General features: G+C 64.2%; 47 protein-coding genes and 1 riboswitch (1 of these 48 cut by a window edge). Of the genes, 33 read left to right on the top strand and 14 right to left on the bottom strand.

Annotated features, from left to right (window positions below; translation table 11 throughout):
- From DB032_RS10030 to DB032_RS09985, 10 genes are all read left to right on the top strand, one after another.
- Positions 1–3,035 carry the 3' portion of a beta-ketoacyl synthase N-terminal-like domain-containing protein gene (locus DB032_RS10030; RefSeq protein WP_107799360.1) on the top strand. The gene continues 1,300 nt to the left of window position 1, outside the view, so 3,035 of the gene's 4,335 nt are visible here — the last part of the coding sequence; its start codon lies beyond the left edge, outside the window; it ends in the stop codon at positions 3,033–3,035.
- Positions 3,036–6,128 (top strand): PfaD family polyunsaturated fatty acid/polyketide biosynthesis protein, encoded by a 3,093-nt coding sequence (locus DB032_RS10025; RefSeq protein ID WP_107799359.1) that lies wholly within the window; start codon positions 3,036–3,038, stop codon positions 6,126–6,128.
- Positions 6,125–6,889 carry an SDR family NAD(P)-dependent oxidoreductase gene (locus DB032_RS10020; protein WP_107799358.1) on the top strand — a complete coding sequence of 255 codons (765 nt, stop codon included), beginning with the start codon at positions 6,125–6,127 and terminating at the stop codon, positions 6,887–6,889. Before DB032_RS10025 ends, DB032_RS10020 begins: the two co-directional genes overlap by 4 nt.
- 156 nt (positions 6,890–7,045) lie before the next feature.
- Positions 7,046–8,302, top strand: coding sequence for a thioester reductase domain-containing protein (locus tag DB032_RS10015; RefSeq protein WP_107799357.1), 1,257 nt, complete (start codon positions 7,046–7,048; stop codon positions 8,300–8,302).
- A 211-nt stretch (positions 8,303–8,513) separates the two neighbouring features.
- Positions 8,514–9,146, top strand: a complete 633-nt coding sequence (locus DB032_RS10010) for a hypothetical protein (RefSeq protein WP_107799356.1) — start codon at positions 8,514–8,516, stop codon at positions 9,144–9,146.
- Positions 9,128–9,907, top strand: coding sequence for an amidohydrolase (locus DB032_RS10005; protein ID WP_107799355.1), 780 nt, complete (start codon positions 9,128–9,130; stop codon positions 9,905–9,907). Before DB032_RS10010 ends, DB032_RS10005 begins: the two co-directional genes overlap by 19 nt.
- A 94-nt stretch (positions 9,908–10,001) precedes the next feature.
- A complete protein-coding gene (locus tag DB032_RS10000) occupies positions 10,002–10,949 on the top strand; it encodes an ABC transporter ATP-binding protein (RefSeq protein ID WP_107799354.1) in 948 nt (315 codons plus the stop codon).
- On the top strand, positions 10,942–12,051 hold the full coding sequence (locus tag DB032_RS09995; RefSeq protein WP_107799353.1) for an ABC transporter permease: 1,110 nt from the start codon (positions 10,942–10,944) through the stop codon (positions 12,049–12,051). Before DB032_RS10000 ends, DB032_RS09995 begins: the two co-directional genes overlap by 8 nt.
- Before the next feature lie 402 nt (positions 12,052–12,453).
- Complete coding sequence (locus DB032_RS09990) at positions 12,454–14,619, top strand: penicillin acylase family protein (RefSeq protein WP_158274279.1); 2,166 nt, start codon at positions 12,454–12,456, stop codon at positions 14,617–14,619.
- A 110-nt stretch (positions 14,620–14,729) separates the two neighbouring features.
- A riboswitch (yybP-ykoY riboswitch) is annotated at positions 14,730–14,874 on the top strand.
- A 56-nt stretch (positions 14,875–14,930) separates the two neighbouring features.
- Positions 14,931–15,911 carry a sodium:calcium antiporter gene (locus tag DB032_RS09985; RefSeq protein ID WP_107799351.1) on the top strand — a complete coding sequence of 327 codons (981 nt, stop codon included), beginning with the start codon at positions 14,931–14,933 and terminating at the stop codon, positions 15,909–15,911.
- Positions 15,912–16,113: 202 nt separating this feature from the next.
- Here the strand turns inward: DB032_RS09985 and DB032_RS09980 are convergent, their stop codons facing one another.
- Positions 16,114–16,437: a DUF3761 domain-containing protein gene (locus DB032_RS09980; protein WP_107799350.1), complete on the bottom strand. Its 324-nt coding sequence runs from the start codon at positions 16,435–16,437 to the stop codon at positions 16,114–16,116.
- A 216-nt stretch (positions 16,438–16,653) separates the two neighbouring features.
- Between DB032_RS09980 and bla the strand changes: the two genes are divergently transcribed.
- Positions 16,654–17,541 (top strand): class A beta-lactamase, encoded by an 888-nt coding sequence (bla, locus tag DB032_RS09975; protein WP_107799349.1) that lies wholly within the window; start codon positions 16,654–16,656, stop codon positions 17,539–17,541.
- A 118-nt stretch (positions 17,542–17,659) separates the two neighbouring features.
- Here bla and astE read toward each other — a convergent pair whose 3' ends face one another.
- Positions 17,660–18,658, bottom strand: a complete 999-nt coding sequence (astE, locus tag DB032_RS09970; RefSeq protein ID WP_107799348.1) for a succinylglutamate desuccinylase — start codon at positions 18,656–18,658, stop codon at positions 17,660–17,662.
- Positions 18,659–19,313: 655 nt separating this feature from the next.
- Here astE and speA point away from each other — a divergent pair.
- The 3 genes from speA to DB032_RS09955 all read left to right on the top strand — a co-directional run bounded on the left by speA (position 19,314) and on the right by DB032_RS09955 (position 22,567).
- Positions 19,314–21,194: an arginine decarboxylase gene (speA, locus tag DB032_RS09965; protein ID WP_107799347.1), complete on the top strand. Its 1,881-nt coding sequence runs from the start codon at positions 19,314–19,316 to the stop codon at positions 21,192–21,194.
- 263 nt (positions 21,195–21,457) lie between these two features.
- Positions 21,458–21,913, top strand: coding sequence for an RICIN domain-containing protein (locus DB032_RS09960; RefSeq protein WP_107799346.1), 456 nt, complete (start codon positions 21,458–21,460; stop codon positions 21,911–21,913).
- 219 nt (positions 21,914–22,132) lie between these two features.
- A complete protein-coding gene (locus DB032_RS09955) occupies positions 22,133–22,567 on the top strand; it encodes a hypothetical protein (protein ID WP_107799345.1) in 435 nt (144 codons plus the stop codon).
- 44 nt (positions 22,568–22,611) lie between these two features.
- Here the strand turns inward: DB032_RS09955 and DB032_RS09950 are convergent, their stop codons facing one another.
- Positions 22,612–23,472 carry a LysR family transcriptional regulator gene (locus tag DB032_RS09950; RefSeq protein ID WP_107799344.1) on the bottom strand — a complete coding sequence of 287 codons (861 nt, stop codon included), beginning with the start codon at positions 23,470–23,472 and terminating at the stop codon, positions 22,612–22,614.
- Positions 23,473–23,608: 136 nt separating this feature from the next.
- On the opposite strand from DB032_RS09950, the gene DB032_RS09945 reads away from it, so the two are divergent.
- The 3 genes from DB032_RS09945 (at position 23,609) to DB032_RS09935 (ending at position 25,087) form a co-directional block, all read left to right on the top strand.
- A complete protein-coding gene (locus tag DB032_RS09945; protein WP_107799343.1) occupies positions 23,609–24,058 on the top strand; it encodes a multidrug/biocide efflux PACE transporter in 450 nt (149 codons plus the stop codon).
- A 243-nt stretch (positions 24,059–24,301) separates the two neighbouring features.
- The gene (locus DB032_RS09940) at positions 24,302–24,754 is read left to right on the top strand and encodes a multidrug/biocide efflux PACE transporter (protein WP_107799342.1); all 453 of its coding nucleotides are present in this window, start codon (positions 24,302–24,304) and stop codon (positions 24,752–24,754) included.
- Positions 24,755–25,087 (top strand): multidrug efflux SMR transporter, encoded by a 333-nt coding sequence (locus tag DB032_RS09935; protein WP_081544619.1) that lies wholly within the window; start codon positions 24,755–24,757, stop codon positions 25,085–25,087.
- A gap of 96 nt (positions 25,088–25,183) precedes the next feature.
- Here the strand turns inward: DB032_RS09935 and DB032_RS09930 are convergent, their stop codons facing one another.
- The 3 genes from DB032_RS09930 to DB032_RS09920 all read right to left on the bottom strand — a co-directional run bounded on the left by DB032_RS09930 (position 25,184) and on the right by DB032_RS09920 (position 30,450).
- A complete protein-coding gene (locus tag DB032_RS09930; RefSeq protein ID WP_107799341.1) occupies positions 25,184–27,019 on the bottom strand; it encodes an amidohydrolase in 1,836 nt (611 codons plus the stop codon).
- Positions 27,020–27,157: 138 nt separating this feature from the next.
- Positions 27,158–29,044, bottom strand: coding sequence for an amidohydrolase (locus DB032_RS09925; protein ID WP_107799340.1), 1,887 nt, complete (start codon positions 29,042–29,044; stop codon positions 27,158–27,160).
- A gap of 179 nt (positions 29,045–29,223) precedes the next feature.
- Positions 29,224–30,450, bottom strand: coding sequence for a diguanylate cyclase (locus DB032_RS09920; protein ID WP_107801778.1), 1,227 nt, complete (start codon positions 30,448–30,450; stop codon positions 29,224–29,226).
- Positions 30,451–30,567: 117 nt separating this feature from the next.
- Between DB032_RS09920 and DB032_RS09915 the strand changes: the two genes are divergently transcribed.
- The 8 genes from DB032_RS09915 to DB032_RS09880 all read left to right on the top strand — a co-directional run bounded on the left by DB032_RS09915 (position 30,568) and on the right by DB032_RS09880 (position 39,786).
- Positions 30,568–33,399, top strand: a complete 2,832-nt coding sequence (locus tag DB032_RS09915) for a valine--tRNA ligase (protein WP_107799339.1) — start codon at positions 30,568–30,570, stop codon at positions 33,397–33,399.
- 56 nt (positions 33,400–33,455) lie between these two features.
- Positions 33,456–34,394 carry a 5'-nucleotidase gene (locus DB032_RS09910; protein ID WP_107799338.1) on the top strand — a complete coding sequence of 313 codons (939 nt, stop codon included), beginning with the start codon at positions 33,456–33,458 and terminating at the stop codon, positions 34,392–34,394.
- Entirely contained in the window at positions 34,378–35,325 is a 948-nt protein-coding gene (locus tag DB032_RS09905; protein WP_158274278.1) for a putative phage abortive infection protein, read from the top strand. The genes DB032_RS09910 and DB032_RS09905 overlap by 17 nt, the downstream gene beginning before the upstream one ends.
- Before the next feature lie 344 nt (positions 35,326–35,669).
- On the top strand, positions 35,670–35,921 hold the full coding sequence (locus DB032_RS09900) for a hypothetical protein (protein ID WP_146176639.1): 252 nt from the start codon (positions 35,670–35,672) through the stop codon (positions 35,919–35,921).
- Between the two features lie 81 nt (positions 35,922–36,002).
- Entirely contained in the window at positions 36,003–36,182 is a 180-nt protein-coding gene (locus DB032_RS09895; protein WP_146176638.1) for a hypothetical protein, read from the top strand.
- A 446-nt stretch (positions 36,183–36,628) separates the two neighbouring features.
- Positions 36,629–37,138: a type VI secretion system lipoprotein TssJ gene (gene tssJ / locus DB032_RS09890; protein WP_107799334.1), complete on the top strand. Its 510-nt coding sequence runs from the start codon at positions 36,629–36,631 to the stop codon at positions 37,136–37,138.
- A gap of 39 nt (positions 37,139–37,177) precedes the next feature.
- The gene (locus tag DB032_RS09885) at positions 37,178–38,614 is read left to right on the top strand and encodes a hypothetical protein (protein ID WP_107799333.1); all 1,437 of its coding nucleotides are present in this window, start codon (positions 37,178–37,180) and stop codon (positions 38,612–38,614) included.
- Positions 38,611–39,786 carry a hypothetical protein gene (locus DB032_RS09880; protein ID WP_107799332.1) on the top strand — a complete coding sequence of 392 codons (1,176 nt, stop codon included), beginning with the start codon at positions 38,611–38,613 and terminating at the stop codon, positions 39,784–39,786. Before DB032_RS09885 ends, DB032_RS09880 begins: the two co-directional genes overlap by 4 nt.
- A 430-nt stretch (positions 39,787–40,216) precedes the next feature.
- Here the strand turns inward: DB032_RS09880 and DB032_RS09875 are convergent, their stop codons facing one another.
- Positions 40,217–41,329, bottom strand: a complete 1,113-nt coding sequence (locus tag DB032_RS09875; protein WP_107799331.1) for a polyamine ABC transporter substrate-binding protein — start codon at positions 41,327–41,329, stop codon at positions 40,217–40,219.
- Positions 41,330–41,344: 15 nt separating this feature from the next.
- Complete coding sequence (locus DB032_RS09870; protein ID WP_158274277.1) at positions 41,345–42,589, bottom strand: FAD-binding oxidoreductase; 1,245 nt, start codon at positions 42,587–42,589, stop codon at positions 41,345–41,347.
- 160 nt (positions 42,590–42,749) lie between these two features.
- Here DB032_RS09870 and DB032_RS09865 point away from each other — a divergent pair, with 160 nt between their 5' ends.
- Positions 42,750–43,637: a LysR family transcriptional regulator gene (locus tag DB032_RS09865; RefSeq protein ID WP_158274276.1), complete on the top strand. Its 888-nt coding sequence runs from the start codon at positions 42,750–42,752 to the stop codon at positions 43,635–43,637.
- A gap of 234 nt (positions 43,638–43,871) precedes the next feature.
- Here DB032_RS09865 and DB032_RS09860 read toward each other — a convergent pair whose 3' ends face one another.
- Positions 43,872–44,945: an alkene reductase gene (locus DB032_RS09860; protein ID WP_107799328.1), complete on the bottom strand. Its 1,074-nt coding sequence runs from the start codon at positions 44,943–44,945 to the stop codon at positions 43,872–43,874.
- Between the two features lie 102 nt (positions 44,946–45,047).
- Here DB032_RS09860 and DB032_RS09855 point away from each other — a divergent pair, with 102 nt between their 5' ends.
- On the top strand, positions 45,048–45,917 hold the full coding sequence (locus DB032_RS09855; protein ID WP_233246673.1) for a LysR family transcriptional regulator: 870 nt from the start codon (positions 45,048–45,050) through the stop codon (positions 45,915–45,917).
- Here the strand turns inward: DB032_RS09855 and DB032_RS09850 are convergent.
- On the bottom strand, positions 45,886–46,410 hold the full coding sequence (locus DB032_RS09850; RefSeq protein ID WP_107799326.1) for a DUF2269 family protein: 525 nt from the start codon (positions 46,408–46,410) through the stop codon (positions 45,886–45,888). The genes DB032_RS09855 and DB032_RS09850 overlap by 32 nt on opposite strands.
- On the bottom strand, positions 46,407–46,883 hold the full coding sequence (locus tag DB032_RS09845; protein ID WP_107799325.1) for a MarR family winged helix-turn-helix transcriptional regulator: 477 nt from the start codon (positions 46,881–46,883) through the stop codon (positions 46,407–46,409). Before DB032_RS09845 ends, DB032_RS09850 begins: the two co-directional genes overlap by 4 nt.
- A 263-nt stretch (positions 46,884–47,146) precedes the next feature.
- On the opposite strand from DB032_RS09845, the gene DB032_RS09840 reads away from it, so the two are divergent.
- Positions 47,147–47,821 carry a hypothetical protein gene (locus DB032_RS09840; RefSeq protein ID WP_146176637.1) on the top strand — a complete coding sequence of 225 codons (675 nt, stop codon included), beginning with the start codon at positions 47,147–47,149 and terminating at the stop codon, positions 47,819–47,821.
- 437 nt (positions 47,822–48,258) lie between these two features.
- The gene (locus tag DB032_RS09835; protein ID WP_107801776.1) at positions 48,259–48,534 is read left to right on the top strand and encodes a hypothetical protein; all 276 of its coding nucleotides are present in this window, start codon (positions 48,259–48,261) and stop codon (positions 48,532–48,534) included.
- A 4-nt stretch (positions 48,535–48,538) separates the two neighbouring features.
- On the opposite strand, the gene DB032_RS09830 is transcribed toward DB032_RS09835, so the two are convergent.
- The gene (locus DB032_RS09830; protein ID WP_107799323.1) at positions 48,539–49,444 is read right to left on the bottom strand and encodes a LysR substrate-binding domain-containing protein; all 906 of its coding nucleotides are present in this window, start codon (positions 49,442–49,444) and stop codon (positions 48,539–48,541) included.
- A 120-nt stretch (positions 49,445–49,564) separates the two neighbouring features.
- Here DB032_RS09830 and DB032_RS09825 point away from each other — a divergent pair, with 120 nt between their 5' ends.
- Complete coding sequence (locus DB032_RS09825) at positions 49,565–50,491, top strand: DMT family transporter (RefSeq protein ID WP_107799322.1); 927 nt, start codon at positions 49,565–49,567, stop codon at positions 50,489–50,491.
- Between the two features lie 18 nt (positions 50,492–50,509).
- Here DB032_RS09825 and DB032_RS09820 read toward each other — a convergent pair whose 3' ends face one another.
- Both DB032_RS09820 and DB032_RS24115 read right to left on the bottom strand, forming a co-directional pair.
- On the bottom strand, positions 50,510–51,058 hold the full coding sequence (locus DB032_RS09820; RefSeq protein WP_107799321.1) for a disulfide bond formation protein B: 549 nt from the start codon (positions 51,056–51,058) through the stop codon (positions 50,510–50,512).
- Between the two features lie 10 nt (positions 51,059–51,068).
- Positions 51,069–51,224, bottom strand: a complete 156-nt coding sequence (locus tag DB032_RS24115) for a DUF5993 family protein (protein WP_158274275.1) — start codon at positions 51,222–51,224, stop codon at positions 51,069–51,071.
- 266 nt (positions 51,225–51,490) lie between these two features.
- On the opposite strand from DB032_RS24115, the gene DB032_RS09815 reads away from it, so the two are divergent.
- From DB032_RS09815 to urtA, 3 genes are all read left to right on the top strand, one after another.
- Positions 51,491–54,832: an ATP-binding protein gene (locus DB032_RS09815; protein ID WP_107799320.1), complete on the top strand. Its 3,342-nt coding sequence runs from the start codon at positions 51,491–51,493 to the stop codon at positions 54,830–54,832.
- Positions 54,808–55,722, top strand: a complete 915-nt coding sequence (locus DB032_RS09810) for a DNA-binding response regulator (RefSeq protein WP_107799319.1) — start codon at positions 54,808–54,810, stop codon at positions 55,720–55,722. Before DB032_RS09815 ends, DB032_RS09810 begins: the two co-directional genes overlap by 25 nt.
- A gap of 130 nt (positions 55,723–55,852) precedes the next feature.
- On the top strand, positions 55,853–57,118 hold the full coding sequence (gene urtA / locus DB032_RS09805) for an urea ABC transporter substrate-binding protein (protein WP_107799318.1): 1,266 nt from the start codon (positions 55,853–55,855) through the stop codon (positions 57,116–57,118).
- Positions 57,119–57,671 lie beyond the last annotated feature (553 nt).

Genomic DNA, 57,671 nt, shown 5'->3' with positions numbered 1-57,671 from the left:
CCTTCGGCTTCGGCGGCGTCAACGGCCACATGGTGCTGCGCGAACACCGCGCCGACGCGCCGGTGACCGCCTGGCCGCAGCTGCCGGCCGAACAGCAAAGCCTGGCCATCGTCGGCGTGGGCGTGGCGCTGGCCGACACCGAAACCCCGGACGCCTTGCTGCGGACGGTGGCCGAGGGCCGCAGCCACTTCCGCCCGCTGCCGCGCACCCGCTGGCTGGGCCTGGAGGGGCGCGCCGACGTGCTGGGCGCGCGCGGTTACCGTCAGGCGCCGGCGGGCGCCTATATCGAGCAGTTCGACTTCGACTGCAAGCGCTTCAAGCTGCCGCCCAAGGTGGTGGGCAGCCATCTGCTGTCGCATTTGTTCCTGATGCCCATCGCCGAGCGCGCCTTCTACGACGCCGGCTACCAGCTGGACGGCCACAAGCGCAATATCGCCGTCATCGTCGCCGGCGACGTCGACTACAGCTGCTCGCGCTATCAGGCGCGCAACGAGATGGCCTGGCAGGTGCGCGACAGCCTGGCGCACAGCGGCATCTCGCTGAGCGAGGCGCAGACCGCGGCGCTGGAAACCATCGTCAAGGACAGCCTGTTCCCGGAACCGTATCCGGAAGGCATCACCGGCGGCATCGGCAATGTGGTGGCCAGCCGCATCGCCGCCCATCTGAAGCTGGACGGCCCGGCCTTCTCGCTGTGCGCGCATGAAAACGCCGCCTTCAAGGCGATAGAACTGGCGCAATTCATGTTGTCCGAGCAATTGGTGGATGCGGTCATCGTCGCCGGCGGCAGCTTCGCCGGCGGTCTGGAAAACGTCTTGTGGGCGCCGCGCCGCGGCGCCGGCCATGTCGACGCGCCGGTGGGCGAGGGCGGCGGCGTGGTGGTGCTCAAGCGCGAGCAGGCGGCCTTGGAAGCCAAGGACCGCGTCTACGCGGTGATGCGCGGCCTGGCCATCGGCCACGCCTGCGGCGACAGCACCGAGTTTCAACCGGCGGCGGACGCGGTGGCGCGCTCGGCGGCGGCGGCCTTGCGCCAGGCCGGCGCGGATCCGGCGTCGGTGGGCTATCTGGAGCTGAGCGGCGGCGCGCTGGCCAGCGACAACCAGGTGGAAATCGACGGCCTGTCCCGGGTTTACCGCGACAGCGGCGTCGCCGCCGGCTCGGTGGCCGCCAACTACGGCCAGCTGGCCTCGGCTCAGGGCATCGTCAGCGTGATCAAGGCCGCGCTCTGCCTGCATCGCCGGCAGCTGCCCGGCGCGGCGGCGCTGGCCGCCTATCCGGAGGCCGCGCTGCGCGCCGTGTTCCGCGCCGGAGAAACCGGCGCGGCCTGGCCGGCGCCGGCCGGCGGTCTGCGGCTGGCGGCGGTCAACAGCCTGGGCCTGGACCGCGGCTACGCCCATATGATTCTGCAAGAGCCCGGCGAGGCCAATCGCCTGGAAGCCAGAACGCCGACGCCGCCGCAGACGGGCGGTCCGGCCCTGGTCGCCACCGTGCACACCGGCCGCGAACACACCATCGCCGAGATGATCGTCAACGACGCCAACCGCGCGCTGTTCGGCGACGTCAAGCCCTGGCGGCGTCCGCAGCCGGTGGCGGAACCGGCGCAGCCGCAGCCGGCCGCCGCGGCGCCGGCCGACAGCGAAGCGCCGGTCTTGCAAAGGCAGCACAGCCGTCAGGCGCAGACCCAGCTCAGCTATCTGCAGGCCGAGCAGCGTTTCTACCAGCGCATCGCGCAACTGCTGGGCGCCGGCGCGCCGGCCGGTCAGCGCCGCGCGGCCAAGCCCAAGGCCGCGGCGCCGGTGCCGCCGCGCCCGCGTCCGCTGTTCGACGAAGCGCAGCTGGTGGAGCTGACCGACGGCTCCATCGCCAAGGTCTTGGGCCCGGATTACGCCGAGGCCGACAGCTACCCGATCCGCACCCGCATGCCGTCGCCGCCGTATATGTTCGCCTCGCGCATCACCGCGCTGTCGGCGCAGCCGGGCAAGCTGGAGCCGTGCTTCATCGAGTGGGAATACGATCTGCACCCCGACGCCTGGTACGTGTCCGACGGCCTGGTGCCGGCCTTCGTGTCGCTGGAAGCCTCGCACGCGATGATCGTCGCCTTCACTTATATCGGCTGCGACCAGCTGTTCAAGGGCCAGCTGCGCTACCGGGCGGTGGACAGCCAGACCACGGTCTACGGTCCCTTGCCCAAGGCCGGCGAAGTGCTGCGCGGACGGGTCAACATCAAGTCCTTCCTCAAGGTGGGCAAGAACGTGCTGATCGCCTACGAGTATCTGTGCTACGTCGGCGATAGGCTGAGCTTCAAGCTGGAGGCCAATTCCGGCTTCTTCCTGCCCAAGGACATCGAAAAATCCAAGGGGGTCAACACCGCGCCCTATCTGAAAGCCGGCCAGCCGGCCGAGCCGTTCCAGCCGCCGCTGCGCTGCGGGCGCGCGTCCTTCGACAACAGCCATATCGAGGCCCTGCAGCGCGGCGATTTCGTCGCCTGCTTCGGCGACGCCGCCTACGCCGCGTCGCGCGCGCCGCGCTTGTACGCGCCGGCGGCCAAGATGCTGGACCGGGTGGTGTCCATCTCCGCCTCCGGCGGCGCCTTCGGCCTGGGCGAGGCGGTGGCCGAACGCGACATCGACCCCAGCCACTGGGTGTTCCGCGCCCACTTCAAGAACGACCCGGTGATGCCCGGCACCTTCCTAGTGGAAGGCTGCGAGCAACTGGTCAAGTTCTACCTGTGCTACCTGGGGCTGTACTCGCTGCCGGGCATGGTGCCGCACGCGCTCAGCCCGCACAGCTACAGCGCCAAGTTCCGCGGCGAAGTGAAGTGCGAGGCCGACACCCTGCGTTACCGGCTCACCTGCAAATCCATCCACTGCGACTACCAGGCCGACGGCCAGCTGGAGCGGATGGCGCTGGTCTTCCTCGCGGAGATCATTTACCGCGGCAACGTCATCGGTATGTGCGACAACCTAGGCGCCGGCTTCAGCCGAGCGCCGGCAGCGGCGGACGCTTCGGCGCCGGCGCTGACAGCGATAGAGGCATGAATGAACCAAGACAAGCTTTGCGTGGCGCCGCGCTTTGCGGCCCCGGTGTACAAATGGCAGGGCCATGCCGGCAAGTTCCAGCAGACGCCGGAACAGGCTCAGGCCCAGTTGCTGGACCTGGCGCGGCCGCTGCACGTGCTGCGCCAGCAGGACGCGGTGCTGCTGGAACCGGCCGGCGGCCTGGCCGGCAACGGCCAGGTGGATTGCCTGGGCATGGTGCCGGCGATGTTGCCGGAATACTTCGGCGATCCGTCCTTCCTGCGTGACTACGGTGTGCGCTTCGCCTATTACGCGGGCGCCATGGCCGGCGGCATCAACTCCGAGGACATGGTGATCGCGCTGGGTTCGCGCCGCATCCTCAGCGCCTTCGGCGCCGGCGGCCTGACGCTGGAGCGCATCGGCAGCGCCATCCGCCGCATCAAGCAGGCGCTGCCCAACGGCCCGTACGCGATCAACCTGCTGCACAACCCCAGCCAGCCGGACTGGGAGATGAACTGCGTCAAGCTGTTCATCGAACAGGACGTCAAGGTGGTGGAGGCCTCGGCCTACGTCAATCTGTCCGCCGCCATCGTCTACTACCGGGTCAAGGGCCTGGAAGCCGGCGACAAGGGCGCGGTGATCCGCCGCAACCGCGTGATCGCCAAGGTGTCGCGCCGCGAAGTGGCGCAGCATTTCCTCAGCCCGGCGCCGGAGAAGATCGTGCGCAAGCTGCTGGCCGACGGCCTGATCAGCGAGCGCCAGGCGGAGCTGGCCAAGAAAGTGCCGATGGCCGACGACATCACCGTGGAAGCGGATTCCGGCGGCCACACCGACAACGGCCTGCTCAGCTGCGTTTTCCGCTCCATCGCGGAGCTGCGCGACGAAATCTGCGCCGGCCAGGGCTATCCCTTCACCGTGCGCGTCGGCGCCGCCGGCGGCATCGGCAGCCCGCACGCCACGCTGGCGGCGTTCTCGCTGGGCGCCGCCTACGTGGTCACCGGCTCCATCAACCAGGCCTGCGTCGAAGCCGGCACCTCGGACCCGGTCAAGCAATTGCTGGGCAAGGCCAAGATCGCGGACATGGCGATGGCGCCGTCGGCCGATATGTTCGAGCTGGGCGCCAAGGTGCAGGTGCTCAAGGGCGGCAGCATGTACGCGGTGCGCGCGCAGAAGCTGCACGGCCTGTACAAGCAGTACCCCGGCCTGGAGCAGATCCCGGCCGCCGAAGTGGCCAGCCTGGAACAGCAGGTGTTCCGTCAGCCGCTGGCCCAGGTATGGGCCGACACCGAGGCCTTCTTCGCCGGCCGCGGCAACCAGGCGCTGATAGACGCCGCCAACGCCAACCCCAAGAAAAAGATGGCGCTGCTGTTCCAGTGGTATCTGGGCCAGTCCTCGCGCTGGGCGATTTCCGGCGCGGCCGAGCGCGCGGTCGATTACCAGATCTGGTGCGGCGCGGCGATGGGCGCGGCCAACGAGTGGCTGCAAGGCAGCGAGCTGGCGCCGGTGGCCAAGCGCAAGGTGGCCGACATCGCGGTGGAGCTGATGGCCGGCGCCGCCTACCTGAGCCGCGTGGCGGCCTTGCGCCAGCTGGGCGTCCTGACGCCGCAGCGGCTGGAGCGTTACCGCCCGCTCAGCGCCCGCATGACGGCGCTGGACGAAGACGACATCGGACCCGAACCCGAATTGAATGACATCCCGTCATCAACCGTAGCACCAACCGTAGCATCACAGGGCAAGCAAGAGGAGAGCAGGAATATGGAAGGCAATACCAAGCTGTCGCTGATCAAGTCCAAGGATTTTTACAAGCAATGCTGGGAGCTGCTGCCGGGCGGCACCCATTACAACTTCGGCGACCCGGAACGGCCGCTGGTGGTGCCGTTCAATCGCGGCCGCAACTCCCGGGTCTGGGATCTGGACGGCAATGAACACCTGGACCTGTTCTGCAAATTCGGCGCGCTCTTCGTCGGCCACCACAACGAGGCTTACAACGAAGCGCTGATCCGCTACATGCAGAAAGTGACCTCGGTGGACACTTGCGACCTGGAAGTCGAAGTCTGCGAACTGATGGTCAAGCACATCCCTTGCGCCGAGATGATCCGCTTCTGCCTGAGCGGCACCGAGGCGGTGCAGAACGCGCTGCGCCTGGCGCGCGGCTTCACCGGCAAGCAGCGCTTCATCCGCTTCCACGGCCACTACCACGGCAACGCCGACAACATCATGGGCGGCCGCAAGCGCCAGGACCTGAGCTTCCCGGTGCCGGAAACCTTCAAGGGCGACCTGCTGGACACCCTGGGCCGCGCCGACGGCGCGCTGGAAGACCAGTCCTTCATGCTGCCGTGGAACGACATCCAGGTGCTGGAAGCCACCATCGAGCGCTACCACAATGAAATCGCCGCGGTGCTGATGGAGCCGATCTGCGTCAACGGCGGCGGCATCTTCCCGCGCGAAGGCTATCTGGAGCGCGCCAAGGAAATCTGCGAGAAGTACAACATCGTGCTGATCTTCGACGAGATCATCACCGGCGTGCGTCTGGGCCTGTCCGGCGCCCAGGGCATCCTCGGCGTCACCCCGCACCTGTCCACCTTCGGCAAGGCGCTGGGCGGCGGCTCGATGCCGATCTCCGCCATCGCCGGCCGTCGCGACATCATGGACCTCTACACCCGCGGCAAGGTGATCCACGCCGGCACCTTCAACGGCTACCCGCTGGGCCTGGCCGCGATCAAGAGCACTTTCGAGCTGATCGAACAGGACCCGGGCTGCTACGAGCGCATGGGCCGCTTCACCGAGCAGATCTCCGACACCTTCATCAAGGCCGCTCACGCCAACGATCTGCCGCTGGTGGTGCAGGGCATGCCCACCGCGCTGGTCTACCACTCGCAGGACACCATGGTGGACCGCTCCGAGGGCTACAGCGACAAGGTCAAGTTCTGCGACATCATCATCCGCGAGATCTCCAAGCGCTACGGCATCCAGTTCTCGCCGCTGTCGCGGATCTACTCCAACCTGCTGATGAACCAGGACGACGTGCGCTTCTTCGAAGAACGCATCTTCGACGCCATGGCCAACGCCCGCAAAGTGATCGACATCGCCTTCAAGGAAGGAGAGGTGGCGTGACCCGGCAAGTCGCCGTCGTCACCGGCGCGGCCGGCGGCTTCGGCAGCGCCATCGTCAAGTCGCTGCTGGAAGTGGGCTACGCGGTGGCGGCCACCGATGTGGACGCCGCCGCGCTGGAGCAGCTGGGCCGGGAGCTGGATTGCCCGGACAGCCTGCGCGGCTTCGTGATGGACGTGACCGACCCCGACAGCGTGGACGCCGCCAGCGCCGCCATCGTCGAGCGCATGGGCGCCAACATCACGGTGCTGGTCAACAACGCCGGCGTCATCGGCCGCGGCTACTGCATGGCGGAAAAAAGCGGGGAACTGGCGAGACGGGTGTTCGACGTCAACCTCAACGGCGCCTTCAACGCCACCGCGGTGTTCTCCCGCCACATGGCGCGGCTGAAGTACGGCCGCATCATCAACATCGCCTCCGTGGCCGGCATCTGGGGCGCGGCCGGCGGGTCGGCGTACGCGGCGTCCAAGGCCGGCCTGATCAAGGCGTCGGAGTCCTGGGCGCGGGAGCTGGGGCCGCTGAACATCAGCGTCACCGCGATTGCGCCGGGCATCTGCAAGACCAAGATGCTGGGCCAGTTCGTCGACCGTCAGATGGTGGAGCAGTCCGACGAGGCCATCGTCAAGTCCATCGTGCCGGTGGGGCGCTGGGGGCTGCCGGAGGACATCGCCGAAGTGGTCACCTTCCTGGCCACCTGCAAGACCAACTATCTGAACGCCACCGTCATTCCGCTGGATGGAGGCATGCGGGTAGGCACCTTGTAAGAATCTATCCAAGGCCTGCTGCGCTTCGGCGATACGGCGTTGAAACCGGTTTCGCTCTAGCTCGCGAGACTTGGATCAGGTTCTGCCGCATAGCGTGACAGGGGGCCGGCCGCGCCGGCCCCCGACTGGAACCAAACCAAATTCAGAGGTGAAGTCATGGATTACCGAGCCAAGACCAGCGTCAAGAACATCGTGCTGACCGGCCCCACCGGCGTGCTGGGCGGCCGTTTGCTGCAGGAAATACTGGCCACCACCGACGCCAACGTGTATTGCGTGGTGCGGGCCGAGAACAAGGACGCCGCGCGCGCCCGCATCGAAGACGTGCTGTATTGCTACGACGAAGGCCGCAAACTGGCCACCGAAGCCTGGCGCATCATCCCGGTGCTGGGCGACATCAGCCAGCCCATGCTGGGCCTGGACGCCAGCGCCTACCGCGACCTGGCTCATCTGGCGGACCTGGTGCTGCATTGCGCCGCCAACGTCAGCCTGGTGGCCTCCTACAACAAGATCGCCCCGGTCAATGTGGGCGGCACCGCCAACCTGATCGAACTGTGCCTGGCCGGCAAGGCCCCGCTGGTGTTCACCTCCAGCTTCAGCATGGTGGGCGACAAGCTGTACCAGCCGGACTTCGTGCTGCGCGAAACCGATCTGGACGTGGGCCAGGGCTTCGTCAACATGGACTACGAACGCTCCAAATTCACCGCCGAGCGCATGGTGCACGAGGCCGGCGAGCGCGGCCTGGATTGGGTCATCGTGCGCCCGGGCAATATCTGGGGCGACAGCCGGACCGGCTGCTACCCGCTGAAGCAGACCAAGGTCAAGGGCATCTACTACGAAATGCTCAAATCGCTGGTGGAAACCGGTCTGACCTTCGCTTCGGACGAAGCCTTCGACATCTCCCCGGTGGACTACGTGGCCCAGGCCACGCTGTTCGCGGCGATGAATCTGCAGTCCAGCAATCGTCGCACCTACAACCTGACCAACCCGCGTCCGATCAACTACGACGGCATCGTCGCCCGCCTGCGCGGCTACGGCTACACCCTGCGCGACGTATCGTCCAAGGACTACTTCGAAGCGCTGCAGGAAGGCCGCATGCACCGCGGCGGCACCGGCTACCGCTCCACCTTCACCGATCTGATGGCCATCTTCTACGACGGCAGCGATTGCAAGGAGCACGCCAAGTACGACACCAGCGAGATCCAGGAGCTGCTGGCCAACACCGACATCCGCTGCCCGGACTCGGACCAGGCCTTGTTTGGCCGCTATCTGGACTACGCCTGCAAGGTGGGCTTCCTGAACGCGCCGGCGGAGCAGACCCCGCTGGCGGAAATCAAGCGTCACACCAGCATGGCCGGCGGCTATATGGAGAGCTTGTACGACGCCGACCTGAGCGACGCGGCGGCGGTGCGCTGAGATGCTGGCCGACGAGGAAGCGCTGATCGAAGCGCCGGGGGCGCTCGAAAAACCGTCGCGAGCGGTTCGAGAGCAAGACGCACCGCGCGCAGCGACCGAGATAGTACAAGGAGTACAGCGAGGGAGCGAGCACGGAGCAACGCAGCTATCGGACGGCGCAGCAGGTTTTTCGAGGTCCCCACCGGTCGCGGAACTGCTGCTGGACTATCAGGTGCTGAGCAACGGCGAACCAATAGGCCGGCTGCGGACCGAACGCCGCCGCGGCTGGCTGGACGACATGCCGGTGCTGCAGGTCAGCAACCGGATGGACCTGCGCTGCAGCGGGCTGTGGTTCGACTACTCGCTGCAATCGGACGAGAGCATGGATTTCGGCGCGGACGGCCTGTGCCGCTACGCTGGCGTCTCCGACGAGGACGGCGACAAGACCGTGATCAAGGGCCGGCTGCGTCAGGGCGTGCTGACCCTGCGTCTGCACGACGGCCAGCTGGAGGTGCGCCGCTTCAAGCTGGGGGATTTCGACGCCAGCAGCGAAGACGCCGCCGAGCGCTTTCTCGTCGGCGGCCAGGCCGAGGCCACCTTGCGGGTGCTGGATCTGGAGCACTTCGATATCGACGAGGTCCGCTACCAGCGGCTGCCGGACGAAACCCTGGACCTGCTGGGCCAGCCGCGGCAGGCGAGGGTGGTGGCCTATCAATCAAAGCGGCGCAAGATCAGCGGCACCGGCTGGTATCTGTCCGACGACGGCGGCGAAGTGCTGGTGCGCCAGAGCAGCCGCGAGCGCGGCGACCACAACGAAGTGATATTGACCCATTGGGAAAGCAAACCATGCCAAATCAAGACTTAGCCGTCACCCTGGTGCAAAGCGACATCGCCTGGGAATCGGTGGACCAGAACCTGCAGCGGATGGAGCGCCACCTGAGCACGGTGAACGACAGCCGGTTGATCGTGCTGCCGGAAATGTTCACCACCGGCTTCAGCATGCGGCCGGAGAAGATCGCCGAAACCATGGACGGCAAGGCGGTGCAATGGCTGCGCGACACCGCGCGCGCCAAGCGCGCCGACCTGGTGGGCAGCGTGGCCATAGAAGAGCAGGGCCGCTACTACAACCGCCTGCTGTGGGCCAAGGCCGATGGCAGCCTGTTCAGCTACGACAAGAAGCATCTGTTCAGCTTCGCCGGCGAGCACGAGCACTACACCGCCGGCGACGCGCCGCTGATCGTCAAGGTGGACGGCTGGTCGGTGGCCGCCTTCGTCTGCTACGACCTGCGCTTCCCGGTCTGGTCGCGCAACAACAACAGCCAGTACGACCTGGCGCTCTACATCGCCAGCTGGCCGGAGCGCCGCGCCAAGCACTGGCAAACGCTGCTGCCTGCGCGGGCGATCGAAAACCAGGCCTTCGTCATCGGCGTCAACCGGGTGGGCGTGGACGGCAACGACATCCGCTACAGCGGCGACTCCATGCTGATCGATCCGCTGGGCGACACCCTGTACCACGGCCGCCAACTGGAAAGCGTGTATCAGGCCAGGCTGTCGCGCGCGCAGCTGGACGATGTGCGCGCCCAGTTCCCTTTCCTGAAGGATGCGGACCGTTATCAACTCGTTTGACCGCGCGGCGGCAATGAAAAGAGGCGGATAAGCCCTGCGGCTGCGCAGGGTTTTCCGCTGCTTCGGTTCTCCTTCGGCTTCTATGGAAAGTGAAATGCACCAAGCCACAACAAGAGAAAAAGTCATCGAATTCCAGTCGGTGACCAAGCGCTTCAACGACTACACCGCGGTCAACGACGTGTCGCTGGACATCTATCGCGGCGAATTCGTCGCCCTGCTGGGGCCCAACGGCGCCGGCAAGACCACGCTGGTGGAAATGCTGGAGGGACTGAAACAGCCGGAGGCCGGCTCCATCCGCATCCTGGGGCGCAGCTGGCAGAAGGACGAAAGCTATCTGCGCCACCGCCTGGCCGGGGTGCTGCAGGAATCGCTGTTCATCAACAAGCTGCGGGTGGACGAAACCGTCAACCTGTTCGCCAGTTTCTACCGCCGGCCGCGCAGCCGCGCCGACGAGGTATTGGAGCTGGTGGAACTGACCCCCAAGCGCAAGGTGATGGTGGAAGGGCTGTCCGGCGGTCAGCGCCAGCGGCTGGCCCTGGCCATTTCCATCCTCAACCAGCCGGAAATCCTGATCCTGGACGAGCCCACCACCGGCCTGGACCCGCAGGTGCGGCGCGGCACCTGGGACATCCTGCGCAAGCTCAATAAGGAGCTGGGCTCCACCATGTTGCTGACCACCCACTACATGGAAGAAGCCGAATACTTGTGCGACCGCATCTGCATCATGCACCAGGGCCGCATCCTGACCCAGGGCACGCTGGACGAACTGCTGGCCGCGCACGAGCCGGGCGAAGTGGTCGAATACCGGGTCAAGAGCGGCGCCGGCGGCGCCGAGCCCAAGCACAAGGACAACATCATCAGCTACAGCTACGACCAGGCGTCCGCCAAGGCGAGGCTGCTGGTACGCAACGGCTCGGCCTTCCTGTTCCGTCTGTCCGAGTTCATCCGCGAACAACAAATCGACATCGACGAAATCATCGTGCGCAAAAAAACGCTGGACGATTTATTCCTGTCACTGGCCGGCCGAGGTTTCCATGAATAACGCCTTGCTCAATCTGATCGTCACTCAATTCCGCCAATACCTGCGCGAACCGCAAATCCTGTTCTGGTCCTTCGGCTTCCCGCTGCTGCTGGTGTGGCTGCTGGGCGTGTCCTTCTCCGGCGGCGAAATCAAGGAGCGCACCATAGGCGTGGTGCTGCCGCCCAGCTTGCAGGAGCAGGCCGCGGTCAAGGCCTGGATCAGCAAGGTGGAGGCCCGCAACCAGCCGCTGTCCAGCGTCATCAACGCGGACGAGATCAAGCGCGACCACCTGATACGGATGAAATACCGCTTCCAGTACTACCCGGACCGCGAATCGGTGTTGCGCGGCCTCAAGCGCGGCGACGTGCAGGTGTTCATGGAGCCCAGCGCCGACAGCGGCAAGCGCATCTACTATCTGGACCCGCAGAACAACGAGGCGCTGCTGACTTACTTCTTCCTCGGCGACGACCCGGACGCGCTGAGCCAGGCGGTGGACAAGAATATGTCGGTGCTGGACAGCCCCGGCCTGCGCTACATCGACTTCCTGGTGCCCGGCCTGGTGGCGATGGCGGTGATGGAAACCTGCCTGATCGCCGTCGGCTGGTCGCTGATCGAAAAACGCGCCACCCGCGTTACCCGGCAGATGCGCATCACCCCGATGCGCAAGACTGATTTCCTGCTGGCCCACGTGCTGGCCTGCCTGGTGTTCAGCCTGCTGGAAACCCTGGTGCTGTATCTGTTCGCCAGCAGTTATTTCGACGTGCACGCCCAGGGCGGGGCGCTGCCCTTCATCGTGCTGCTGCTGGCCGGCAACGTCTGCTTCGCCGGCATCGCCATCCTGGCCGCCTCGCGCGCCACCAAGGCGCAGACCGCCAACGGCCTGCTGGAAATGACCATTCTGTTCCTGGTGATCTTTTCCGGCATCTTTTTCAGCTACAAGCACTTCCCGGAGTGGATGGTGGCGGTGATCGAGGTGTTGCCGCTGACCATCCTGGCGGACGGCATGCGCATGATCTTCGTCGAGGGGGCCGGAGTGCTGGAAATCGCGCGTTCGGCGGTGGTGCTCACGCTGATCGGCATTGCCGGCTTCGTCAGCGGCGCGCGGGTGTTTCGCTGGTATTAGGGGCATGAGGCATCCGCTGCGCGGATGATGGTTTTGATTGCCGGGGCTGCGCTGACCGAGCGAGGCAAGCGTAGCGTCGCGAGGGAATAAGGCAGGAAGGGGAACCACTCGGCCAAATTCCCCTATCACTGAGCGAATCAAGGATTCGCTCAGTGATGGCGCGCTAACGTCGCGCTGCTCGAACAGGCAGCCGCTTAAAACGTGCGAAGCGAAGTTTCTGCCTAGCTAAAACCTCGGGCCTGCCACCCGGCGGCAGACTTGAAGGGACTTTGGGCGCGTTGGATACGTGCTTCCTTTCTTGCTGGCCAGTTCCGTCGTTTCAAGAGTGTGAAGAACCGGGCATCGCTGTTGAGCATGCTGGCCGACAGCTCATTGTTAAGTTGTCAAAAAGGAGGAAGGGTAGTGAAACGCTTGATCCTCGCCCTATTGGGCATCGCCATGCTGTCCTTGCTGACGGCCTGCGAACTGGACGAAGACGGCAAGCCGCGCGGCAGCCAGGTGCTGTGGGACCGCAGCGGCGTGCCGCACATCTACGCCGCGCGCGCCGACAGCCTGGCCTACGCCTTTGGCCGTGCCCAGATGCAGGCGCATCCGGAGCTGCTGCTGCGGCTGTACGCCCAGGGCCGCGGCCGCGGCGCGGAATACTACGGCGCGGTGTTCGAGGCCGGCGAGCCCTTCCCCAGCAATATGGCGGAAGTGGACCGCATGGTGCGTACCATGGGTTTCCCCGAGCGTTCCAAACAATGGCTGCAACAGCAAAGCCCGCGCATGCGCACCTACCTGGACGCCTTCGTCGCCGGCGTCAACGACCAGGCCGCCGCCAGCGGCGGTCTGAGCCCGGCGGCGCGCGCGGTGCTGCCGGTGCGCAGCGAGGACGTGCTGGCCCACACCCTGCGCATCTTCTTCGGCTATCTGAGCGGCTCCACCGCCACTGGCGCGGCCAATTGCTCGCTGATCTACCCGGACGCGGTGGCCACCCCCATCAATCTGATCGGCGGCTCCAACGGCTGGGCGCTGGGGCCGGCCAAGAGCCGTTCCGGCAACGCCATGCTGCTGGCCAACCCGCATTTGCTGTGGGGCGGCAGCCACACCTGGTTCGAAGCCCAATTCAAGAGCCCGGAATACGATATCTACGGCGCCACCCTGGTGGGCCTGCCGGTGATGCGCATCGGCTTCAACCAGCGGCTGGGCTGGGTGCACACCGTCAACACCCAGGACGGCTGCGACCTGTACCAACTCAAGCTCAGCGGCCGGCAATACCTGCTGGACGGCGTGGCGCGCGACTTTGAGACCAAGCGCGAAACCCTGTATATCCGTCAGCCGGACGGCAGCCTGCAAGCCGAGCAGCTGACGCTGCGCCGCGCCGAGCAGGGCCCGGTGTTCGACAAGGACGGCCAGAGCTACGCGCTGCGCATCGTCGGCGTCGACCAGCTGCAGACCCCCGGCGTGCTGGAGCAATGGTGGGACATGGCGCAAGCGCCCGACTTCAAGGCCTTCCGCAGCGTCGTGGCGCGGCTGCGCAATCCCTACCACAACATCATCTACGCCGACGCCCAACGCAATATCTGGGCGGCTTTCGGCGGTCTGACCCCGCGCCGCGCCGGCGGCGACGCCGCCTTCTGGGCGCAGCCGGTGGACGGCAGCCGCAGCGATCTGATCTGGCGTCAGGCGCTGCGCCTGGACGAATTGCCGCAGGTGGCCAATCCGTCCAGCGGCTGGGTGCAGAACTCCAATAGCGTGCCCTGGTATATGAGCAAGCCGGCGCTGGACCCGGCCGCCTACGCCGGCTATCTGTCGCCGCGGGCGTCGCCGCTGCTGCGCGAACAGCGCGGCATCGAGCTGATCGAACAGACTTCGGCCTTCACCCTGGATACGCTGCTCAGCGCCAAGCACGACACCCGGCTGCTGCTGGCGGACCGGGTGCTGGACGATTTGATCGGCTATGCGCGCGCCTCCGGCGACGCCGGCCTGATCGCCGCGGCGCAAGTGCTGGCCCAATGGGACCGGCGCAGCGACGCCGCCAGCAAGGGCGCGGTGCTGTTCGCCGCCTGGGTGGCGGCCTCCGGCGGCGAAGAGGCCTTGCGCTACCGCCGGGAAGAGGACCCGGCGCAGCCCTACGACACGCCCGCCGGCCTGCGCGACGCCGGCTTCGCGCTCAGCAAGCTGGGCGCGGCGGTCCAGGGGCTGCAACAGGCCGGCGTGCCGCTGGACATCGCCTTCGGCGAAGTCTACCGGCTGCGGCGCGGCCCCGCCGGCGGCGCGGCGCGCTTGGACCAGCCGGCCAGCGGCGGAGCCGAGGGCCTGGGCGCCTTCCGCACCTTCAGTTATATCGGCGACAGCGACGGCCGCCAGCGCGCCATCTTCGGCGATACCTTCACCGCCCTGGTGGAGTTCGGCCGGCCGCTGCGCGCCAAGGTGATCAACACCTACGGCAACAGCAGCCAGCCGCAATCGCCTTACTACGGCGACCAGATGGAGCTGGCGGCGCGGAACGCCATGCGCGACGCCTTGCTCAATCGCGAGCAAGTGGAGGCGGCGCTGTCCAAGCGCGAGTGGTTCCGCCGCTAGCGCCGAGGCGGCCGCGGCGGCGACGTCGCGGCACTTCGCCGCCATCCGCTGTGGGCGTCGCATGACGGACGCCTAGGTTTGCGCCATTGCGCCCAGGCTGGCACAATGGCGCCGTTGTCATTGGGGAGTAGCCATCTTCGGCCCCGCCGAAGAGGCCGCGTCAACAAACTTGAGGAGCTTTCCTCATGGCGCGGTCAGCGGCCGGCATTGCCGGCGCCGCCAAGCGAGACCTTTGGCCACGATGCGTTTGCCGCCGGGCAAGCCGCGTCGTTGCGCCATTGTCCATCCGCTTGCCCGGCCCAAGACTATCCATGCTGTTGACCCTGTCGTTTCTGCTCGGCCTCGCCGTCCTGATCTATCTTTCCTGTCAATACTTCGTCAACGCCATCGAGTGGTGCGGACGCCATCTGAACCTGGGCGCCAGCGCCGTCGGCACCGTGCTCGCCGCTTTCGGCACCGCCTTGCCGGAAAGCGCCGTCACCTTGACCGCGATGGCCTTCGGCGGCACGCCGCAACATAAGGACATCGGCGTCGGCGCCGCCCTGGGCGGGCCGCTGGTGCTGGCTACGCTGGCGTACGCGGTGGTGGGCTTCGCGCTGTGGCGCAACCGCAGCCGGCTGGGGCGCGGCGACTACCTGCTGCGCGTCGATCACCGCCGGCTGGCCGGCGACCAGTTGGCGTTTTTGCTGATTTTCGCGTTCAAGGTGGCGTTGGGCCTGCTGGCCTTCGCCATCAAGCCCTGGCTGGGCGTGCTGTTCCTGGCCGCTTACGCCGCCTATGTCTGGCGCGAGATCCGCAGCGCGGACACCGCGCCGGAAGAGGAAGAACTGGACGCCTTGAAGCTGCGCGCCGGCGGCGGCCTGGGTTGGGCGGCGACACAGGCCCTGCTGGCCTTGGCGGTGATCGCGGCGGCGGCGCACGGTTTCGTCGCGCAGCTGGAAGCGCTGGCCGGACATTGGGGCATGGCGCCGCATCTGGTGGCCTTGCTGCTGAGCCCGGTGGCCACGGAATTGCCGGAAATCATGAACGCGCTGATCTGGCTGCGCCAGGGCAAGGAGCGCCTGGCTTTGGCCAATATCTCCGGCGCGATGATGATACAGGCGACGATTCCCAGCGCCTTCGGCCTGTTCTTCACCCCGTGGATGTTCGACGGCGTCCTGCTGTGGTCCGGCCTGGCCACGATGGCGGCGATCGCCGGCTTGTGGCTGTTGTTCCGCCGCGGCAGCGTGGACGGCCGCTGGCTCTTGGGCGCGGGCGCGGTGTACCTGCTGTTTGCCGGCTGTCTGGTGTGAGGCAAGAGCCCGTTCAATGCCGTATCGCCGACGCGCAGCAGACTATGAACGGGTTCTCAGAACGTGTTTACGATCTCGCGAGCTAAGGCGAGACAAGGCGAAAATGGCTGAGAAAGCGGAATGTACGCGTGGTACATGAGCATTTCGAAGCTGTACTCACCGTGTAACGCTCCACGACGCGCAGCAGATCGTAAACAGGCTCTCAGAGCCAGGCCGCCACGCCGCCGTGATGCGAACACGTGCCGCGCCGGTGCTGGCTGAAGCTGTAGCTGCCGTCGCGGCAGCGCGCGCTGGCGCCGGCCGGCGCTTTGCCGGAGCGGGTATGGGCCGGGCTGTGCACCTCCACGCCGTCGGAGTTGGTGTAGCTGCCGTGTTCCAGCAACTGCTCTTGCGCCGGCGCGCTGGCGTGCCGATGCGTGTGCGGCGTTTTGGCTTCAAGCGGCGTGGCCAGCAGGGCCAGGCTGAGGCCGAGCAGGCCGGCGATGCGCCGCAAAGCGGGGATACGGAACTGTGCAGGCTTTTTCATGTCATTCGATTGTTTAATGTGTCATTAAAAGTGCTTGAACCTGTTCGTGATGTTTTGACGCATCTATTTTCGGGGTTCAGGCGCAAAAGAATATGTATCGCACTTTAGTTCATTGTCATTGCGGCGGGTGGCGGCAATGCGCATCGGGGGAACTAAACCGCGATGGCCGGCCGTTGCGACGGGCCGCGCCGTCATACCGAATCTGGGGATTGATCTATGGATGATTTTGCGCAGCGGCGCGTCTTGCTGGCGGCCTTGGCCGCCACGCCGTTGATCTGGGGTTGCGCGCGCCCGCCGTTGCGGGTGCCGGGCGAAGCCCCGGCCGCGCGTCAATTGGCGGAGCTGGAACGCAATGCCGGCGGCCGCATCGGCGTGTTCGCGCAAGAGGCGGACAGCGGGCGGACGCTGGCTTACCGGGCGGATGAGCGCTTCCCGATGTGCAGCACGTTCACGCTGCTGCTGGTGGGCGCCTTATTGCAACGCAGCGCGACGCAGCCGGATCTGCTCTACCGCCATGTCGGCTACCGGCGCGAGCAATTGATCGACTATTCGCCCATCGCCGAACAATACGTGGAGCAGGGCATGTCGGTGAAAGACTTGTGCGACGCGGCGATGCGCTTCGGCGACAACACCGCCGCCAATCTGCTGCTGGAGCAGTTGGGCGGGCCGCAGGAGGTGACCCGCTTCGCCCGTTCGCTGGGCGACGGCCTGAGCCGGCTTGACCGCGTCGAGCCGGAACTGAACCGCGCCGAGCCGGACGATCCGCGCGACACCACCACGCCGGCGGCGATGACGGCCAATTTGCGCGCGCTGCTGTTTTCCCCGCTATTGCCGGAGCGGCAGCGCGGTTTGCTGAACGACTGGCTGCTGGGCAACACCACCGGCAATCTGCGCATCCGCGCCGGCTTGCCGGCGGAGTGGCGGGTGGGCGACAAGACCGGCAGCGGCGGCCACGGCGCCGCCAACAATGTGGCCGTGGCCTGGCGGCCGGGCAAGTCGCCGTTGTTGTTGTCGGTCTATTACTGGGGCTCGACGGCGATGATGGACGAGCGCAACGCGGTGATCGCCGCGGTGGCGAGGGTGGCGGCCGCCGAGTTCGCTTGAAACGCCGCGCGGGGCGGGCAGGTCCTGCCGGAATGAACGACGCCGCGGCCATGGCCGCGGCGTTGTCGCGCGCGGCTCCCTTGAGCGCTGGGCGTCCGCGCGGAACCTTGAATCGCGTTTAAGGCAGCCGCGCCGGCGCCACCACGATGCCGGCGCGCAGTCCGGGCTTGACCGTGGGATTGGGGAACAGGATGCGCTCATCGCCGCCGACGGCCACATAGCGGTGCTCGCCGTCCTCGGCGATCAGGAAGCCGTCCGGCAACGCGGTGAAGTTTTCCACGTCGTCGGCCAGGTGCAGGCGGAAGGCTTCGCTGTGTTTGACGATGTCGTACTTGGCCTGGAACAGCGGCAGGTCGCCGTCGCGGTAGCTGGGCAGTTCTTGCTCCGGCTCCGCCAGCAGCCGGCGCAGCGCCTGGTCGATGCCGGCGAAGCGGGACAGATCGTTCTGGCCAAACGGCCGCGCCTTGCCCAGCTCCAGCGTGAAAGCGTCCGCCTGGCAGTGGCGGCTGGTGAAGTAGCTGAAGGTATTGGCCGGCTGGCTGTGCAGCAGCACGGTTTCCACCTGGCAGCTCTTCAGCCAGGCCAGTTGCGAGCGGTTGTGCGGGCGTTCGTGCAGATAGGGGTAGATGGCGAACTTCTCGAACACCGAGCCGCGGATCGCGGTATGCAGATCGTAATGCCAGCGCCGGCCGCGGGCGGAGGCGAAAAAGTCCGCCGCCGCCTGTTCCAAACGCGCCGCGCGCGCCGCTTCGCGCGCTTCCGGCTGGCGCGCGTGCGCGCCGTTGAACAGCCGGTTCATATCGTAATCCAGATAACGCTTGCCCAGCCGCATCGCGTCCAGATTGCCGAAGATCACCAGCAGCCGGCAGCGCAGCGCCAGCCTGCCGCCGGCGATGTCGGCCAGGATGGCGTTGAGCACCTCGATAGGCGCGGTCTCATTGCCGTGCACGCCGCTGGACAGCAGCAGGGAATCGTCGGCGGCGGCGAGGGGTTCCAGCTCAACGACGCCGTAATCCAGCCAGCGCGCCCGCACGCCGGAGTGGAGCTGCCATTCGGCGGAGGCCGGGGAGGCGGGATTCATGGTCCAGGACAGAAAATCGTGGTGATGCTCGCGCATGGGCTGGCTCGTGCTTGCGGCTAGTGATGACCGGGGCATTGTAACCAGAGCCGGCGCGGCAGGTGGCGGCGCGTGGCGCAGATTTGAAAAAACATGCCGTATTTGGGCTAAAAGCCTTGTTCGGCGCGGCTTGGCGCGCCGGGCCGCGCTGTGGTTTTTTGGCGCGGCGGAGCAAGGAGCCGCGCCGCGCTCTTGTTGAATATTTTGGACAAGCCCATTGCCGGAACCGCGAGGTCCCCGGCCGGAGAAACGGCCGCTTGCCGGCATGAGAAAAATATAGGGGGCTGTTTTTGCTCAAGCCTTGCCCGGCAAGGCTTGCCGGGCCGCCCAGCGCGGGCTTGTCGATTAAATTGGACATGCGGATTTTTATACATTTTTTTACTTGTCAAGCCGCGTGATGTTGTTACAATCCGCGCTCGTTTGCAGCTTTGCAAACCTACAATTCAATTGTTTCGCTCCGACATCCCAGGCCCACATAAAAGCTGTTCAGCCCGAAAGCCGCGCACTAAGGAGCGGGGTTATCCATCATAAGGATGCTCCTGCGGCTGGCTCATCGCTTTTTCGGCGGCGGCCTGGGCGCGTCCTTTGGAAATCCCTGTCCACCCATCATTGCGCGGGGTTCAGGGCTTTCCGTCAGTTCTTGAGGGGAAAACTCATGGCTTGGTCTGTGGCTGATAGCCGGGCGTTGTACGGCATCCGGCATTGGGGAGCGGGGTACTTCGACATGGGCGCCAACGGCAATATCGTCGTGCGTCCGAATGTGCGCCAAAACAAGGAAATCGACCTGCATCGTCTGGTGGGCGAACTGTCCGGCAAGGGCCTGGACCTGCCGTTGCTGGTGCGTTTTCCCGACATTCTGCAAGACCGCGTCACGCGTCTGTGCGCGGCCTTCGACAAGGCCATCGCCGAACAAGGCTACGGCAATCGTTATACCGCCATCTATCCGATCAAGGTCAACCAGCAAGAAGCGGTGGTGAAGAGCATCATCGCCACGCCGGACGTGTCCATCGGCCTGGAAGCCGGCTCCAAGCCGGAACTGATGGCGGTGCTGGCGCTGGCGCCCAAGGGCTGCACCATCGTCTGCAACGGCTACAAGGACCGCGACTACATCCGCCTGGCCTTGATGGGCGAACGTCTGGGCCACCAGGTGTTCATCGTCATCGAGAAAGAATCTGAAGTGGAGCTGGTGATCGATGAATCCCGCAAGCTGGGCATCCGTCCCAATATCGGCATGCGCGTGCGTCTGTCCTCGCTGGCATCCAGCAAGTGGGCGGACACCGGCGGCGAGAAGGGCAAGTTCGGCCTGTCCGCCGGCCAGCTGATCTCCGCCGCGGACAAGCTCACCGCCGCCGGCCTGGCCGACTGCGTGCGTCTGATGCACTTCCACATGGGGTCGCAGATCGCCCACATCGGCGATTACCGCAGCGGCTTCGGCGAGGCCATCCGCTACTTCGCGGAACTGCGCGCGCTGGGCCTGCCCATCGACCACGTGGACGTGGGCGGCGGCCTGGGCGTGGATTACGACGGCACCCATTCGCGCAACGACAGCTCGATCAACTACGATATGGACGAGTACGCGCATGTGATCGTGTCCATGCTGTCCGAGTTCTGCGGCGAGAACGGCATTCCGCATCCGCGCATCCTGTCCGAATCCGGCCGCGCGATGACCGCCCACCACGCCGTGCTGATCATGAACGTGACCGATGTGGAGCGCCTGCCGGACGAAGTGCCGCAGGTGGACGACATCGCCGCCTTGTCGCAGCCGGTGCGCAAGCTGTTTGAACTGGTTCAGCTCAACGACGACGACCTGGTCACCGAAATCTACTACCGCGCCAGTCACTACGTGTCGGAAGTCACCGATCTGTACGCCGCCGGCCGGCTGTCGCTGAAGGAAAAGGCGCTGGCCGAGGACGTGCACGCCGCCTTGTGCCGCCGCCTGCACAGCCAGCTGCAAGCCAGCCAGCGTTCGCAGCGCCAGGTGTACGACGAACTGACCGACCGACTGGCCGACAAGTACTTCTGCAATTTCTCGGTGTTCCAGAGCCTGCCGGACACCTGGGCCATCGACCAGATTTTGCCGATCACCCCGCTGCACCGTCTGAACGAGCAGCCCACCCGCCGCGCGGTGCTGCAGGATCTGACCTGCGACTCCGACGGCAAGCTCAAGCAGTACGTGGACCAGCAGAGCATAGAATCCAGCCTGTCCGTGCACGAGGTGAAGCAGGGCGACGAGTATCTGATCGCTGTCTTCCTGGTGGGCGCTTACCAGGAAATCCTGGGCGATATGCACAATCTGTTCGGCGACACCGACTCGGTCAACGTCTATGTGCGCGACGGCGGCGAGCTGGAGTTCTCCGGCGTGGAAGAGCACGACACCATAGAAGACATGCTGCGTTACGTGCACCTGTCGCCGGAAGACATCCTCAACCGCTATGAAGCCAAGTCGCGCGCCGCCGACCTCAGCAGCGAAGAGCGCAGCCTGTTCTTCGCCGAGTTCTGCCGCGGCCTGAAGCAATCGTCTTATTTGTCGGTCTGATCGACTGCTGGGACGGATCAAAACAGCCGGGCTAACGCCCGGCTGTTTTTGTTGGCACCGCGTCTGTTGTCGAACAGATCGTTCTGTGCCGGATGACTTTAAGCAATTTCACTTATCGTCGTCTAAGTTCGTGTTTCTGATCGAATTTTTATCTGGATTTTACGCCGGGCGCGGCCGGTTTCGGGCCGGCGCTTGCAATACGGGCAAACCTTGCTAGTTTGAGAAAGCCAATAATTGATTGGCATAAACATGGGGGTTGCCATATGTCTTTCTCTAGCGTTCCTTACTTCCTCACCTATAGCCAAAACACCGCGCTGGGCATTACCGCCAAAGATTCGATGAGCGGTTCCCAGCTGTACCTGCAGCCCATCCAAGGCAACTTCCTGTCGCTGTTCAACATCGACTTCGCCAACGGCGTGTTCGCGCTGGCCACCAGCGGCAACCAGCTGGTGATCGACATTTCCGACCTGTCCAGCGGCAAGCCCTTGGTGCTGCGTCCGTACAATCCGTCCTCGCTCAGCCAGCAATGGGACCTGTTCTCCCGTCCGGGCTATATCTCCAGCCGTCAAAACAACAATCTGGTGATAGACAACCAAAGCCGCGGCGGCGTGGGCAGCCTGATCTGGCTGTACGAGTTCAACGCTTCGCCGGCTCAGCAATGGGCGCTCAAGCCGCTGACCTCGGCGCAACGCTCGGAACTGGTGCTGGAAACCGCTTAATCAGCGAAGGGCAAAGATCGCGGCGGCGGGCGCAAAGAGTCTGTTCAAGGTCTTGCGAGCAAGGGCGAAACAAGGCGAAAACGGCTGAGAAAGCGGAATGTACGGTTGGTACATGAGCATTTCGAAGGGGTTTTCAACGCCGTCTCGCCAACGCGCAGCAGATCGTAAACAGGTTCTAAGGCTCGCCGCCGCTTTTTGGGTTCATGCAAGGAGCAAACGATGGGTTTCAGCAGCACTTCGTATTTCATCACCTCGGCCTATTTCCCGGATTACGCCATTGTGGCCGAGGATTCGATCAAGGGCTCCCGGCTCAGCCTGCAGCCGTTCCAGAACAATTTCGCCGCCTTGTTCAATATCGACTTCGACCGCGGGCTGTTCGCGCTGGCCACCAGCGGCAATCAATTGGTGATCGCCGCCAATGAAGTGGCCGACGGCTCGCCCTTGCAACTGGATCTGCTGCCGGAACCCGCGCTGCCCAGCCAGCGCTGGGATGTGTTCTCCCAGCCCGGCAACATCGTCAGCCAGGCCGATCGCACCCTGGCCTTCGGCTTCGGCATGGAAAAAATCTTCCCGCCGGCCTTGCGGCTGCGCAAGCTGCATCCCGGCCGGCCGCCGATGTGGATTCTGCGGCCGATGACCGCGCCCGGCGGCTGAGTCCTCGGCGTCCGCCGCGCCTGGCGTCACGCGCGGCGGCCTTGTCAGGAGCGCAGCAACTGCTCGCGCACCCAGACGGCGGCCAGGCCCAGCGGCCGCCGCCGCGACCACACCAGATCGATGTGGCGCGCCTTGGGCCAGCCCGGCGCATGCAGTTCGCTCAGTCGGCCGGCGCCGAAGGAATCCGCCAGCCAGCGCGGCAACTCGGCCCAGCCGGCGCCCAGGATCGCCATTTCCAGCAGCATCAGATAGCTGGGCGCAAACCAGCAGCGCCGGCTCAGCGTGTCCGGCTTGCTTTCGGTGTAAGTGTTCAGCCGCAACTCCCGGTGGCCGCTCAGCGCCTGCCGGTCCACCTGCTCCAGCGCCGCCAGCGGATGGCTGCGCGCCACGTACAAAGCCACTTCGCTGACCTCGCCCAGCGTGGCGTGGCCGATATCGGCCGGGTACTGCTCCAGCGCCGCCATGCAGCCCAGGTGCGCGCGTCCGGTCTGGATCAAGTCCAGCACGTCGTCCTGCTCGCCCACCAGGCATTCCAGCTCCAAGGCCTCGAAGTGCCGTTCCAACTGCCGCGTCACCTCCTGAAAGCGGGATGACTGGTAGGTGTCGGACAAGACCAGGGTCAGCCGAGGCTCCAGTCCGGCGGTCAGCAACTGCGCCTGCTGGTTCAATTCATCGCCTATGGCCAGCATCTGCCGCGCGTAGCCCAGCAGATGACGGCCGGCCTGGGTCAGCGCCGGCTGGCGGCTGCCGCGGTCGAACAACTGCACCGCCAGATCGATTTCCAGATTGGCGATGGCCTCGCTGATGGTGGACTGGCTCTTGCCCAGCCGCCGCGCCGCGGCGGAAAACGAGCCCAGTTCGGCGGCGTTGGCAAACGCCGCCAGCGCGTCTAGCGACATGCTCATATCGGTTTCTCCGATTTAACCCATCTTTATCCTATCCGAAAAACCAATAAAAATCGCGTCATTGTCTTGCCAATCAAGCCGCGGCGCAGCAGGTCGCACACCGCTTCCAAGCGCCGCGGCGGATCAAGGAGAATCGATGCAAGTAAAGAAATCCTGGCTGGAGCGCGCCTTCTACGCCGTGGCTTACGAACTGTGCGCCGTGATGTTGTTGATGCTCTTGGCCAGCTGGCTATTGAATCAGGACACCGCGCAGATCGGCGCGCTGGCCCTGATGATGACCACGGCGGCGATGTCGTGGAACATCGTCTTCAACGCGCTGTTCGAACGCGTGGAACGGCGGCGCGGCTGGACGCGGACCCCGGCGTTGCGGGCGGCGCACGCGCTCTTGTTCGAGGGCGGCTTGGTGATCCTGCTGGTGCCGCTGGCGGCCTGGTGGCTGGAGATCAGTTACTGGCAGGCCTTCTTGCTGGATATCGGCTTTTTCCTGTTCTTCCTGCCCTATACCTTTGTTTTCAACTGGCTGTACGACGGACTGCGCGCCAGCCTGTTGCGCCGCCTGAGCCGCGCCCGCGCCGGCATGGCTTGATGTATCGGTTTTATCGATGGTTATTATTTTTTAACCATCCGAAAAACCAATCAGAATAGCGACTATCTTGACGTTCACGATCTTGCGGACCATGGCGAGACAAGGCTTTGCGGCCGAGACAGCGGAATGCGCGAGCGCTTCATGCGCGTTTCGAAGCGGTCTTCAAAGCCTCTGTCCAACAATCCCGCCGCGGCGCAGCGGATCGTGAACGGATTCTTTAAACGGTCATGATTGTGAAATAGTATGGACAAACAAAAATCCTGGCTGGAGCGAGGCTTCCACGCCGTGATGTACGAACTGTGCGCGATGGCCCTGCTGGTGCCCTTGGCTTCCTTGGTGATGGAACAAAGCCTGCTGCACATGGGCGCGCTGGCCTTCATGATGTCCACCGCGGCCATGTTGTGGAACGTGGTGTTCAATATGCTGTTCGACCGCCTGGAAGCGGCGATGGGCTGGAGCCGCACGGTGGGCGTGCGCTGCTTGCACGCGCTGATGTTCGAGGGCGGCCTGGTGTTCATGCTGGTGCCCTTGGCGGCCTGGTGGCTGAACGTCAGCTACTGGCAGGCTTTCTTGCTGGATTTGGGCTTCTTCGCCTTCTTCCTGCCTTACACTTATGTATTCAACTGGCTGTACGACGCCCTGCGCGCCAAGCTGCGCGAGCGCGGCGGCAAGCCTTGCGCCGAACTGGAGTCTTGAATGAAAACCTGGTTGTTCCTGGCCGTCGCCATCGTCAGCGAGGTGATCGCCACCTCCTCGCTGAAGGCCTCCGACGGCTTTACCCGGATCGGCCCATCCTTGCTGACGGCCGCCGGCTATATGCTGGCCTTCTACATGCTGTCGCTGACCCTGCGCCAGATCCCGGTGGGGGTGGCTTACGCGCTGTGGTCCGGCGTCGGCATCGTGCTGGTTTCCATCGTCGGCTGGGTCATGTACGGCCAGAAGCTGGACGCGCCGGCGATGATAGGCATGGGCCTGATCGTGGCCGGGGTCTTGGTGATGAATCTGATGTCCAAGTCCGTGGCGCATTGAGTCGAAGTCCCGCTCTCGGCCCGCGCGGCGGAAGAGGGCGGAACGCAAAAACCGGCCGGGAATCCCGGCCGGTTTTATTTTGCGTGATGGCGCCGCTCAGTGCGTCTTGGGATTGTGGAAGACCGGCTTGCCGGCCAGCCAGGTTTGATGCACCGGGATGTCGCGCAGCGATCCGGCCGGCACCGCCGGGTCCAGCGGGTCCTGTTCCAGGATGGCCAGGTCCGCCAGTTTGCCCGGTTCCAGCGAGCCGACGATGTGGTCCATATGGCACTGCCAGGCGGCGTCCAGCGTCACCGCGCGCAGCGCGGAGAGCCGGTCCAGACACTCCGCCGGATTCAGCGCCTGCCGCTCCGGGTCCGCCTCCATCACCCGCGTTACCGCCTGTTCCATCATCCGCAGCGTGCCCAGCGGCGACACGAAGTGATCCGAATGCAGGCTGATGCGCAGGCCGGCCTTGAGCGCGGACTGACAGCGATCCAGCATCTGGGCGCGCTCGCGGCCCAGGATGGTGGTCTTGAAGGTGTGACCCCAGTAACCGACGTGGCCGATCAGGAAGCTGGGCGACAGCTTCAGCCGCGCCATGGTGGCGATGCTGGCGTCGCTCAGCAGCGAGGCGTGTTCAATGCGCGAGCGCAGCGCCAGCTTGGGATTGGGCGCGCCGTCCTTGGCGTTTTCGTCGTATAGCGCCAGTTCGAAGGCGGCCAGCACGTAATCCACCGCCTGATCGCCGTTGGCGTGCACCAGCACCGGCCAGCCGGCGTTCAGCGCGCGCTGCAACTGGGCGGCGAAGGTGATGGGCGGCTCGAAGTTGAACAGGCCGCGCGGAGAGACATTGGGCACGCTGTGCTGATCCGCGCAGCAATAGTCTTGCGATTGGTAGCCGGTCAGGCCCTGATTGGAGCCATCGGCGATCAGCTTGAGCGCGCGGATGCTGAAGCGGTCGTCGTCGTGCGGAATGTGATTGGGCTGGAAGGTGTGCAGCCACTGCTCTTGCAGCCAGTCCTGGTTGGAGTACAGCGCCGCGCCGATGCGCACCGGCGCCAGCGGGCTTTGGGCGAAGGCGCGCAGCAGCGTGATTTCCAGCTGGCCCATGGCTGCGCCCAGGCCGGCGTCGAACAGCGTGGTCATGCCTCTGGACGCGGCCTCGTGCAGGATTTCCTGCAGCTTGCTCAGCAAGTGCGGAGCGGCCAGGCCGGGAATCACCGCCAGCACCTTGCCGACGTCGGCCTCGGTGGTGACTCCCTTGGTGTCGGGGTCCAGCCCGGCCAGCTTCATCGCCGGGGAGTTGGCGTAACCCAGGTGGCCGGAGGCGTTGATCAGGAAGATGGGCGTCTCGGTGCTGATCTGGTCCAGAAAGGGCTGATCCGGCTCCTGCCATTCCGTCATCAGCGAAGGGTCCACGCCAAAGCCGGTCAGCCATTGCGGCGCGTCGGCGCGCGCGTGGCCGTGCCGGGCGGTCAGCTCGTTGCGCAGCTTCTCGGCAATCCAGCCCAGATTGTAGCCCGGGCGCAGGATCTGATCCTCGAAGGGGCTCAGATTGACCCAGTTGCGGTACAACGCGCTGGGCAGGATGTGCATATGCGGGTCCACCATGCCCGGCAGCAGGGTCTTGCCGCGCAGATCGATCCGCTCCGCGCGCGGCTGGGCCTGCATATCGGCCTCCACCTGCCGCAGGCTGCCCACCGACACCACCTTGCCGTGGGCGACGCCCAGCGCTTCCACCCGGCCGGGCTGTCCGCCTTGCAGCGTGTAGATGGGGCCGCCGTGGAAAATGGCCGCGTCCTGATGCAGCGCCAGCTTGGCGCGCTCGGCGGCGACGCGGATCAGGCCGGACAGGCTTTCGGTCCAGTTGTGATGTTGCAAGGCGTCCAGCTGAGTGGACAGCCGGGGCAGCGTGCAGCACGCGCAGCCGGGTTGATGGGGAAGGGACATGGGCGCTCCTGTGCATGGCGTCGGGACGGCGCGGCGGCGCCGCGCACAGGGCGAATTGTATGCCGATGGCAAGAGCGCCAGGCTGACAAAAGCTGAGCAAGGCCCGGCCCGCGCCGGGCCCTTGCGCCGCCGCGCGCCTCAGACCGGCGGCGCCGACTCCGTCGCGCAACCCAGCTTGGCGTTCAGATACACCGGCGCGCCGGAGCGCCAGGTCTGCAGCACCGCGATATCGCGCAGATTGCTCACCGCCGGGTCCAGCGGGTCCTGCTCCAGCACCACCAGATCCGCCAGCTTGCCGGGCTCAAGCGAACCCACGACGTGGTCCATATGGCATTGCCAGGCGGCGTCCAGCGTCACCGCGCGCAAGGCGCTGAGCCGGTCCAGCCGTTCCGCCGGGTTCAGCGCCGGCTTGCCGCCGGCCTGTTCCGGCGCCGCCTCCATCACGCGGAAAATCGCCTGCTCCATCATGCGCAAGCCGCCCAGCGGGGTGACGAAGTGATCCGAATGCAGGCTGATGCGCAGGCCGGCGCGCTTGGCGGACAGACAGCGGTCCAGCAGCTTGGCGCGCGCCTCGCCCAGAATGGTCTGCTGGAAGGCGTGGCCCCAATAGCCGACGTGGCCGATCAAAAAACTGGGCGACAACTGCAGCTGCGCCATCTGGGAAATGTGTTCGTCGGTCAATAGCGAAGCGTGTTCGATGCGATGACGCAGCCGCGCGCCGGCGCAATCCGGGCGCAGCGGCGCGGACGGGTGATTGAGCGCGTGCTCGTAAGCCTGCAGCACCTCGTCGATGGCGCGGTCGCCGTTGGCGTGCACCATGGCCGGCCAGCCGTGCTCCACCGCCTGCCGCAAATGCGGGGTAAAGGCGCTGGGCGGGCGGAAATTGAACAGGCCGGTGGCCGGCACATTGGGCACCTGGTGCTGCGGATAGCATTTATAGGCCTCGGTCTGATAGCCGGTCAGCCCCTGGTTGGAACCGTCCGACACCAGTTTCAGCGCCTTGATGCTGAAGCGCTTGTCCTCCATGCCGTCCAGGTCCGGGCGGAACAGCCGCGTCCACTCGTCCATCTGCCGCGTCTCGTTGGAAAACAGCGCGGCGGCGATGCGCACCGGGTTCAACGCGGTCTGGGCTACCAGGTCCAGCAGCAAGACCTCGAACACCCCCTTGCCGGAACCCAGGCCGGCGTCGAACAGCGTGGTATTGCCCATCTTGGCCGCGCCGTGCAGCACCTGGCTGATGCTGGCGAGCAGCGTGGTCGGGGACGGGGAGGGCAGCGCCGGCATCATCTGCAGCACCTGTTCCTCCACCAGCACGCCCTTGCATTCCGGGCTGATGCCGGCCTTGGCCAGCGCCGGCGCGTTGGCGTAGCCGATATGGCCGGAAGCGTTCATCAGGAAAATGGGGGTCTGATCGCCAAACTGGGCGAACCAGTCCAGATCCGGCTCGGTCCACTCCCGCATCAGCGAGGGGTCCAGGCCGAAACCCAGCACCCAGGCCGCGCCGTCCTTGGCCTTTTGCTGTTTCTTGGGGTCGGCCAGCGCCGCGCGCACCGTGTCCACCACCCCGGCGATGTTGTAATCCGGCTTCAGCGTCTGGCCGGAGAACGCGCCCACGTATTGCCAGGACGAGAACAAGGCGCTGGGCAGGATATGCATGTGGGGATCGACGAAGCCGGGCAGCAGGGTGCCGCCTTCCAGCGACATCTCCTCCGGTTTCTTATGGCCGGCGGCGGCCATGGCCTGCCGCACCTCCTCGCGCGAACCCGTCGCCACGATGCGGCCCTTGGCGATGCCGACGGCGTCCACCGTCTGCCTCCCGCTGCTGGCCAGGGTATGGATGGGCCCGCCGTAAATGATCAGCGTCTGCGGCGGCGAGGGCGGCAACAACCGTTTTTCCTGCTGGCGGATCAGCCGTTTGGCCTCATCTTGCCAGTCCGGCCGCTCAAACAGCTCATCGTGCAGCTGAGCCAACAAGGGAAGAGTGCAGCAGGCGCAGCCTGGACCGTGCGGGTGATGATGACTCATGGCGGATGTCCGGTTGAAACGCCGGCTCCGGGAGAAGCGCGGGGCCGCGCGCGAGGAACGGAAAAAGCGATGTCATTATAGGCGGCGTCCCGGCGCAAAAAAACGCCGAACTGGCCATTCGGGCGGGGGCGGGCCGCCGCGCCCGGCCTCGCGGCGCGCAGCGGATTGCGAACCGGCTCTCAGCCGCCGCACACCTGATTGCGGCCGTGCTGCTTGGCGTGATACAGCCGCTCGTCCGCCAGCTTCAGCAGCCGGCTGACCTCGGGCATGTCGGACGCCGCCACGCCTATGCTCACCGTGTAGCGCAGCCCGCCCTTGGCGGTGGTCAGAATACAGCCCTCTATCGCCAGGCGCAGGCTCTCCAGCCGGCACACCATGTCCAGCTCGATGGGGCTGGGGCTGAGAATCACGAACTCCTCGCCGCCAAAGCGCGCCACGATGCCGTCCGGGAAAAACTGCTCCATCAGCCGCGCGGTGTTGCAGATTACCTGATCGCCCACATCGTGGCCGTATTGATCGTTCACCCGCTTGAAGTGATCGATGTCCAGCACCGCCACCCCGTAGCCGTTCTTCAACTGCATCACCTGCTCAAAAAAATGCCGGCGGTTGGACAAATTGGTCAGCGGGTCGCGGTCCGCGGTTTCCTTCAGGGATTCCAGATTCTCCACAAACTCCACATTGCGGGTGACGCGGCAGAAGAACTCCTCAAAGTTAAACGGCTTTTGCAGAAAGTCGTCCGCCCCGGCCTTGATGAAGCGCGTGGTCATGGTGGGGTCCTGGTTGCCGGAAATGCCGATGATGGCCAGGCGGTCGTGATCCAGGAAGCGGCGTATCGTGCTGGTCATGCGCACCCCGTCCATGCCAGGCATGTCGTTGTCGCTCAGCACCAGCTTGATGTGCTTGTCGCGGTGCAAAATCTCCAGCGCCTGCTTGGCGTCCTCCGCCTCCAGCACCTGATAGCGGTGGCGCTCCAGGTTCTCGCGCAGAAACTGGCGGTAGGACGCGGAATCGTCCACCACCAGCACCTTGATGCCCGGATTCTTGCGGATGCGGGTCAGCATCCGCATCACGTAATCAAAGGCCGCCGGGCTTTCCTTGCTGACGTAATCCACCACCGGCAGCTGCAAGATGCGGTCGCGCACCTCGCCGTCGGTGCGCGAAGTCAGCACGATGGTGGGGATGGCCTCTTGAAACAGCAAAGGCAAATGCTCGCCGCCGGGCGAATCCGGCAAATTGTAATCCGCCACCGCGGCGAGGAAATGCTGGCCGGACGTCAGCGCCTCGCGCACCTCCAGCAGCGAACACACCGGCACCGGCGTAAGGCCGATTTCCTCCACCATGCGGCACAAGGGGCGGATCAACACCATGCTGTCTTCAATCACCAAAACACGCGTTTCTTCGCTCATCGTCCGCATATCCCTTGCCTACCGCCTGATCCGCCCGCGCCGGCTCTCGGAGAACACTCCAAAACCGGGTATAATCGACCCATTTTTTCCATTCTAGAAGAACTACGATTCATCACCATGGAACTTGCCAAAAGCTTTGAACCCGGCGACATCGAACGTCGCTGGTACGATCAGTGGGAACAGGCCGGCTACTTCAAGCCCAGCATGGACACCGCCAAACCGTCCTTCGCCATCCAGCTGCCGCCGCCCAATGTGACCGGCACCCTGCACATGGGCCACGCCTTCAATCAGACTATTATGGACGGTCTGACCCGGTATTACCGGATGAAGGGCGACAACACCTTGTGGGTGCCCGGCACCGACCACGCCGGCATCGCCACCCAGATCGTGGTGGAGCGCCAACTGGCCGAGCAGGGCGTCAACCGCCACGACCTGGGCCGCGACGCCTTCACCTCCAAAGTGTGGGAATGGAAAGAGCAGTCCGGCGGCACCATCACCAGCCAGATGCGCCGCGTCGGCTGCTCCGTGGATTGGGACCGTGAATACTTCACCATGGACGACACCCGCGCCGAAGTGGTGACCGAAGTCTTCGTCCGCCTGTTCGAACAAGGCCTGATCTACCGCGGCAAGCGCCTGTCCAACTGGGACTCCAAGCTGGGCACCGCCATCTCCGACCTCGAAGTGGTTTCCGAGGAAGAAGACGGCCACATGTGGCACATCAAATACCCGGTGGTGGGTAGCGACGAGTTCGTCACCGTCGCCACCACCCGCCCGGAAACCCTGCTGGGCGACGTGGCCGTGGCCATCGCCCCGGACGACGAGCGCTATCAGCACCTGCTGGGCAAGCAGCTGGAACTGCCGCTCACCGGCCGCCAGATCCCGGTGATCGCCGACGAATACGTGGACAAAGAATTCGGCACCGGCTTCGTCAAGATCACCCCGGCGCACGACTTCAATGACTACCAAGTGGGCAAGCGCCACAGCACCCAGCTCATCAACGTGATGAGCCTGGAAGCCAAAATCCTGGCCAAGGCGCAAATCTTCGGCTTCGACGGCAGCGCCCAGGGCGTGATCGAACTGCCGGCCGCCTACGCCGGCCTCAGCACCCAGGACGCGCGCAAAGCCATGCTGGCGGACCTGCAAGCCCAGGGCTATCTGCTGGACGCCAAGCCGCACAAACTGATGGTTCCGCGCGGCGACCGCACCGGCACCGTGATCGAACCGCTGCTGACCGACCAATGGTTCGTCGCCATGGACAAAGTGGCGCTGGACAAAGACGGCAATCCGGATCCCACCGGCCAGTCCATCGCCGCCAAGGCGATTGAAGCCGTGGAAAGCGGCGAAGTGCGCTTCATCCCGGAAAACTGGGTCAACACCTACAACCAGTGGATGAAGAACATCCAGGACTGGTGCATCAGCCGCCAACTGTGGTGGGGCCACCAAATCCCGGCCTGGTACGACGAAGACGGCAATATCTACGTGGCCCGCAGCGAGGCCGACGCCCAGGCGCAAGCGCCGGGCAAGACCCTGCGCCGCGAACAAGACGTGCTGGACACCTGGTTCAGCTCCGCCCTGGTGCCGTTCTCCACCCTGGGCTGGCCGCAAGACACCCCCGAACTGCGCGCCTTCCTCACCTCCAACGTGCTGGTAACCGGCTACGAAATCATCTTCTTCTGGGTGGCCCGGATGATCATGATGACCAAGCACTTCACCGGCAAGGTCCCGTTCCGCGACGTGTACATCCACGGCATGGTGCGCGACCACGAAGGCAAGAAGATGTCCAAGTCCGAGGGCAACGTCATCGACCCGGTGGACCTGATCGACGGCATCGCGCTGGAACCGCTGGTGGCCAAGCGCACCACCGGCCTGCGCCGCCCGGAAAAAGCCCCGGCCATCGCCAAGGCCACGGAAAAGCTGTTCCCGGAAGGCATCCCGGCTTACGGCACCGACGCGCTGCGCTTCACCATGGCCAGCTACGCCACCCTGGGCCGCAGCGTCAACTTCGACTTCAAACGCGCCGAAGGCTACCGCAACTTCTGCAACAAGCTGTGGAACGCCACCCGCTTCGTGATGATGAACGTGGAAGGCAAGGACTGCGGCCAGGATGAAAGCCTGCCGCTGGAGTACAGCTTTGTTGACCAGTGGATCATCGGCCGCCTGCAACAGGCCGAGATCGACGTCACCAACGCGCTGGAAACCTACCGCTTCGACATCGCCGCCCAGACCATCTACGAATTCATCTGGAACGAGTACTGCGACTGGTACGTGGAACTGGCCAAGGTGCAACTGCAAACCGGCAACGAAGCCCAGCAGCGCGCCACCCGCCGCACCATCGTCCGCGTACTGGAAGTGGCGCTGCGCCTGACCCACCCGCTGATGCCCTTCATCACCGAAGAGCTGTGGCAGACCGTGGCCCCGCTGGCCAACGCCAAGACCACCCCGTCCATCATGCTGGCCCCGTGGCCGGTGGCGGACGCCGGCAAGATCAACGCCGCCGCCAACACCCGCATGGACGCGTTCAAGGACATGGTCAACGCGGTGCGCAATCTGCGCGGCGAAATGGGCATCGGCCCGGCCGTCAAAGCGCCGCTGTTCATCGAAACCGGCGACGCCACGGTGGCGGACTTCGTGCCTTACCTCAAGCTGCTGGCGCGGCTGACCGAAGGCTCCATCGTGGCCGCGCTGCCGGAAGACGACGCCCCGGTGGCCATCTCCGGCGACGCCCGCCTGATGTTGAAAGTGGAAGTGGACAAGGCCGCGGAAACCGCGCGCCTGAGCAAAGAGCAAGGCAAGGCGGAAGCCGAACTGGCCAAGCTCACCGCCAAGCTGGAAAAGCCGGGCTATGTCGACAAAGCTCCGGCCCACCTGGTGGAGCGCGACAAGGCGCAGTTGGCCGAGTTGAACGACAAGCTGGACAAGATTAAGGTGCAGTTGGCCAAGCTTAAATAACTAAAAAATATTCTTTTGAGCACGCCGTAAGGCGTGCTTTCTTTTCGGGATTGCGTATGCCATATGATTTGAAAAATAAGTTGGTAATTGGAGTTGCATCGAGTGCATTGTTTGATTTAACAGCATCAGATAAGGTCTTTAAAACTAAAGGAGAAGAGGCATATCGAAAATATCAAAGAAGAAATCAAGATAAAATATTGGATAAGGGGGTGGCGTTTCAATTTATAAAGGGTTTGTTGTCCTTAAATAAGGTGACTGAGAGTGATCCTCTCGTTGAAGTTATCTTACTGTCGCGCAATGATCCGGATACTGGTTTTCGAGTGTTTAGGAGTATTGCTCATTATGACTTGCCTATAACAAGGGCTGTTTTTTTGCAAGGGCGGTCTGCGTTTAATTATATTCCTGCATTTAATATTAGCCTTTTTCTCTCTGGAAATGAGGGTGATGTTCGGGATGCAATAGCGCAGGGGCACCCTGCTGGCTTGGTTGTGAAGTCAGATACTGACTATGGCAGTTTGTCTGATGAGGCAGAGATTCGAGTGGCGTTTGACTTCGATGGTGTTTTGGCAAGCGATGAAGCCGAAAAGGAGTATGCGGCAGGTGGTTTGGCTAGTTTTAGAAGTCATGAGAAGGCTAATGCGGAAAAAGCATTGGCCCCTGGCCTGTTGAAGTCATTGCTAGAAGGTTTGGCTAGAATACAAAGTGTTGAAATGGATCGCGCTAAAGTTGATGCTAGTTATGAGCCTAGATTAAGAATATCTATAGTAACAGCTAGGGACGCACCTGCGCATGAAAGAGTTGTGGTTACGATGAGGGAGTGGGGGGTGATGATTAATGACGCGTTTTTTTTGGGAGGGATCGATAAGGGAGTTGTAATGGATGTTTTGAAGCCTCATATATTTTTTGATGATCAGCTTTCTCATCTGGCCTCAACTTCTAAATTTACTCCATCAGTGCATGTTCCTTTTGGAGTGCGTAATGAAGAAGATATTTGATGCATTTCGTGATCTTTTTAGAAGTTTGATTAGAAGTGAAATGGTGTGGTTTTTGGTCGCCATTGCTTTTGTTTTTACCATTTGGATATATTTTTCCTTCTTTGGAAGTAATTGGATTGCGGAGCGATTAACTGGTGAGAGTTTGAGCAAGTTGTCGACGTCTGAAGCCGCAGCCTTGAGAGGTCAAAGCGGGGATGCATTTGGATCGTTTGGGGCGCTCTTTTCAGCTTTGTCTTCAGTGCTTTTTGCATTGAGTTTTTATTTTCAATTCAAAAAAGATAATAGGCAAAAGTTTGAAAATAATTTCTTTCAACTTTTGGCAGGGCATAGAGAGATTGTTGCGGCTGCGGTGTATTATAATATGGGGGAGGGTGAAGGTCGCAGTGTGCCACCCTATGTAAGGGATAGGATTTCATCTAGAATTTCTAGAAAAAATGATTTTATTGAGGCGAAAGGGAAGGCTTGTTTTTATCATATTTTTGGTTTGATGAAGAAAGATTATAAGGCTTTAAAAGGGGCGCAAAGAACCATTTTGCCAAAATATGCTGAGCTGAATGACACCCGTGGGGTTGCGGCTGCTGCTGCTGAGAGGGTGACGAAGGAGTACGGTAGTGAGTTGCATCACTACTTTAGAAATATGTATTACGTTGTTGATTACATTGATAAGGCAAGTGGGATTTCTGATACGGAAAAGAGGTTTTATGCAAGTCTTTTTCGGGCTCAGCTGTCTTCTTATGAAATTGTCTTGTTGTTTTATAATGGCATTACTGCGATTGGGGAGGAGAAATTTAAGAGGCTTATAGAAAGATATAGTCTTCTTAGAAACTTAGACCTCGATTTGCTTCTTTCTGTAGAGCATCGAGCATTTTATGCTGATGCTGCTTACTGGGGGGAGGAAGATGCCAGAAGTAAAGGGTTTATAAAAAGCTGAATTTTATTTGTGTGGTGGTTTAAGTGGGTGTTTGAGGGTGTGTGGTTGATTGAATAAAAAGACTGTTTAACCTTTCCTGCTTGACTCCCCCCGCCATCTAGCCAACAATGGTCCCCGCGCTGCCACACAAACAGCGCCGGGACTGGTCTCCTGAGTTTGTATCTTGGCGGACACGCCGCGAAAGCGGCATTTTCGTGTCCGGTTGCTATTGCTTTGCCTATTTGGGCGGGCCATGGCAGGGGCGCCCCATGGGCGCGCCGGACCAAGATACCGGTGAGACCAGCCTTGTCATGTGCCCGCCTTGCCGCGTCTAGCGGCCAGGCCCTTCATTTAAGGAGGTTGCAATGGCGAAGCCAGTCCGTCCGATGCCCAACATCGAATCCACTCCATCCCATTCCAAGGATCCCGCCGTCCAGCAGGACAGCGTTCCCCCGCAACAGCCGGCGCTGCGGCGCTCGCAGTACCGCTGTGTTTCCGTGGAAACCAAGGCAACCCGCCTGCCTTTTGTCCGCTTCATTCCGGGCCGCAATCATCCGCATTACTGGCAGCCGGCCGAACCCGAGGATTACGCCGAGGCCTGCATGCTGGGCCGCTAGTACGCCGCGCACCTGGCGCTGTGGCTGAAAAGCAATGAGCTGGACGCCGGCCGCGGCTTGCTGCTGCGCATTGCCAGAGATATGGACCACAGCGACCGCAGCCACCGCAACGGCTTGCGCCGCGGCTTTTTCAACTATCTGGAGATCTTGCTGGGCGTGGCCGGGCGGCAGTTGAACCTGTACCGCCACGTGGAGGCGATGCACCAGTTGCAGCGCAGCCGGGATCTGATGGCGTGGCTGGAGGGCAAGCGCAAGCCCTGAGCCGCCGGAAGCTTGAGTGATGAAACCCGCCGCGAGGCGGGTTTCTGCTTAGAACCTGTTCAAAATCTCGCGAGCGGCGAACACGGCTGAAAAAAGCCTGGAAGGCGAGGACAAGCTTGTGGACCTCGTCGTGGATACGGTACTGGCAGGGTGTGGGAGAGACCGGTGCGGGAGCCGAGCCGCCATGCGGCGGCGCCGGAGGATAAGGCCGCGTTTGATAGAGACATGGCCGGCGCCAATGGGGCATGCCGGCCGTGGCGCGCAAGAAAGGCATGCTTTTCATTTGAACTGCTCATGACGGTTTTTCGAGGCGCCCAATGGCGCGTTTGCCTTGACTTGGGTGCGGAGAACCGTGCGACCGCGCTGCCTTGACCCTACGAAATTTAAATGCTCGACTGAGGCCGGCTTGGCCGTATCGCTTCCTTCATCATATTCCTGGAGGGCTTATGTTCCGATACCTTGTCGCGCTTCACCTCGTCTTGTTTCTGACCGGCTGCAGCATCATACAAGCGCTGCCCGAAGCCGCCAGCAACGCCTATCGAACCCTTTTCCCCAAAAAACAGGACGTTCTCAAGATCGGCATTGTCGCGGACAACACCGCCAATGCCGACGATCTGGGTAATCCGCTCTCAGTCAGAGTGCGACTCTACCAACTGAGACAGCGCGGCGCTTTTGACAACGCCCTCTATCAGACCTTGCTTGATCAGGACCAGGCTGTGCTGGCCTATGACGCGCTGTCCGCGGATAGTTTTACCGTCGCCCCCAGCACCGGCGTGCGCACCAGCATGCCGTTGTCTCAGGAAACGCAGTATCTGGGCGTCGTCGCCTTTTTTCGCCAACCGGATCGTGGCAACTGGCGGCTGGTGGTGGACCGGAAAACGCTGCTGTCCCAGCCCATTCTGAGCCTGGCCATCTCGGAATACACCATCCGCCTGCAGGATGAGACCAGCCGCTGATACAGGAAAAACGCCATGCGACCTCATGGAAAGATACTGTTGGGCGCGCTGATCTGGGTGGTCATCGCCCCAGCCCTGCCAGTACAGGCGCAAGATCGGGACGAAGATAAGAAGGCGGCCACGCCCGCCCGCTGCCTGACGACCGGGCAGGATACGCCCGTATCCGGCTCCGGCATCGCCCCGGCCCGCGCGGCCGCCACCGCCGACAGAGGCCCGCAGGACAATGGTTTTCCGCCGCCGGCCCGGCTAGATGACCATGGCCAGCCGCTGGCGCCGCCGCCCGAGCCGCCGCGCCCCAGGGCTGGGCCGAGCCAATGCGTCAAAGCCTGCGAGGCCGGCTATGTGCTGGACGCTCAACAACAATGGTGCCGGCGCTCCTCATCCAAAGTCATTCACATCGATGTCCCGACGGAACTCAAGCCGGCAGGCGTTGGCGCGCCTTTTGCCTTCAAGCGCCAGGGCAAGCTCAAGGGCCAGGCTGCGTATAAGAGCAAGGAGGAGAACAAGAATATACACCGCCTCGACCCGGCCAAGCTGCTGCCCTGGCAAGGCCGGGTTAGGGTGCGAGTGTTGGGCGGCGACGGCAAGCCGCTGGCCGGCCAAGCAGTCAAACTGACTCAGACCGTGGAAGAAGACAGCGGGAGCCACCCCAAAAGCAAGCACACAGGCCCGCGTCCGCTGGGTGCGCTGTTTCAGGGGAAAACCGAACTCAGAGCCAACCAGCAGGGAGAAGTCGTCACCACGCTGCGCAGCGATGCCCAAGGCCAAATCCCCTTGTTTTTCTCCGCCCCGGAATTCGCCGGCATTCACCGCCTGAAGGCGGAATGCGTGCAGCCTGGCTGCAACAGTTCCGAAGGAGTCGTCACCGTGAAGGTGCCCAATCTGGAACCCTATACCCCCGCCACTGGCATGGCCCAGTTGATTGGCGGCCGCAATGAAAAACATGAGCAGCGGCATCACTTGACCAGGCAATCCATCAAAAACCTGGAAACCATGATTGAGGCGATGAATAAATTCGGCTGGAAAGCGGTGGGGGTCAATGACGCCGCGCTGCCCTGGGGCGGCCTGTTCGACATCTCCGGCGAATGGTGGCCGTCGCACTTCGATCATGGCGCCGGCACCGCGGTAGATCTGAGTACCCGGGACATCCTCCCGAAAACCAAGGCAGCCGTTTATAACGATCAGTGCGTCAAGTCCGACGACCCCAACACCCTGAACCGGCGGCTGCCCAGCACCAAAATTCTGTGGCACGCCGGGCCGCCCAATGATGTGGAGCATCTGCATGTTTACCTGGAGGGCGTCGCCCCCAATGGCGTCGAGCAAAAGTGTCGGGACAAGGGCGGCTGGGTGAAACTAGCCGAAACCAGGAAGACCACAGCCACCGGCCAGGCCAAAGCTGCTACCGAGCAGGCTGAACGCCAAGTAAAGCCCGCCAAAGCCAAGGCCAAACCCGCCAAGAAAGAGGGAACCCCATGAAACTGAGCGCACACGATGTACTGCTGGTGGCCTGCCTGAGCCTGCCCGCGCTGGCCCAAGACAACGCGCCCCCTGCCCCCGTGCAGAACAGCCTTACCCAGCTGCCCGGCCAGGATGTCTGGCAGGTCAGCGAATACGACCCGGACGAAGACCAGCTCAGAACCTTCCGCTATGTGTTGCAGAACAAGATCCAGCCGCGGCTGCGCAGCACCCTAGCCACCGGCGCCGAGCAAACGCTCAGCTATCGCTATCGCCTGAGCAATGGCCCGCAGGCGGCACAGAGCATCAATTATTTCCATATCTGCTGCGTGCCGATCCAGGCCTTTATCATTCCGGAAGACGAGGAGTTTCCTAAAAAAACCGGCAACAAGGAAGTGGACGAGGCGGCGATGGCTGAGTGGTATAAACGTATGCGAGCTGGTGTCAAACTCATCGTTAGTGGAGGGGATCAATACCTGCGCACGCCTGAGGCTTGGATTCCGAACTTCAAACAAGGCGAGGGCAGCGCCAGCTACGGCTGGCAGCCTTATCCCACCGGTGAACCCTATGGCATACCGCCGAATACCGGGCCCGCCGACTTCGCCATCCTGCGCCCGGAGCTGCCCGGGGTCAGAATCGCCACCCTGCTGGGTTTTTCCGGGAACGATCAGTTCCCCGGCAGCTACGCCATCGACACCGATGACCCAGCCATCAAGGCGGAAATCGCCGCCATAGAACGGGCCGACGGCCGCTGGCTGCCGCTGCTGGCGCCGGTGTTGGCGGTGAGCGAGCCTTTCGACGCCCAGGACTTCAGCGCGCAGTTGTGGACCGAAATCGAAAGCTGGTACCGCGATGACGATTACAGCCTGAGCCTGCTGGCGCCGGCGGTGTACGGCCAGCTCAAGCGCGAATTCAACCCCCTGCGCTCAGCGCTGGCCGCCAAGCAGACCGGCGCCGCCCAAGCCGGCATCGCACGCCTGCTGACCTATTTGGCGCACATCACAGCGCCCGACAGCGTGACCCCAGAGAATGCCGGCCAGGAGCAGGCTGATATTCCGCCTTTCGCCACCACGCGCGCGCCGGTCGCTGACCCGGACAGCCCCGATGCCGCCACCCGTGGCATCCACCGCGTCGCCGCGCACGCTTTGGTGTTCAATCTGCGCTATCTGCAACAGCGGCTGGCATCGCGCTAGGGTGGGTGAGATCAGGGGTCACGCAACGAGACGGATTGTGCGACACCGCTGACAAGGGTGACGCCGATGAAACCCGCTGCGTACACGCTGCTACGGGCCTGCCTGAGCCTGCCCGTCCTGCCCCAAGACGCTGCCATCCCTAAAAACCTGCTCAATGCCTGCTGCGCTGCGGCGATACGGCGTTGAAAACGGCTTCGAAATGCTCATGTACCACTTGTACACTCCGCTTTCTCAGCCGTTTTCGCCTTGTCTTGCTCTTGCTCGCTAGATCGTAAACACACCTAAGGGCCGCGAACAAAACCTCGCAGAGAAGCTGAGCCAAGGCGCGCCGACGCAGGCAGTACCAGTGGTATGACAAGGAGGCGCAACGCAGGGTCAGGGGTTTTGTTAGCGGTTCTTCGGGTGTGCTGGATGCCGGCCTTTGTCAGGCTTACTTGTTGATCTTAAGCCGTGACCACAGCCGGCTTTGCAAGCTCATGATGGATTGGGGCAGCGGCTTGATCAGGGTCATATTCTTCAGTTCGGCTTCCGGCGGGTAAAGGATGGGGTCGTTGAGCAGGGCCGGGTTCACGTATTTGCGCGCCGCCTTATTGGCCGTCGGGTAGAAGGTTTCATTGGTGATCGCCGCGTTCACCTTGGGGTCCTCAATATAATTGACCCACTTCATCGCCAGCGCGGGATTCTTGGCGTCCTTGGGGATGGCCATCACGTCAAAGGCGAGCAAGCCGCCTTCCCGGACGTTGGCGAAGCGGATCGAATAGGGTTTTTTGGCCTCGCTGGCCCGCTTGCTGGCGATATAGACATCGCCGGAAAACCCCAGGGCCACGCAGATATCGCCGTTGGCGAGGTCATTGATGTAGCCGGAGGTGTTGAAGCGGGAGATATAGGGCCTGACCTTTTTGAGCAGCGCGTAGGCGTCCTCGTAATCCTTGGGGTTGGCGCTGCTCGGGTCTCGGCCCAGGTATTGCAAGGCGGCGGCGAAGACGTTGACCGGCCCGTCGACCACCGACAAGCCGCATTTCGATACCTTGGCCGCCAATTGCGGGTTGAACAGAACCGCCCAGGAGTTCATCTTGACGTCGCTGCCCAGCGCCTGGCTGACTTTCTGCTGGTTATAACCGATGCCGACGGTCACATATGCCCATGGCACGCCGTAGAGGTTGCCGGGATCGGCGCCTTCAATCAGCTTCATCAGCACCGGGTCCAGATGCTTCAGATTGCCTATCTTGCTCTTGTCCAGCTTCTGGTAGATGCCGGTCTTGATTTGCCGCGCGAGAAAATTGGAGGTGGGCACCACCACATCGTATCCGGCGTTGCCCAGCAATAATTTGGCTTCCAAGGTGGTATTGCTGTCGTAATTGTCGTAGCGGACCTTGGCGTTCTGCTGTTTTTCAAAATTGGCGATGGTGTCCTTGGCGATGTAGTCCGACCAGTTGTAGACGTTCAGGATTTCGCCTGCATGAACGGGCGCGGTCAGCAAGCCGCTCAGCAGCAGGCCGGCGCGGGCGAAGGCGGTTCTTGATCGTGTTGTCCATTTCTCCATGATGCGTCTCCTTGCTTAGATTTCACTGCTGGACTTAAAGCGTTCGTAAGCGATTTTCAGGCTGGCGCCGATGTCCAGAAACGGCCTGGGCGGCAGCCAGCCCGGCGAACCGTGGGCGAGGACGTGGGTCAGCATCTCGCTGGAAACGCCCGAGGCGTATTCGGCCAGCAGCTTGCCCCAGAGCGTGCCGCGCGCCAGGCCGGAGCCATTGCAGCCGGACACGGCGAACAGATTGGGGGCCATCTGTTTGAACAAGGGCCTGCCGCCGCGGGTGCCGCCGAGGTGGCCGGACCAGCTAAAGGCGATGGCCTGCTCGTCCAGCCAGGGGAAGCGCCGCTGCAAGCCGGATAGATGGCGCTGGCGTCGGGCGTGCAAGTCCGCCGCGGCCAGATCCCGGCGACGGAATTCCAGGGTGTTGCGTATCATCAAGCGCTTGTCCCGCGTCAGCCTGACGGTGGCGCCGGTCAGGGCCGCGGACAGCATGCCCCAGGGGCGAGGGTTGCCGATGGCGGCCAGTTCCGGCGGGCTCAAGGGCCGGGTCAAGGAGGCGCTGAGCTCCAGCGGCAGCACGTGCGCGCCTTGGAGGCCGGCTCTGCCGGCGAAGGCGCCGGCGCAAACAATGATATGGTCGGCGCGGATGACCCGCCCGTTGCCATGGGCCTCCAGCGCGCCAAGCGGCCCGCTCCGAATTTGGCTGACGTTGAACTGCTCATACACTTCCACTTGGGCGGGCAAGGCGGCCAGCAGGCCCTGGACATATTTGGCGGGTTGAATCAGGGCGTTGCCGCCGGCGCAGTGTATGGCCAGCTGGTAAAAGTCCGTGCCCAAGGCATGGGCGAGCGATGCGCCCTGGCATAGCGTGGCTTGCGCGCCCACGGCTTCCAGCGTTTCCAGGAGGCGCGCGGGGCTGGACATTTTTCTGACATCGCTCACGCCAATGTAATAACCGGCGGCGTCGTAATCGCAGTCTATTTGGAATCGTTCAATGTATTGGGCAAGGAGTTGGCTGGCGGCCATGCCGAAGCGGGTTTCATGCCGGTAGTTTTCAAACCCGGCTTGTCGCCAATATTCGCCGTTGTCGGGTTTTTCATGGCAGACGACAAAGCCGGAGTTGCGCGAGGAGGCCCCTTGTCCCAATAATTGACGCTCCACGAGGGTGATGTGGGCGGAGGGGTTTAGCGTGGCCAGATTGATGGCGCAAGAAATGCCCGAGATTCCGCCGCCGATAATCAGGAAATGGGTTTTTAGGTTTTTGTTCAAGCTGGGGAAGGTCTTGCTTGATTCCGTGGTTTCAATCCAGCCGCATTGATTCATTGCTTGCCCTGCTTATGGGGTATTGCCGATTTTTCTAGTGTAAGCAGCGGTTTGCGGCCATGACCAACAATTTGTTTTCATCCTATCATTCCGGGATTTCATGCTCATGATCATTCGTCCGCCCAATATTCAGTCCTTGCAAACCTTTCTGGTGTTGAGCGAATGCAGCTCGTTCACGGCGGCGGCGGAGCGGCTTCATCTGACCCAAAGCGCGGTCAGCCGGCAGATTCAATTGCTTGAAGAACATTATGGCGTGACTTTGTTCAAGCGGAGCGCGCGCAAGATCGAGCTGACCGCGGAGGGCGTGGGGCTGCTGCATTCGGCGGAATTGATTTTTCGCGAGCTGGGCAATGTGGAGAAGCGCTATTCCAAAAAAATCAGGCCGTTTCGTTTGAAGATCTACGCTTCATTGGCCATGAGGCTGTTTATCCCGCTGCTGAATCAATTTGCCGCGGATAACCCTGGGATGAGTTTGGCGGTGGAAACGGAAACCGATTTGATTTATGGCGACTTGGCGCAATACGACGCCTTTGTCAGTTATAAGGACGCAGCGGCAATCACGCAGGAGGATTGGCTCTTATTCGCCGAATCCCTGATTCCGGTCTGTCATCCGCAATCCGTGTGCGCGAAGCCCTTGCCGACCCGGCTTGAGCAATTGCCGGACTATACGCTGCTGCATGGTTCGATGAACGGCATGGATTGGGAGCGCTGGTCTTTAAGCAAGAATCTGTGGCTGGACCCATCGCAGGCGCAAATCTTTTTCAATCTGGATGAATTGGCGATTGAAGCCGCCTTGCAAGGGGCGGGCATTGCCATGACGGATCAGCGGCTGGTGCAAGGGCTGCTGGAAGACGGTTCGCTCTGCTCCCCGTTTCCGAGCGCTTTGCAAACCGATAACGCCTATGTGTTGACCTTCAAAAAAGGCGGGGACGCCCATCCCAACGCCGCCGTTGTAAAGCGCTGGTTGCAGCAGCACTTGTGCGCGGATCATTAAAGCCATCCGGAGAGCCATCCGGCGTGGAGCGCGAACCGCTTCCATGGCCCGCCGTCACGGAACGCAGAGCGCGCCGATGGGTATCGCCTACGGCGCCTCCCTCCCTGGAAGCGGCCGCTCGCCATGGGTAGGGTGGGAGGAGCGCAGCGATACCCACGCGGAAGGCTGTTGACGGGCCTTGGGGCGCGTTGGGTGCGCGGCTTTCAAGGCCGCATCGTCATATTGAAACAGGCTCTAAGCCGGCTGCGCGTCGCTCAGGGCGGGGTAGTCGGTATAACCCTGCTCGTTCCCGCCGTAGAAGCTGTTCTTGTCGGCCGCGTTCAGCGGCGCATTCCGCTTGAGCCGTTCCACAAAGTCCGGATTGGCCAACACCATGGCACCGTAAGATTCCAGCTCCGCCAGGCCGGCGGCGATATCGGCGCCGATCTGCTCGCGCGGGCGGCCCGGGCGGTTGAGGATCAGCGCGCCTTGCCAGCGTTGGCGCAGATCGGCCAGCAAGGCCTCATCGCCCAGGTGCATCAGGTGCAGGTAGGTCAGTCCCAGCTTGTTCAATTCGCTCACCAGATAGCGGTATAGCGCCGGGCCTTGTTCGCCTTCGTCTATGCCCCAGATGCTCAGGCCGGGCGATAGACGGATGGCGGTTCTGTCCGGGCCGATTTCCTCGGCGATGGCGGTGGCCACTTCGATGGCGAAACGGGCGCGGTTTTCCAGGGAGCCGCCGTATTCGTCGTCGCGGGTGTTGGCGCTGGGCGCGAGGAATTGCTGGACCAGATAGGCGTTGGCGCCGTGGATTTCCACGCCGTCGGCGCCGGCTTCAATGGCGCGGCGGGCGGCGTGGCGGAAGTCCTGCACCGTCTGGCGCACTTGTTCGGTGCTCAGCGCGCGCGGGCTGGGAATCGGCTGCATTCCCGTGGCGGTGAACATGCCGGCGCCCGGGGCGATGGCGGAGGGTGCGACGCCCAGCTCATGGCGCGGGGTGTTGTCCGGGTGGCTCATACGGCCGGCGTGCATTAGCTGGATGAAGATACGCCCGCCCTGGGCATGGACGGCGTCCGTGGTGTGTTTCCAGCCGGCGACATGGGCGTCGGTGTAGATGCCGGGGGTGGCGAGGTAGCCTTGGCCCGCGTCGGACGGCTGGGTGCCTTCGCTGATGATCAGGCCGAGGCTGGCGCGCTGGGCGTAATAACGGGCGGCTAGCGGGCTCGGGCTGCCGTCCGCCTGGGCGCGGGAGCGGGTCATCGGGGCCATGACCAGGCGGTTGCTCAGGGTGAGGCCGGCGAGGCGGGCGGGGTCGAATACGGGGTTCATTGCGCTTTCTCCTATTGGTGGGGTGCTCTCATCATCGCCGGCTTTTTTTGTGAGATAAATAGGGTATTTTGGATAATACTGATCCATTTTTGGAGCAATGAGGTGGAATTGCTAAACGATATGGCTTTGTTCGTCGAGGTGGTCAAGGCCAAGGGCTTCCGCAACGCGGCGGAGGCGATCGGGGTGCCGAACTCCACGCTGTCGCGGCGGATTGCCGCGCTGGAGAAGTCGATAGGGCTGCGGCTGCTGCATCGCACCACTCGCCGGATAGAGCTGACCGAGGCTGGGCTGCTTTACTACGAGCGCTGCCGGCGCATCGTCGACGAGGCCCGGCTGGCGCACGAGCAATTGGGCGAGATGCTGGCCCAGCCCAGCGGGGTGTTGCGCGCCTCGCTGCCGGTGGATTTCGCCGTGACTTATCTGGCGCCGATGATCGCCGAGTTTGCGCGGCTCCATCCCGGCATCGATTTCGATTTGGACCTGACTCCCCGGCGCGTCGATCTGGTGAGCGAGCCTTTCGACGTGGCGGTGCGCATGGGGACGCCGGAGAGTTCGCAATTGATCGCGCGGACCTTGGGCGCGCTGACGCCCGGGCTATACGCCTCGCCCGGCTATCTGGCCCGCGCGGGCGAGCCGGCAAGCCCGGCGGAGCTGGCGGGGCATCAGTGCCTGAGCGTGCTGAAGCCCGACGCCTGGACCTTCCACGGCGAAGGGCGGGAGCTCGCCGTTGCGGCGGGCGGGCGCTTCGCCTTGAACAGCATAGGCCTGGCCAAGCGGCTGGCGACGCTGGACATGGGCATTGTGCTGATGCCGGCGGAGATTGTCGCGGATGAGGTGGCCAGCGGCGGCCTGCGCCGGATCATGCCCGGCTGGCACGGCACGCCGGTGCCGGTGTACGCGCTGACGGAAACCCGTTTGCTGCCGGCCAAGACCCAGCGCTTCATCGAGTTTTTACAGCAGCGCCTGCGTTGACGCCATGGCCGTCCGCCGTGAAGCGGCCGCGAGCGCCGGGCCGCCAAACGCCGACGGCGGCGGTGATCACGATCAGCAGGATGTTGAGCCCGCCGCCTATCGCCTCGCGCAGGGTGGCGGCGTGGAAGTCCGCGCCCAGCTCGCCGCCCGCACCCTCAAGCAGCGCGGCTTGGGCCAGTTGATTGGCCATGTCCACCGCCGGCACCACCACGAAGCTGGCGTTGAGCAGGATCAGCAGCGTCAGGCCCAGCTTGAGCTGAAAGAAGCGGTTGCGCGGGCCGTAACGCCGGTAGCCCAGCAGCAGGCCGCTGATCAACATCAGCCACAGGCCGGGCACGGTCAGCGCCCAGGTGCCGATATGGATGTACTGCCGCGTCTGCGCCAGCAGGGCCGGGGCGGCCGGGCCGGTTTCGGACAGCACGATCCAGGCCAGAATGCTGCCCAGGAACAAGGCCAGCGCGATGAAGTGGATGAGTTTGAGGAAGCGGTTCATTTCTCTTCTCCAATGGGCGGGCTGAGTGTCTCCAGCACGCGCAGCAGTTGTTGCAGGGTTTGGCGGGCGGCGTCGAAGTCCGCGTCGGGCAGCTGTTGCGTCAGTTGCGCGGTCCACCGCGCCTGGCAATCTTGGGTGCCGGCCACGGTGCGTTCGCCCTTGGGGCTCAGCCGGTACAGCGGGGAGCGGGCGTGTTGGGGGTTGGGCAGCACGTCGAAATAGCCTTCCTCCACCAGCTTGTGCAGCTGTTTTTGCGCGCCTTGGCGGCTGATGCCCATGCGGGCGGCGATTTGCGGCGCGGTTTGCGGGCCGTCGGCCAGGCCCACCGCGCCGAGCACCTGCCAGCGCGCGCTATTGATGCCCAGGTGGGCCACCAGCTGGTCGCCTCTTTCCAGCAGGGTGCCGTTCAGGCGGAAGATCAGCAACATCAGCTCGGTGATGTCTTGAGGGCGATGGTTTTGTTGGGTGGACATGGGGTTTCTCTATTTGACAACCGGTTGCCATTATTGACAACTAGTTGTCAGATTGCAAGCTCATTTTGGTTTTGGCATGAATACGGTTGCTTGGAGGCGGCAAGGCAGGGCGGGGGCTTCAGGCCGGGCGGGCGCGTTCATTGAGCGGCAATGGATGATGAATGTGTATGTACTTGTAAATACAGTCAAAAATGAAAATGTAATTTCTATGTTAGCATCGTCGGCTTCCTAAAAAGCTCAGTTCAAAGCCAATGAAAAAATGCTTGCCCTTCTTGATGTTGCTCAGCCTGCACGCCCATGCCGATGATGAGGCGCTGCGCCAGATGTTCAATTGCGACGGCAGTTTCTTTCGCTACATCGCCCAGCCCGGCAAGGCCGTTCCCGGCCTGCCGGTGACGGTGGAAAACGGCCGCGCCGCGTTGCGGATGCAGCCTGTCCGCGATCAGGCGCAGGAGATGGAGGAGGACGTCAGCGGCGCGTCCGAAGGCTTGACGTCGCTGCTGCGCCATTCCGCCATCGATCAGCCGGTGGCGTTGACGCCGCAGTGGGCCTTGCGCGATTACGTGGAAGAACACTTCCACAACACCAATGGTCCGATGGACGTCAACGGGGTATTGGAGTCCTATAACTGGGGTTTCCGCTTGCTGGGGCAGCGGGATATGACGCTCCAGCAATTCGTCGCCCAGCGGCCGGATCTGACATTCAGCTGCGACAAGGAAAAGGGCGGCGTCTGCACGTTGTACCGCCAATGGGACAAGGGCGCGTGGAAAACCATCAAGCCCGAGCAGCAGTACGCGGACGTGCCGCGTTTGTTGTTGACGGCCTCCAAGTCCGACCCCCGGCATTTCTCGCTGGAGTGTTCCTTGCTGGTGGAGGGCGAGCGTCTGCCGCCGGGCTTGATCAAGGCCTTGCAACCGGATTGGGCTTTGAATTTCTGAGAACCTGTTTACGATCTGCTGCGCGTCGTGAGACGCGGCACGGCGAGTAGCGCTTCGAAATGCTCATATGCCGTGCGTACATTCCGCTTTCTCAGCGGTTTTCGCCTTGGCTCGCGAGATCGTAAACACGTTCTGAGAGCCGCTTTACGCTGCGCGTCTGTCCGTATGCTGACGCGATGCCCATGATGAATCCAGCCCCTACGCGGGGCTTTTTTCATGCGTGCGCGGCTTGGCCGGCGACGCCGAGCGGCTGCCCAAAGTCTGTTTGGCGATATGAAAATGATAAATGGGAATTTAGTTTGAAATATGAATTACGTAGTAATAACTAAAGCCTTGCCCTGGCGCGGGGGCCCTTGCTATACCGGCATTGGGCGGGGCAAGCGAAGCGGGCTCCGTGTTGTTTCCAGTGTTGGATAACTCATTACGGGAGCATGATCATGTCTGAACAATTGCTGGGTGGTTGGTCCGGTTTCCAGCCGGTGGATGAAAAAGACCGCAAGGTTTTCCATCAGGCCACGGAAGGTTTGCTGGGCGTGAAATACGTGCCGCTGGCGGTGTCCACGCAAGTGGTGGCCGGAGAGAACTATATTTTCCTGGCCAGCGCGGAGGTGGTGTATCCCGGCGCGCAGCCGCATCTGGTGGCGGTGTACATCTACCAGCCGCTGGGCGGCAAGCCGCCGCATGTGACCCGCATCGAGAACGTGCGTCTGTAGGCCCTTAGCCAAGACGCTGTTGCGCAACAAGCCCGCCGCCCGGCGGGCTTTTGTTTTGGGCCGCCGCGGCTTGTTCCAGCAGCCATTGTTTGAAGACGCCCATTTCCGGGTCGCGCATGAGGTCCGGACGGTGTATCAGGTAATAAGCGAGGGCGCTGCGCAGCGGCGGCGCCGGCAGTTCCCGCAGCCGGCCGGCGGCCAGTTCGGCTTGCAGCAAGGAGCGCCGCGCCAGCGCGTAGCCGCGGCCGGCCAGCGCGGCCTCTATGGCGGCGTTGGAGTCCACGCAGACCACGCCTTGTTCGCAGTCCAGTTCCAGGCCGGCGGCGCGGCTCCACAGCCGCCAGTCGCCGCGGTGTTCGTCGTGCAGCAGCCGCTCGCCGCTGAGGGCGTCCAGCCGCGCCGGCAGCGCGGGCGCGCATACCGGCGTCAGTTCGTCGTCCAGCAGCTTGCAGGCGCTGAGGCCGGGGTAATCGCCCAAGCCGTGGCGCACGGCGAAGTGGATGTTTTCGGCGGCGAGGTCGACCACGCGGTTGCCGGTGCTGACGTGGACGTCGATCCGCGGGTGCTCGCGCATGAAGCCCTGCAGCCGGGGCAGCAGCCATTGCGCGCCAAACGAGGGGGTGCAGCTGAGCAGGATTACGCGGCGGGCGCCGGTCAGCCGCGCGGTGGCGTGGTCTATCAGGTCCAGCGCTTGCCGGCAGGCGGCCAGGTAGTCGCGGCCGGCGGCGTTGAGCGTCAGGCCGCGCGCGCGGCGCTCGAACAGCGGCTGGCCCAGGCAGTCTTCCAGCTTGCGCAGTTGCTGGGAGACCGCGCCGGGGGTGACGTGCAGTTCTTCGGCGGCCAGCTTGACGCTGAGCCGGCGCGCGGCGGCTTCGAAGAAGCGCAGGGATTCCAGCGGCGGTTTGGGCATATGAGTTTAGATTTTCTAAATCGTAAGGCAGGAAAAATCGTTTGTTTGCGGCATCTATGCGGTTGATGATTTCAGTATCTGGTTTAGCAAAGTTAAATACAAGGCGAAGGGAGAGGCATCATGGGAATGGCGAGCTTGAGTCGTTTGCTGTTGTTGGCGGCCTTGTGGGGCGGCAGCTTTTTGTTCATGCGCATCGCCGCGCCGGCGTTGGGCGCGTTGCCGACGGCGTTTGGCCGGGTGGCGCTGGGGGCGGCGGGCCTGCTGGGGCTGATCGCCTTGTTGCGGGTGGGGCTGTCCTTCAAGGGCAAGCTGGCCGCCACCTTGCTGCTGGGGGTGATCAATTCCGGCTTGCCCTTTCTCTTGTTCGCGCTGGCGGCCCGGGTGTTGCCGGCCGGCTATAGCGCGATCCTGAACGCCAGCACGCCGCTGATGGGGGTGCTGATCGGCGCGGCGGCGTTTGGGGAGCGCATTAGCGCCAACAAGCTGGCCGGCGTGCTGATCGGCCTGGCCGGCGTGGCGGTGCTGACGCAGACGGGCCCGCTGGCGACGGGGACGGCGGCTTTGTGGGGCGTGGCGGCTTGCCTGGCGGCCACCGCCTGTTACGGCCTGGCCGGTTTTCTGACCAAGCGCTGGATTGCGGACCGCGGCGGCCTGGACAGCCGCGTGGTGGCCCTGGGCAGCCAGTTGGGCGCGGTCTTGCTGCTATTGCCCTTGATGGCCTGGCAGGCGAGTTCCCAGCCGCTGGGCTGGCCGGAGGCGGGGGCGGAGGTGTGGCTGGCGATGCTGGCCTTGGGCCTGCTGTGCACGTCGCTGGCCTATGTCTTGTACTTCCGCCTGATCGCCGACGTCGGCCCGCTGAAGGCGCTGACGGTGACGTTTCTGATTCCGCCCTTCGGCATTTTCTGGAGCTGGCTGGCGCTGGGAGAGACGGCGACGCTGTCCCAGGCGCTGGGCGGCGCCTTGATCGCGCTGGCGCTGTGGCTGGTGCTGCGGCCGGAAGCGCCGGCGGCGCGCGCCGCCGCGCCGGACGAGGATTGGTCGATCTAGCGGCGGCGCGGCGCGGGCTTAATTGAGCAGCAGATAGCTGATCGGGCTTTCTCCGCAAGCCGCCAGCCCGCATTCCAGGAATACGGACAGGGCGTTGCCCAGCAGCAGGGCCATGGTCAGGGCGACGCCGGCCTTGGCCAGCCGGCCCAGCTGCGCCGGGGGCTGACGGTCGAAGCTGTGTTCGCGCTGGCACTGCATCAGCAGCAGGCCGCAGCCGATGAAGACGGCGAAAAAGGCGATGGCGGCCCAGGTGTAGAAATGCAGGCCCAGGATGGGCGGGCCGAAGCCGGCGTCGCCGGGGGCGATGTGCAGCAGCACTTGACGGCCGGCCACGGCGAAGCCGGCGGCGGCGGCCAGCAGCATCATGCCGTAATGGCCGGGCTTGTCGCCCAGCAGCACATTGGCGGCCAGCGCCACCGCGATGGCGCACAAGGCCACGCGTTGCAGCAGGCAGAGCGGGCAGGGCAGCTCATGCTGGGCGAACTGGAAGTAGAAGGCGACCAGCAGCATCAGGTTGATCAGCAGCAGGCCCAGTTGGTTCAACTTGTCGGTGAGGTTGTGCGTCATGTTGGGTTCCTCACAGCGAAATGGGCAGACTGCTGGTGGCGTGGAACTTGAACCAGTACAGGGTGAGCGCGAAGGCCAGGCCCCAGCAGGCGTAGGCCCATTGGCGCTTGCGCAGGATCAAGGCCAGCAATGAGGCGGCCAATAGCAGAAACAGCAGGGTATCCATCGGGAATTCCTTAATGTGGCGGGCCGGCGGAGCCGGCCTGGGTGGTGGTTGCCAATCAATATTAGCGCTTGCTTAATGTTGTGTGAATAGCTTGTTTGCAGGCGGCGGCGCGAAATTCGCCGCTGAATCAGTACATTCTCCATTCGTATCGTATAAAACGGCGCGCAGGGCGGCGATGGGAAGCGGCGGCCTTTTGCCGCGCGCGGCGGCGCTTGGCAGGCTTTTTGCATTAAAGCAGTTGTTAGCATCGCCTCAAGGCCGCCGCCATGTCCGCTTCCCATCCCGCGCCGCTTTACGCGGTGAAAGTTCGCCGCGATTACAACAGTTGGGTGGCGCGCGAGTCGCTGGAAGACTATGCCTTGCGCTATACCCCGCAGAGCTTCCGGCGCTGGTCGCCGTGGCGGGTGGCGCACACCGCGCTGGGCGGCGCCGCCGCTTTTCTGGTGTTGGAGGCGGTGGGCGCGGCGATGCTGACGGCGGGCGGCTTCGTCAATGCGGCCTGGGCCATTCTGGCGGTGGGGCTGGTGATTCTGCTGGCCGGCCTGCCTATCAGCGTCTACGCCGCCCGCTACGGCGTGGACATGGATCTGCTGACCCGCGGCGCCGGCTTCGGCTATCTGGGTTCCGCCGTCACCTCTTTGCTGTACGCGGCCTTCACCTTTATTTTCTTCGCGCTGGAAGCGGCCATCATGGCCTATGCGCTGGAGTTGGGCTTTGGCCTGCCGCCGGCCTGGGGCTATGTGCTGTGCACCGTGGCGGTGCTGCCGCTGGTGGCCCACGGCGTCACCGCCATCAGCCGGCTGCAAGTCTGGACCCAGCCGCTGTGGCTGGGCTTGTTGTTGCTGCCCTATGGTTTCGTGCTGGCGCGCCAGCCGGAGGCCTTGAGCGGCTTTTGGCACTACGCCGGGGCGGAAGGCGGTGCGGGCGGCTTCGATCTGCGTCGTTTTGGTGCGGCTTTCGGCATCGGCATCGCCTTGATCGCGCAGATGGGGGAGCAGGCGGACTATCTGCGCTTCATGCCGCCGCCCGCCGCCGGCCAGCGCCGCCGCTGGTGGCTGGCCTGCCTGGCCGGCGGCCCCGGCTGGGTATTGCCCGGCATGCTGAAGATGCTGGGCGGCGCGCTGCTGGCCTGGCTGGTTCTGGACCATGGTCAGGCCGGCGGGCCGGCGCCGGATCCGGCGCGCCTGTATTGGTTCGGCTACGCCCGGATCTGGGGCGACGGCCGGCTGGCGCTGGCGGCGACGGTGCTGTTCGTGCTGCTGTCGCAGCTGAAGATCAATGTCACCAATGCCTATGCCGGTTCGCTGGCCTGGTCCAATTTCTTCGCGCGGCTGACCCATAGCCATCCGGGGCGGGTGGTGTGGGTGGCTTTCAATCTCTTGATCGCGCTCTTGCTGATGGAGCTGGAGATTTTCCAGGCGCTGGCGCACGTGCTGGCGCTGTTCGCCAATCTGGCCATCGCCTGGATGGTGACCGTGGCGGCGGATTTGGCCATCAACAAGCCGCTGGGGCTGAGCCCGCCGGGCATTGAGTTCCGCCGCGGCTATCTTTACGACGTCAATCCGGTGGGGCTGGGTTCGCTGGTCCTGGCCTCGGCGGTTTCGGTGTCGGCGCATCTGGGGGCGCTGGGCGAGCAGATGCAGCCGCTGGCCCCCTTCCTGTCCTTGCTGACCGCCTTGCTGGCCACGCCGGCGCTGGCCTGGCTCAGCGGCGGCCGTTATTACCTGGCGCGACAGCCGGCGTCGCCGCCTGCCCCGCCGCAGCGCTGCGCATTGTGCCGTCGCCTGTACGAGCCGCCGGACATGGTCAGTTGCCCAGCGTATCGCGGCTGGATCTGCTCCCTGTGCTGCACGCTGGACGCGCGCTGCGAGGACCGCTGCAAGCCCAAGGCGCGGCTGGACAAGCAGTGGCGCGCCTGGCTGAGCCGGCTGCTGCCGCGGGGCTGCCGGCCGTATCTGCAACGCGGCCTGGCCGATTATCTGCTGCTGATGACGCCCATGCTGGCGGGGCTGGGCCTGCTTATGGCCGGCTTGTCCTTTTGGGCGCGGAGCCGCCCGGCCTTGGAGGGGCTGGCGGCGCGGCTGCCGCAATTGGGCGCGGGCCTGCTGCTGGGTTGCAGCGTGCTGGCCTGGTGGCTGGTCTTGTTGCGGCAGAGCCGGCAGGTGGCGCGGCAAGAGTCCAAGCGGCAGACCCAGCGCTTATTGCGCGAGATCGCTTCCCACCGCCGCACCGACGCCTTGCTGCAAAAGGCGCGCCGCGACGCGGAGCAGGCCAATCAGGCCAAGAGCCGCTACGTGAGCACGCTCAGCCATGAGCTGCGCACGCCGCTGAACAGCATGCTGGGCTATGCGCAGATCCTGGACGGGGACCCGGAGATTCCGCCGTCGAAACGGCCGGCGCTGGCGGTGATCCGCCGCAGCGGGGATCACCTGCTGTCGGTGATCGAGGGCACGCTGGATCTGGCGCGGATAGAAAGCGGCCGGCTCAGCCTGGAGCCGCGGCCGCTGGACTTCGCCGCGCTGATCGGCCAATTGACGGCGATGTTCCAGCTGCAGGCGCGGGACAAGGGCTTGGGCTTCCGCTTCCTGCCGCAAGGCGAGTGGCCGGCGCTGGTGCGCGCCGACGAACGGCGGCTGCGGCAGATTCTGATCAATTTGCTGGGCAACGCGGTCAAGTTCACCACGCATGGCGAGGTCAGCCTGGGCCTGCGTTATCAGGGCGAGGTGGCGTGTTTCGACATTGCCGACACTGGGCCCGGCATCTCGCCGGAGGAGGCCGAGCGCGTGTTCGAGCCGTTTGAGCGCGGCGGCGAGGCCGCCGGCCAGAGCGGCAGCGGGCTGGGGCTGACCATTGCGGGCATGCTGACCTCGCTGATGGGCGGGGAGCTGAGGCTGGACAGCCGGCCGGGCGGGGGCTGCGTGTTCACGTTGCGTCTGTTCCTGCCGCGGCTGGGCGCCGCGCCGGCGGCGCCCTTGTCGGTGCGCGTCGGCTACCAGGGCCGGCGGCGGCGGGTGCTGCTGGTGGACAATCATGAGCAGGACCGGGAGATGCTGGCCAGCGCCTTGCTGCCTTTGGGCTTCGAGGTGGAGCAGGCCGCCAGCGGCCAGGCTTGCCTGGACCGGCTGGAGCAGGCAGGGACGCTGCCGGATCTGGTGTGCATGGATCTGGCGATGCCGGGCCTGGACGGCTGGGAAACCCTGCGGCGCATCCGTCGCCGGCACGGCGACGCGCCTGCGCTGGCGGTGATTTCCGCCAACGCCTTCGAGCGGGGGCAGGACAACGACGCGGGCATCCGCGCCGAGGATTTCTTCGTCAAGCCCATCCGCGTCGAGCAGCTGCTGGACTGGATAGGTCGACGCTTGCAGCTGGAGTGGCTGAGCGGCGCGGAGCCGGCGCTGCGCTGGCCGCCGGAGGAGGCGCTGGACGAGTTGCGGCAGGCTTTGCGGCGCGGCTATCTGCGCGGCGCACGCGCCGCCCTGCTGCGCTTGGAGGTGGGCGCGCTGGGGGCGGACCCGGCTTACGGGCTGTTTCTGGCGCGGGCGCGGAGCCTGCTGGACGGCTGCCGGCTGGACGAGTTGCTGCGATGGCTGCCGGGAGCGCCGGCGTGAGCGCGCCGCGGCCGGAGCGGGCGACGGCGCTGATCGTGGACGATCAGCCGGAAAACCTGGCCTTGCTGCACGATGCGCTGGACCTGGCCGGCTACCGGGTCTTGCTGGCCACGGACGGCGCGGCGGCCTTGGGCCGCGCCGCCGAGTGCCGGCCGGACATCATTCTGCTGGACGCGTTGATGCCGGGCATGGACGGTTTCGAGACGGCGCGGCGCTTGAAGGCGGGGGCGGAAACGCAGGCGATTCCCATCGTGTTCATGACCGGGCTCAGCGACAGCGAGCACGTGCTGGCGGCGTTTGCCGCCGGCGGCGCGGATTACGTGATCAAGCCGCTGCGGCCGGCGGAGGTGCTGGCGCGGCTGGCCGCCCATATCGGCAGCGCGCGCCAGCTGTGCCGGGCGCGGCAGGCGCTGGAGGCGTCGGGCCAGGCCTTGCTGGCGGCGGACCCGGCCAGCGGCCGGCCGCTGTGGCTGACCGAGCGCGCGCGCGGCCTGCTGCAAGCCCACGGCTGGTCCGAGGCGGCGCTGGCGGCGCGTTGGCGGCCCTGGCTGGCCCAGGCCGCGGCGGGGGCCAGCCTGACCTTGGCCGAAGGCGACGGCGCGGCCTTGCTGGCGCGGCGGCTGGCCGGGGACGAGTGCCTGCTGGCCTTGAGCGAGGCGGGAGACGGCGCGGCGCCGCGGCGCCTGATGCGGGCGCTGGGGCTGACTCCGCGCCAGGCCGAGGTGCTGCATTGGCTGAGCCTGGGCAAGACCAACCGCGATATCGGCGACATCCTCGGCATGAGTCCGCGCACCGTCAACAAGCATCTGGAGCATGTGTTCGCCCGCCTGGGGGTGGAGACCCGCACCTCGGCCGCGGCGCTGGCCTTGCGCAGCGCCGGCGGCGGGTGACGGGGCATACGTCATGTAACGTATTCCGGCCGGGCGGGCCGGGGCTTAGTCTGATCCTGCAGTGCAACAATTCCTCGCCGGGCCGGCCGGAAGGCCTCCCGGCGCTTCAGGATCGCCCCAGGAGTTTCCCATGTTGATTCGCTCTCATGTCTTGTCTTCCCTTGCGCTGAGCCTGGCGCTGAGCGGCTTCGGCGCCGCGCCGGCTCTCGCCGCCGATACCATCAAGGTGGGGGTGCTGCACTCCCTGTCCGGTACCATGGCCATTTCCGAAACCTCGCTCAAGAATATGGCGCTGTTCGCCATCGACCAGATCAACGCCGAAGGCGGGGTCTTGGGCAAGAAGCTGGAGCCGGTGGTGGTGGACCCGGCGTCCAACTGGCCGCTGTTCGCGGAGAAAGCGCGCCAATTGCTGAGCCGCGACAAGGTGGCGGCGACCTTCGGCTGTTGGACTTCGGTGTCGCGCAAATCGGTGTTGCCGGTGTTCGAGGAACTGAACGGCCTGCTGTTCTACCCGGTGCAGTACGAGGGCGAGGAAATGTCGCCCAATGTGTTCTACACCGGCGCCGCGCCCAATCAGCAGGCGATCCCGGCGGTGGAATACCTGATGAGCAAGGAGGGCGGCGGCGCGCGGCGCTTCTTCCTGCTGGGCACGGATTACGTCTATCCGCGCACCACCAACAAGATTCTGCGCGCCTTCCTCAAGAGCAAGGGGGTCAAGGACGCGGACATCCAGGAGGCCTACACCCCATTTGGCCATAACGATTACCAGACCATCGTCGCCAACATCAAGAAGTTCGCCGCCGGCGGCAAGACCGCGGTGGTGTCCACCATCAACGGCGATTCCAATGTGCCGTTCTACAAAGAGCTGGGCAATCAGGGCCTGAAGGCGGCCGAGGTGCCGGTGATGGCGTTCTCGGTGGGCGAGGAGGAACTGAAGGGCATCGACGCCAAACCGCTGGCCGGCCATCTGGCGGCCTGGAATTACTTCATGAGCGTGAGAAATCCGGTCAACGCCAAGTGGGTGGCGGACTACCGCGCCTGGGCGCGGAAGAAGGGCGTTGCCGGGGCGGACAAGCTGGTGACCAACGATCCGATGGAGGCGACCTATGTCGGGGTCCGGCTGTGGGCGCAGGCTGTGCGCAAGGCCGGCGGCACCGACGCGGCCGCGGTGAGCAAGGCCCTGACCGGGCTGCGGATGGACGCGCCGTCCGGCTTCACGCTGGAAATGGACGCCCGCAACCATCATTTGCGCAAGCCGGTGATGATTGGCGAGATTCAGCCCAACGGGCAGTTCTCGGTGGTGTGGAAGAGCCGGAGCGTGGTGCGCGCCCAGCCGTGGAGCCCGTATCTGCCCGGCAACGACAAGCGGCCGGACACCCCGGTGAAAAGCAAGTGAGCCGGAAAGGAGCCCGCCATGTCCTGGAGTAAAGCCCTGCCTTGGGCGCTGGCGCTGTGGTGCGCCGCGGCCGGCGCCGGCCCCTTGGCCGAGCTGGCCGGCGCCGATCCGGCCGAACGCGCCGGCTTGATTGAAAGCTGGGCGCCGCGCCCGGACGCCGAGCGCCGCGCGGCGGTGGCCGCCTTGGAGCAGGGCCGGCTATTGCAGTCCGCCGACGGTATGCGCGTGCTGTGGCAGCGGCCGGACGGCGCGCTTGGCGACGCGGTGTCCGGCCAGCCGGCGGCGGGCGACGTCGCCAGCCTGGAACCGCTGCCGTTGAACAACCGGCTGCGCGGCGCCCTGGCGGTGTTTCACGCGGTCGACGAACTGGCCGCGGCGGACCCCGGGCGGCGGCTGGCCGCGGTCCGCGCGCTGGGCGACAGCGGGAACCCGGCGCTGCTGCCCTTGCTGAGGGAACGCTTGGCGCGGGAGGGCGACGCCGAGCTGCGGCGCGCGCTGGAACGGGCCGGCGCCCGCCTGTCGCTGAGCAGTCCGGACCCGGCGCAGCGGCGGG

Source organism: Chromobacterium sp. Panama, assembly GCF_003052555.1.
Classification (GTDB): Bacteria; Pseudomonadota; Gammaproteobacteria; order Burkholderiales; family Chromobacteriaceae; genus Chromobacterium.
This window is presented reverse-complemented; position numbering and strand designations above follow the sequence as displayed.

What these genes read in the sequence shown, in the direction of transcription:
- DB032_RS10000 (WP_107799354.1), top strand. Translation starts at nt 10,002, where the DNA reads ATGCACCAAGCCACAACAAGAGAAAAAGTCATCGAATTCCAGTCGGTG.
- DB032_RS09980 (WP_107799350.1), bottom strand. Translation starts at nt 16,437, where the DNA reads ATGAAAAAGCCTGCACAGTTCCGTATCCCCGCTTTGCGGCGCATCGCC.
- DB032_RS09875 (WP_107799331.1), bottom strand. Translation starts at nt 41,329, where the DNA reads ATGGAGAAATGGACAACACGATCAAGAACCGCCTTCGCCCGCGCCGGC.
- DB032_RS09930 (WP_107799341.1), bottom strand. Translation starts at nt 27,019, where the DNA reads ATGTCCCTTCCCCATCAACCCGGCTGCGCGTGCTGCACGCTGCCCCGG.
- DB032_RS09950 (WP_107799344.1), bottom strand. Translation starts at nt 23,472, where the DNA reads ATGAGCATGTCGCTAGACGCGCTGGCGGCGTTTGCCAACGCCGCCGAA.
- DB032_RS09850 (WP_107799326.1), bottom strand. Translation starts at nt 46,410, where the DNA reads ATGAACCGCTTCCTCAAACTCATCCACTTCATCGCGCTGGCCTTGTTC.
- DB032_RS09915 (WP_107799339.1), top strand. Translation starts at nt 30,568, where the DNA reads ATGGAACTTGCCAAAAGCTTTGAACCCGGCGACATCGAACGTCGCTGG.
- DB032_RS09810 (WP_107799319.1), top strand. Translation starts at nt 54,808, where the DNA reads ATGGCTGCCGGGAGCGCCGGCGTGAGCGCGCCGCGGCCGGAGCGGGCG.
- DB032_RS09925 (WP_107799340.1), bottom strand. Translation starts at nt 29,044, where the DNA reads ATGAGTCATCATCACCCGCACGGTCCAGGCTGCGCCTGCTGCACTCTT.
- DB032_RS09815 (WP_107799320.1), top strand. Translation starts at nt 51,491, where the DNA reads ATGTCCGCTTCCCATCCCGCGCCGCTTTACGCGGTGAAAGTTCGCCGC.
- tssJ (WP_107799334.1), top strand. Translation starts at nt 36,629, where the DNA reads ATGTTCCGATACCTTGTCGCGCTTCACCTCGTCTTGTTTCTGACCGGC.
- DB032_RS09845 (WP_107799325.1), bottom strand. Translation starts at nt 46,883, where the DNA reads ATGTCCACCCAACAAAACCATCGCCCTCAAGACATCACCGAGCTGATG.
- DB032_RS24115 (WP_158274275.1), bottom strand. Translation starts at nt 51,224, where the DNA reads ATGGATACCCTGCTGTTTCTGCTATTGGCCGCCTCATTGCTGGCCTTG.
- DB032_RS09830 (WP_107799323.1), bottom strand. Translation starts at nt 49,444, where the DNA reads ATGCCCAAACCGCCGCTGGAATCCCTGCGCTTCTTCGAAGCCGCCGCG.
- DB032_RS09960 (WP_107799346.1), top strand. Translation starts at nt 21,458, where the DNA reads ATGTCTTTCTCTAGCGTTCCTTACTTCCTCACCTATAGCCAAAACACC.
- DB032_RS09945 (WP_107799343.1), top strand. Translation starts at nt 23,609, where the DNA reads ATGCAAGTAAAGAAATCCTGGCTGGAGCGCGCCTTCTACGCCGTGGCT.
- bla (WP_107799349.1), top strand. Translation starts at nt 16,654, where the DNA reads ATGGATGATTTTGCGCAGCGGCGCGTCTTGCTGGCGGCCTTGGCCGCC.
- DB032_RS10015 (WP_107799357.1), top strand. Translation starts at nt 7,046, where the DNA reads ATGGATTACCGAGCCAAGACCAGCGTCAAGAACATCGTGCTGACCGGC.
- DB032_RS09825 (WP_107799322.1), top strand. Translation starts at nt 49,565, where the DNA reads ATGGGAATGGCGAGCTTGAGTCGTTTGCTGTTGTTGGCGGCCTTGTGG.
- DB032_RS09900 (WP_146176639.1), top strand. Translation starts at nt 35,670, where the DNA reads ATGGCGAAGCCAGTCCGTCCGATGCCCAACATCGAATCCACTCCATCC.
- DB032_RS09920 (WP_107801778.1), bottom strand. Translation starts at nt 30,450, where the DNA reads ATGAGCGAAGAAACGCGTGTTTTGGTGATTGAAGACAGCATGGTGTTG.
- DB032_RS09820 (WP_107799321.1), bottom strand. Translation starts at nt 51,058, where the DNA reads ATGACGCACAACCTCACCGACAAGTTGAACCAACTGGGCCTGCTGCTG.
- DB032_RS10025 (WP_107799359.1), top strand. Translation starts at nt 3,036, where the DNA reads ATGAACCAAGACAAGCTTTGCGTGGCGCCGCGCTTTGCGGCCCCGGTG.
- urtA (WP_107799318.1), top strand. Translation starts at nt 55,853, where the DNA reads ATGTTGATTCGCTCTCATGTCTTGTCTTCCCTTGCGCTGAGCCTGGCG.
- DB032_RS10005 (WP_107799355.1), top strand. Translation starts at nt 9,128, where the DNA reads ATGCCAAATCAAGACTTAGCCGTCACCCTGGTGCAAAGCGACATCGCC.
- DB032_RS09940 (WP_107799342.1), top strand. Translation starts at nt 24,302, where the DNA reads ATGGACAAACAAAAATCCTGGCTGGAGCGAGGCTTCCACGCCGTGATG.
- DB032_RS09895 (WP_146176638.1), top strand. Translation starts at nt 36,003, where the DNA reads ATGGACCACAGCGACCGCAGCCACCGCAACGGCTTGCGCCGCGGCTTT.
- DB032_RS09985 (WP_107799351.1), top strand. Translation starts at nt 14,931, where the DNA reads ATGCTGTTGACCCTGTCGTTTCTGCTCGGCCTCGCCGTCCTGATCTAT.
- DB032_RS09910 (WP_107799338.1), top strand. Translation starts at nt 33,456, where the DNA reads ATGCCATATGATTTGAAAAATAAGTTGGTAATTGGAGTTGCATCGAGT.
- DB032_RS09860 (WP_107799328.1), bottom strand. Translation starts at nt 44,945, where the DNA reads ATGAACCCCGTATTCGACCCCGCCCGCCTCGCCGGCCTCACCCTGAGC.
- DB032_RS09995 (WP_107799353.1), top strand. Translation starts at nt 10,942, where the DNA reads ATGAATAACGCCTTGCTCAATCTGATCGTCACTCAATTCCGCCAATAC.
- DB032_RS09865 (WP_158274276.1), top strand. Translation starts at nt 42,750, where the DNA reads ATGATCATTCGTCCGCCCAATATTCAGTCCTTGCAAACCTTTCTGGTG.
- DB032_RS09935 (WP_081544619.1), top strand. Translation starts at nt 24,755, where the DNA reads ATGAAAACCTGGTTGTTCCTGGCCGTCGCCATCGTCAGCGAGGTGATC.
- DB032_RS09955 (WP_107799345.1), top strand. Translation starts at nt 22,133, where the DNA reads ATGGGTTTCAGCAGCACTTCGTATTTCATCACCTCGGCCTATTTCCCG.
- DB032_RS09835 (WP_107801776.1), top strand. Translation starts at nt 48,259, where the DNA reads ATGTCTGAACAATTGCTGGGTGGTTGGTCCGGTTTCCAGCCGGTGGAT.
- DB032_RS09880 (WP_107799332.1), top strand. Translation starts at nt 38,611, where the DNA reads ATGAAACTGAGCGCACACGATGTACTGCTGGTGGCCTGCCTGAGCCTG.
- DB032_RS09905 (WP_158274278.1), top strand. Translation starts at nt 34,378, where the DNA reads ATGAAGAAGATATTTGATGCATTTCGTGATCTTTTTAGAAGTTTGATT.
- speA (WP_107799347.1), top strand. Translation starts at nt 19,314, where the DNA reads ATGGCTTGGTCTGTGGCTGATAGCCGGGCGTTGTACGGCATCCGGCAT.
- astE (WP_107799348.1), bottom strand. Translation starts at nt 18,658, where the DNA reads ATGCGCGAGCATCACCACGATTTTCTGTCCTGGACCATGAATCCCGCC.